This is a genomic window from Desulfitobacterium elongatum (genome assembly GCF_055378975.1).
The window spans coordinates 4,728,258-4,785,928 of sequence record NZ_AP038772.1; the positions used below are offsets into that span (position 1 = coordinate 4,728,258).

At 44.8% G+C, this 57,671-nt stretch carries 56 protein-coding genes and 1 riboswitch (2 of these 57 cut by a window edge); of the genes, 7 read left to right on the top strand and 49 right to left on the bottom strand.

Annotated features, from left to right (window positions below):
• From folK to pth, 24 genes are all read right to left on the bottom strand, one after another.
• Nucleotides 1-128, bottom strand: the 5' portion of a protein-coding gene (gene folK, locus ACZ42W_RS22220) for a 2-amino-4-hydroxy-6-hydroxymethyldihydropteridine diphosphokinase (RefSeq protein WP_464167415.1). Its footprint begins 343 nt before the window's first position; the window shows 128 of its 471 coding nt (coding positions 1-128); its start codon is at nt 126-128; the stop codon falls past the left edge of the window.
• Nucleotides 125-493, bottom strand: a complete 369-nt coding sequence (folB, locus tag ACZ42W_RS22225) for a dihydroneopterin aldolase (RefSeq protein ID WP_464167416.1) — start codon at nt 491-493, stop codon at nt 125-127. The genes folK and folB overlap by 4 nt, the downstream gene beginning before the upstream one ends.
• Nucleotides 483-1,703 (bottom strand): dihydropteroate synthase, encoded by a 1,221-nt coding sequence (folP, locus tag ACZ42W_RS22230; RefSeq protein ID WP_464167417.1) that lies wholly within the window; start codon nt 1,701-1,703, stop codon nt 483-485. The genes folB and folP overlap by 11 nt, the downstream gene beginning before the upstream one ends.
• Before the next feature lie 104 nt (nt 1,704-1,807).
• Nucleotides 1,808-2,299: an HD domain-containing protein gene (locus ACZ42W_RS22235; protein ID WP_464167418.1), complete on the bottom strand. Its 492-nt coding sequence runs from the start codon at nt 2,297-2,299 to the stop codon at nt 1,808-1,810.
• A 129-nt stretch (nt 2,300-2,428) separates the two neighbouring features.
• A complete protein-coding gene (locus ACZ42W_RS22240; RefSeq protein ID WP_464167419.1) occupies nt 2,429-4,099 on the bottom strand; it encodes a formate--tetrahydrofolate ligase in 1,671 nt (556 codons plus the stop codon).
• A gap of 480 nt (nt 4,100-4,579) precedes the next feature.
• Nucleotides 4,580-5,269, bottom strand: coding sequence for a DUF881 domain-containing protein (locus ACZ42W_RS22245; RefSeq protein WP_464167420.1), 690 nt, complete (start codon nt 5,267-5,269; stop codon nt 4,580-4,582).
• Nucleotides 5,269-5,979 (bottom strand): DUF881 domain-containing protein, encoded by a 711-nt coding sequence (locus tag ACZ42W_RS22250; protein ID WP_464167421.1) that lies wholly within the window; start codon nt 5,977-5,979, stop codon nt 5,269-5,271. The genes ACZ42W_RS22245 and ACZ42W_RS22250 overlap by 1 nt, the downstream gene beginning before the upstream one ends.
• Before the next feature lie 100 nt (nt 5,980-6,079).
• Complete coding sequence (gene ndk / locus ACZ42W_RS22255) at nt 6,080-6,529, bottom strand: nucleoside-diphosphate kinase (RefSeq protein WP_464167422.1); 450 nt, start codon at nt 6,527-6,529, stop codon at nt 6,080-6,082.
• A 13-nt stretch (nt 6,530-6,542) separates the two neighbouring features.
• Nucleotides 6,543-8,546, bottom strand: a complete 2,004-nt coding sequence (gene ftsH, locus ACZ42W_RS22260; protein WP_464167423.1) for an ATP-dependent zinc metalloprotease FtsH — start codon at nt 8,544-8,546, stop codon at nt 6,543-6,545.
• 137 nt (nt 8,547-8,683) lie between these two features.
• A complete protein-coding gene (gene tilS, locus ACZ42W_RS22265) occupies nt 8,684-10,111 on the bottom strand; it encodes a tRNA lysidine(34) synthetase TilS (protein ID WP_464167424.1) in 1,428 nt (475 codons plus the stop codon).
• Between the two features lie 18 nt (nt 10,112-10,129).
• Entirely contained in the window at nt 10,130-12,220 is a 2,091-nt protein-coding gene (locus tag ACZ42W_RS22270) for a SpoIIE family protein phosphatase (protein ID WP_464167425.1), read from the bottom strand.
• 223 nt (nt 12,221-12,443) lie between these two features.
• Nucleotides 12,444-12,827, bottom strand: coding sequence for a S1 RNA-binding domain-containing protein (locus ACZ42W_RS22275; RefSeq protein ID WP_464167426.1), 384 nt, complete (start codon nt 12,825-12,827; stop codon nt 12,444-12,446).
• A 104-nt stretch (nt 12,828-12,931) separates the two neighbouring features.
• Nucleotides 12,932-13,252 (bottom strand): FtsB family cell division protein, encoded by a 321-nt coding sequence (locus ACZ42W_RS22280; RefSeq protein WP_464167427.1) that lies wholly within the window; start codon nt 13,250-13,252, stop codon nt 12,932-12,934.
• Complete coding sequence (locus tag ACZ42W_RS22285) at nt 13,227-13,466, bottom strand: sigma factor-like helix-turn-helix DNA-binding protein (RefSeq protein ID WP_464167428.1); 240 nt, start codon at nt 13,464-13,466, stop codon at nt 13,227-13,229. The genes ACZ42W_RS22280 and ACZ42W_RS22285 overlap by 26 nt, the downstream gene beginning before the upstream one ends.
• A 185-nt stretch (nt 13,467-13,651) precedes the next feature.
• Nucleotides 13,652-14,158, bottom strand: a complete 507-nt coding sequence (yabQ, locus tag ACZ42W_RS22290; protein ID WP_464171141.1) for a spore cortex biosynthesis protein YabQ — start codon at nt 14,156-14,158, stop codon at nt 13,652-13,654.
• Nucleotides 14,159-14,187: 29 nt separating this feature from the next.
• Nucleotides 14,188-14,460 (bottom strand): sporulation protein YabP, encoded by a 273-nt coding sequence (yabP, locus tag ACZ42W_RS22295; RefSeq protein WP_464167429.1) that lies wholly within the window; start codon nt 14,458-14,460, stop codon nt 14,188-14,190.
• A 123-nt stretch (nt 14,461-14,583) separates the two neighbouring features.
• Nucleotides 14,584-14,859 (bottom strand): RNA-binding S4 domain-containing protein, encoded by a 276-nt coding sequence (locus tag ACZ42W_RS22300; protein WP_464167430.1) that lies wholly within the window; start codon nt 14,857-14,859, stop codon nt 14,584-14,586.
• 98 nt (nt 14,860-14,957) lie between these two features.
• Entirely contained in the window at nt 14,958-15,233 is a 276-nt protein-coding gene (locus ACZ42W_RS22305) for an HU family DNA-binding protein (RefSeq protein ID WP_464167431.1), read from the bottom strand.
• A gap of 75 nt (nt 15,234-15,308) precedes the next feature.
• Nucleotides 15,309-16,775, bottom strand: coding sequence for a bifunctional methyltransferase/pyrophosphohydrolase YabN (gene yabN, locus ACZ42W_RS22310; RefSeq protein WP_464167432.1), 1,467 nt, complete (start codon nt 16,773-16,775; stop codon nt 15,309-15,311).
• 273 nt (nt 16,776-17,048) lie between these two features.
• Entirely contained in the window at nt 17,049-17,597 is a 549-nt protein-coding gene (gene spoVT, locus ACZ42W_RS22315; protein ID WP_464167433.1) for a stage V sporulation protein T, read from the bottom strand.
• Nucleotides 17,598-17,848: 251 nt separating this feature from the next.
• Nucleotides 17,849-18,802: a peptidylprolyl isomerase gene (locus ACZ42W_RS22320; RefSeq protein ID WP_464167434.1), complete on the bottom strand. Its 954-nt coding sequence runs from the start codon at nt 18,800-18,802 to the stop codon at nt 17,849-17,851.
• A 38-nt stretch (nt 18,803-18,840) separates the two neighbouring features.
• Nucleotides 18,841-22,386 carry a transcription-repair coupling factor gene (mfd, locus tag ACZ42W_RS22325; RefSeq protein WP_464167435.1) on the bottom strand — a complete coding sequence of 1,182 codons (3,546 nt, stop codon included), beginning with the start codon at nt 22,384-22,386 and terminating at the stop codon, nt 18,841-18,843.
• A 145-nt stretch (nt 22,387-22,531) separates the two neighbouring features.
• Nucleotides 22,532-22,708: a hypothetical protein gene (locus ACZ42W_RS22330; protein ID WP_464167436.1), complete on the bottom strand. Its 177-nt coding sequence runs from the start codon at nt 22,706-22,708 to the stop codon at nt 22,532-22,534.
• A gap of 54 nt (nt 22,709-22,762) precedes the next feature.
• The gene (gene pth / locus ACZ42W_RS22335; RefSeq protein ID WP_464171143.1) at nt 22,763-23,320 is read right to left on the bottom strand and encodes an aminoacyl-tRNA hydrolase; all 558 of its coding nucleotides are present in this window, start codon (nt 23,318-23,320) and stop codon (nt 22,763-22,765) included.
• A 105-nt stretch (nt 23,321-23,425) separates the two neighbouring features.
• On the opposite strand from pth, the gene ACZ42W_RS22340 reads away from it, so the two are divergent.
• A complete protein-coding gene (locus ACZ42W_RS22340) occupies nt 23,426-24,256 on the top strand; it encodes a PRC-barrel domain-containing protein (protein ID WP_464167437.1) in 831 nt (276 codons plus the stop codon).
• A gap of 17 nt (nt 24,257-24,273) precedes the next feature.
• Here the strand turns inward: ACZ42W_RS22340 and ACZ42W_RS22345 are convergent, their stop codons facing one another.
• The 8 genes from ACZ42W_RS22345 to ACZ42W_RS22380 all read right to left on the bottom strand — a co-directional run bounded on the left by ACZ42W_RS22345 (nt 24,274) and on the right by ACZ42W_RS22380 (nt 33,440).
• Nucleotides 24,274-25,215, bottom strand: a complete 942-nt coding sequence (locus ACZ42W_RS22345; RefSeq protein ID WP_464167438.1) for a ribose-phosphate diphosphokinase — start codon at nt 25,213-25,215, stop codon at nt 24,274-24,276.
• 14 nt (nt 25,216-25,229) lie between these two features.
• A complete protein-coding gene (glmU, locus tag ACZ42W_RS22350; RefSeq protein ID WP_464167439.1) occupies nt 25,230-26,591 on the bottom strand; it encodes a bifunctional UDP-N-acetylglucosamine diphosphorylase/glucosamine-1-phosphate N-acetyltransferase GlmU in 1,362 nt (453 codons plus the stop codon).
• A 185-nt stretch (nt 26,592-26,776) separates the two neighbouring features.
• Nucleotides 26,777-27,031 carry a septation regulator SpoVG gene (gene spoVG, locus ACZ42W_RS22355; protein WP_464167440.1) on the bottom strand — a complete coding sequence of 85 codons (255 nt, stop codon included), beginning with the start codon at nt 27,029-27,031 and terminating at the stop codon, nt 26,777-26,779.
• 166 nt (nt 27,032-27,197) lie between these two features.
• Nucleotides 27,198-28,013: a pur operon repressor gene (gene purR, locus ACZ42W_RS22360; protein WP_464167441.1), complete on the bottom strand. Its 816-nt coding sequence runs from the start codon at nt 28,011-28,013 to the stop codon at nt 27,198-27,200.
• Nucleotides 28,014-28,023: 10 nt separating this feature from the next.
• Nucleotides 28,024-28,743 carry a GntR family transcriptional regulator gene (locus ACZ42W_RS22365; protein ID WP_464167442.1) on the bottom strand — a complete coding sequence of 240 codons (720 nt, stop codon included), beginning with the start codon at nt 28,741-28,743 and terminating at the stop codon, nt 28,024-28,026.
• Entirely contained in the window at nt 28,728-29,609 is an 882-nt protein-coding gene (ispE, locus tag ACZ42W_RS22370; protein WP_464167443.1) for a 4-(cytidine 5'-diphospho)-2-C-methyl-D-erythritol kinase, read from the bottom strand. The genes ACZ42W_RS22365 and ispE overlap by 16 nt, the downstream gene beginning before the upstream one ends.
• 278 nt (nt 29,610-29,887) lie before the next feature.
• Nucleotides 29,888-32,542, bottom strand: a complete 2,655-nt coding sequence (cphA, locus tag ACZ42W_RS22375; protein WP_464167444.1) for a cyanophycin synthetase — start codon at nt 32,540-32,542, stop codon at nt 29,888-29,890.
• 85 nt (nt 32,543-32,627) lie between these two features.
• On the bottom strand, nt 32,628-33,440 hold the full coding sequence (locus tag ACZ42W_RS22380) for a cyanophycinase (protein WP_464167445.1): 813 nt from the start codon (nt 33,438-33,440) through the stop codon (nt 32,628-32,630).
• Nucleotides 33,441-33,560: 120 nt separating this feature from the next.
• Between ACZ42W_RS22380 and ACZ42W_RS22385 the strand changes: the two genes are divergently transcribed.
• Nucleotides 33,561-33,899, top strand: coding sequence for a L,D-transpeptidase (locus tag ACZ42W_RS22385; RefSeq protein ID WP_464167446.1), 339 nt, complete (start codon nt 33,561-33,563; stop codon nt 33,897-33,899).
• A 105-nt stretch (nt 33,900-34,004) separates the two neighbouring features.
• Here ACZ42W_RS22385 and yabG read toward each other — a convergent pair whose 3' ends face one another.
• Nucleotides 34,005-34,838, bottom strand: a complete 834-nt coding sequence (gene yabG, locus ACZ42W_RS22390; RefSeq protein ID WP_464167447.1) for a sporulation peptidase YabG — start codon at nt 34,836-34,838, stop codon at nt 34,005-34,007.
• Between the two features lie 97 nt (nt 34,839-34,935).
• Between yabG and ACZ42W_RS22395 the strand changes: the two genes are divergently transcribed.
• Nucleotides 34,936-35,781 (top strand): glycosyltransferase, encoded by an 846-nt coding sequence (locus ACZ42W_RS22395; protein WP_464167448.1) that lies wholly within the window; start codon nt 34,936-34,938, stop codon nt 35,779-35,781.
• Nucleotides 35,782-35,951: 170 nt separating this feature from the next.
• The gene (locus tag ACZ42W_RS22400; protein WP_464167449.1) at nt 35,952-36,668 is read left to right on the top strand and encodes a heparan-alpha-glucosaminide N-acetyltransferase; all 717 of its coding nucleotides are present in this window, start codon (nt 35,952-35,954) and stop codon (nt 36,666-36,668) included.
• 44 nt (nt 36,669-36,712) lie between these two features.
• Here ACZ42W_RS22400 and ACZ42W_RS22405 read toward each other — a convergent pair whose 3' ends face one another.
• Both ACZ42W_RS22405 and ACZ42W_RS22410 read right to left on the bottom strand, forming a co-directional pair.
• A complete protein-coding gene (locus ACZ42W_RS22405; RefSeq protein WP_464167450.1) occupies nt 36,713-37,354 on the bottom strand; it encodes a TMEM165/GDT1 family protein in 642 nt (213 codons plus the stop codon).
• A 98-nt stretch (nt 37,355-37,452) separates the two neighbouring features.
• Nucleotides 37,453-37,631, bottom strand: a riboswitch (yybP-ykoY riboswitch).
• An 81-nt stretch (nt 37,632-37,712) separates the two neighbouring features.
• Nucleotides 37,713-39,482, bottom strand: coding sequence for a methyl-accepting chemotaxis protein (locus ACZ42W_RS22410; protein ID WP_464167451.1), 1,770 nt, complete (start codon nt 39,480-39,482; stop codon nt 37,713-37,715).
• 454 nt (nt 39,483-39,936) lie between these two features.
• Here ACZ42W_RS22410 and ACZ42W_RS22415 point away from each other — a divergent pair, with 454 nt between their 5' ends.
• A complete protein-coding gene (locus ACZ42W_RS22415; protein ID WP_464167452.1) occupies nt 39,937-41,523 on the top strand; it encodes a methylenetetrahydrofolate reductase C-terminal domain-containing protein in 1,587 nt (528 codons plus the stop codon).
• A 752-nt stretch (nt 41,524-42,275) separates the two neighbouring features.
• Entirely contained in the window at nt 42,276-43,508 is a 1,233-nt protein-coding gene (locus ACZ42W_RS22420; RefSeq protein WP_464166797.1) for an IS110 family RNA-guided transposase, read from the top strand.
• A 174-nt stretch (nt 43,509-43,682) separates the two neighbouring features.
• On the opposite strand, the gene rsmA is transcribed toward ACZ42W_RS22420, so the two are convergent.
• The 8 genes from rsmA to metG form a co-directional block, all read right to left on the bottom strand.
• Nucleotides 43,683-44,516, bottom strand: a complete 834-nt coding sequence (gene rsmA / locus ACZ42W_RS22425; RefSeq protein WP_464167453.1) for a 16S rRNA (adenine(1518)-N(6)/adenine(1519)-N(6))-dimethyltransferase RsmA — start codon at nt 44,514-44,516, stop codon at nt 43,683-43,685.
• Nucleotides 44,500-45,087, bottom strand: coding sequence for a ribonuclease M5 (gene rnmV / locus ACZ42W_RS22430; protein ID WP_464167454.1), 588 nt, complete (start codon nt 45,085-45,087; stop codon nt 44,500-44,502). The genes rsmA and rnmV overlap by 17 nt, the downstream gene beginning before the upstream one ends.
• A gap of 120 nt (nt 45,088-45,207) precedes the next feature.
• The gene (locus ACZ42W_RS22435; protein WP_464167455.1) at nt 45,208-46,365 is read right to left on the bottom strand and encodes a glycosyl hydrolase family 18 protein; all 1,158 of its coding nucleotides are present in this window, start codon (nt 46,363-46,365) and stop codon (nt 45,208-45,210) included.
• A gap of 247 nt (nt 46,366-46,612) precedes the next feature.
• Nucleotides 46,613-47,329, bottom strand: coding sequence for an N-acetylmuramoyl-L-alanine amidase family protein (locus tag ACZ42W_RS22440; protein ID WP_464167456.1), 717 nt, complete (start codon nt 47,327-47,329; stop codon nt 46,613-46,615).
• 207 nt (nt 47,330-47,536) lie between these two features.
• Nucleotides 47,537-48,706, bottom strand: a complete 1,170-nt coding sequence (locus ACZ42W_RS22445) for a ubiquitin-like domain-containing protein (protein ID WP_464167457.1) — start codon at nt 48,704-48,706, stop codon at nt 47,537-47,539.
• A gap of 78 nt (nt 48,707-48,784) precedes the next feature.
• Nucleotides 48,785-49,627 carry a G5 and 3D domain-containing protein gene (locus ACZ42W_RS22450; RefSeq protein ID WP_464167458.1) on the bottom strand — a complete coding sequence of 281 codons (843 nt, stop codon included), beginning with the start codon at nt 49,625-49,627 and terminating at the stop codon, nt 48,785-48,787.
• A 154-nt stretch (nt 49,628-49,781) separates the two neighbouring features.
• The gene (locus ACZ42W_RS22455; protein ID WP_464167459.1) at nt 49,782-50,546 is read right to left on the bottom strand and encodes a TatD family hydrolase; all 765 of its coding nucleotides are present in this window, start codon (nt 50,544-50,546) and stop codon (nt 49,782-49,784) included.
• Entirely contained in the window at nt 50,543-52,567 is a 2,025-nt protein-coding gene (metG, locus tag ACZ42W_RS22460) for a methionine--tRNA ligase (protein WP_464167460.1), read from the bottom strand. Before metG ends, ACZ42W_RS22455 begins: the two co-directional genes overlap by 4 nt.
• A 215-nt stretch (nt 52,568-52,782) precedes the next feature.
• Here metG and ACZ42W_RS22465 point away from each other — a divergent pair, with 215 nt between their 5' ends.
• Nucleotides 52,783-53,058, top strand: coding sequence for an AbrB/MazE/SpoVT family DNA-binding domain-containing protein (locus tag ACZ42W_RS22465; RefSeq protein WP_464167461.1), 276 nt, complete (start codon nt 52,783-52,785; stop codon nt 53,056-53,058).
• A gap of 83 nt (nt 53,059-53,141) precedes the next feature.
• Here ACZ42W_RS22465 and rsmI read toward each other — a convergent pair whose 3' ends face one another.
• From rsmI to ACZ42W_RS22495, 6 genes are all read right to left on the bottom strand, one after another.
• Nucleotides 53,142-53,987, bottom strand: a complete 846-nt coding sequence (gene rsmI / locus ACZ42W_RS22470; protein ID WP_464167462.1) for a 16S rRNA (cytidine(1402)-2'-O)-methyltransferase — start codon at nt 53,985-53,987, stop codon at nt 53,142-53,144.
• A gap of 21 nt (nt 53,988-54,008) precedes the next feature.
• Nucleotides 54,009-54,320, bottom strand: a complete 312-nt coding sequence (locus ACZ42W_RS22475) for an initiation-control protein YabA (RefSeq protein WP_464167463.1) — start codon at nt 54,318-54,320, stop codon at nt 54,009-54,011.
• Nucleotides 54,317-55,147 (bottom strand): PSP1 domain-containing protein, encoded by an 831-nt coding sequence (locus ACZ42W_RS22480; RefSeq protein WP_464167464.1) that lies wholly within the window; start codon nt 55,145-55,147, stop codon nt 54,317-54,319. The genes ACZ42W_RS22475 and ACZ42W_RS22480 overlap by 4 nt, the downstream gene beginning before the upstream one ends.
• On the bottom strand, nt 55,148-56,014 hold the full coding sequence (locus ACZ42W_RS22485) for a DNA polymerase III subunit (protein WP_464167465.1): 867 nt from the start codon (nt 56,012-56,014) through the stop codon (nt 55,148-55,150).
• A gap of 1 nt (nt 56,015) precedes the next feature.
• Nucleotides 56,016-57,473, bottom strand: coding sequence for an aminotransferase class I/II-fold pyridoxal phosphate-dependent enzyme (locus ACZ42W_RS22490; protein ID WP_464167466.1), 1,458 nt, complete (start codon nt 57,471-57,473; stop codon nt 56,016-56,018).
• A gap of 109 nt (nt 57,474-57,582) precedes the next feature.
• Nucleotides 57,583-57,671 carry the 3' portion of a Ger(x)C family spore germination protein gene (locus ACZ42W_RS22495; RefSeq protein ID WP_464167467.1) on the bottom strand. The gene runs 1,132 nt beyond the window's last position, so the window shows 89 of its 1,221 coding nt (coding positions 1,133-1,221); its start codon lies beyond the right edge, outside the window; the stop codon is at nt 57,583-57,585.

Below are 57,671 nucleotides of genomic sequence, written 5' to 3' on the forward strand. Positions count from 1 at the left end.
TTTGTCTCATAAATTCCGGATTCCTTAAGGAGCTGAATATCCGGATGCGTTGCCAACCTTCGGCAGCTCTCCTCCAGATGAAAGCCTCTGTCCCCCATATTGCTTCCCAAACTTATGTAAGCTTTCATTCTTTTCGCTCCCTGAAAATTTCGACTGAAACATCTTTGAATATCCCAGGGATAGGGGCTTGAGGCTTATGGACTTCAACACGTACGGCTTCACATGGGAACTCAGTGATCACCTGATCAGCAATTCGCTCTGCCAACTTCTCGATCAGATGATACCTTTCCTCAGTGACCACTTCTCTTATCACCTGATATACTTCTGCATAATTGATGGTATCCTCTACCTGATCGGATTCCCCGACTCGGCGCAAATCCTTAAACAAGTCTACATCAATCAAAAACCTCTGTCCAAGAGTCTCTTCCTCTGGCATCGCTCCGTGATAAGCGAAAAATTCTAACCCTCTTAAGCAGATTCGATCACGCCCCACAAAAGTTCTCTCCCCTCTTCTTTCGATAAATCGCATCTGCCACTTGTATTGCTCTCCGATTTGCCTGTACATCATGTACTCGTATAATATCGACTCCTGAGGCCACACCGATAACACTTGTCGCAATTGTTCCTTCTAGACGCTGATCAACGGGAAGATCAAGCACACTCCCGATCATCGATTTACGAGAGGTCCCGAGTAGAATGGGATGTCCCAGGCCTTTGAGTTCATCTAAACGGCTCATGATTTCTAGGTCTTGTTCTGGAGTCTTACCGAAACCTAACCCAATTCCTGGGTCTACGATAATCTGATCTCCGCTCAACCCCTGTTCCTCAGCCAGACGGATACTCTTCCTTAAGAAGGCCAGGACATCTCCCATCAGATGATGATAGTTCGTCCCTTGCTGGTTATGCATCACAATGACTGGAGCCTGATACTTTCCGACCACACGGGCCATGTCCAAATCCTTTTGGAGCCCCCAAATGTCGTTAATAATATGGACTCCCACATCAAGGGCCTTTTCGGCTACCTTTGCTTTATAGGTATCCACAGAGATTGGAATCGAAACACGTGAAACAAGTGCTTTCAAAACGGGTTCAAGCCGATTCCACTCCTCCTCTGCACTTACGACCTTGTGGTTTAGGCGAGTAGACTCTGCTCCAATATCCAGGATATCTGCTCCTTGCTCAACAAGCTGCTCTGCCTGTTTTAGCGCTGTATCCAAGTTGAAATATCTCCCGCCGTCTGAAAAAGAATCCGGTGTGATATTGAGAATTCCCATCACCAAAGTCCTTTCTCCCAAGAGAAGCTCTTTTCCACGGCACGAGAGGGTACGCGGCTTGGGAGGTTCTAATGATTCGAGTACTACTTTTAGACTTCGCCCCAGCTCCTTTAGTCCAAAAGGTTGGGCGAGAATTTTCTGAGCCAATTGTCGAAGTTGGCGCACTGTCCCGACCAAAAGTATATCTGTCGCCTCGATCTTATTGACGATGACATTCCGATGAACAGAGGCATCCCCGCCTACAGAGAGCATCTCTTGCTTAAGGATATGTGCCACTGGAAGAGGAATATTCTCGATCTTCAAAGCGCGTCCAAGGGGTTTCCCTGCCATTTGCGCAATCCCGCCTGGATCAGATCCGATCTGCTGCATTGCCTTTTTGGCCTCTTGTTCATTATCTAGCTTTATCCAGCGAATAAAATAGTCCTTCATCTTTAGCCTCCCTAGTATTCTGATTTATCCAATTCAAAGGCTCCAATATCGATATGTAGGATTCCACTAGTATGGTTTCATTTATTTCTGCTAACTAACGAATCTCAAATTAGGATTTCCTCCATGGCCTTTGTATATTTATAGCAGGACACTTTACTCTCACAGTTTCTGCAATCTCTCGCCCAATCATCTGCCTGAGCTAGCGCTTGTCCAAGCGTACTTTGTGCCTCTGAGTGCTTTAAGCGATGTTCCTTAATCCCTTGAGTGATAATCTCTACTTCCTGTTCCGAAAACCCACAATCCCGTAGAATCGGTGCAGCCAAACGTGCCCCGACTGGGGCATGATTCTCCTGAGTTTCATACTCTACCCAGCGCCCAATATCGTGCAGAATTCCTGCTGCATAGATGACCTCTTTGCTTAGGGACATCTCTTTACTTTCCAGAAGAGAAATATAGGCTATCCTCGCTACACTTATTCCATGGTCAGAACCATGTCGGCAATACATCCGCTGAGCCTCAGCAAACCTATTCTTTGCACTATATTCCTCATATAACTTATGTTGAAGGATTTGATTGACTCTAGCTATGGGGATCATTTCCTCTCCTCCTCCGTCCCATTATACCGTGTTAGTTTCCAGAGATAAAGGAAACTTACTACAATGCTATTAGCCCCAGAAAAATCCTTCTGGGGCTAAACATTTGTAACTAGAATCTTGCTCTAGTTTTTAGAACAATCCGGTAATCTTCCCTTCAGCATCAATGTCCATTCTCAACGCGGCTGGACGTTTGGGGAGACCAGGCATAGTCATAATCGCACCGGTTATCGCTACGAGGAAGCCAGCTCCTGCAGAAAGTCGTACTTCCCGAACGGTGATCTTGAAGCCCGTAGGACGTCCTAGCACATTCTGATCATCAGTTAAGGAGTACTGGGTCTTTGCCATACAAACGGGCAATTCACCATAACCTAGTTCTGTGTATTTCTTAATAGCAACTTGTGCTTCCTTCGTGAAGTTTACTCCATCTGCTCCATAGATTTCTTGAGCGATCTTTTCAATCTTTTGTTCAATAGGCAATTCTAATTCGTAAAGAACCTTAAAGTTCGACTCTTTGTTATCGACGATATTGAGTACTGCCTTAGCGAGTTCGATACCACCTTCTCCACCTTTTGTGAAGACTTCGGATAGCGCGAACTCTGCACCGAGTTCACGGCAACGTTGAGCGATAAACTCCAACTCTGCGTCGGTATCCGTCGGGAAGCGGTTAATGGCCACGATGGCAGGTACACCAAACTTACCGATGTTTTCAATATGCTTTTCTAGGTTAACAATTCCACGAGCCAAGGCTTCAAGATTCTCAGGCCCTAAGTTTTCCTTAGCAACCCCACCATTCATCTTAAGAGCCCGAACCGTAGCAACGATGACTGTCGCCGCAGGTTTCAAGTTGGCAAAGCGGCACTTTAGATCATAAAACTTTTCTGCCCCGAGGTCAGCTCCAAAACCAGCTTCCGTAATGACATAATCCGCTAGTTTCATAGCAAGTTTGGTGGCTACCACACTATTACACCCATGAGCGATATTTGCAAACGGTCCACCATGAATAAAGACAGGCGTATTTTCTAAAGTTTGGACTAAATTCGGTTTAATTGCATCTTTCATGAGTAGAGCCATTGCACCCTCGGCTTCAAGATCATGAGCAGTAATCGCCTTACCTTCGTAAGTATAAGCCACAACAATCCGCCCAAAGCGCTCTTTAAGATCCATCAAATCATTCGATAAGCAGAGAATCGCCATAATTTCCGAAGCGACGGTAATATCAAAGCCATTCTCACGAGGCACACCTTCAGTCCGTCCACCTAAACCGATAATAATTTTACGTAACGAACGGTCATTCATATCCATAACCCGACGGAACACGACTTGGCGAGGATCAATATTCAACAGATTACCCTGCTGGATATGATTATCTAAAAGGGCCGCTAGCAAATTGTGCGTCGTAGTAATCGCATGGAAATCCCCGGTGAAGTGCAGATTGATATCTTCCATGGGTACGACTTGAGCATATCCGCCCCCTGCTGCTCCCCCTTTAATTCCAAAGCACGGTCCGAGGGAGGGCTCACGTAAAGCGATCATTGCCTTCTTTCCGATCTTAGACATAGCTTGACCTAATCCAACGGTTGTTGTCGTTTTCCCTTCTCCTGCTGGGGTCGGATTGATCGCTGTCACCAGAATGAGCTTCCCGTTCGGTTGATCCTTAAGTCGATCCCAAGTACTTAAATTGATTTTGGCCTTATACTTCCCGTAGAGTTCAATCTCATCTTCTAATAAATCCAGAGATTGTGCGACATCCACAATGGGTTTCATACGGGCCTCTTGGGCAATTTCAATATCTGTTTTCAACTTTCTACACCTCTTCCAACGTTTTAAATATCTTGTTCTCTACTATTGTGTAATCGATAAATGTTATGTACTACTATAATCATTTCGCGAAATATATCAATTTCCCTTCTAGTTGCAAACAAATATTTTGAAGATTGTAATAAATTCTCCGAAGGTTCTTATTCTCTCATTGACTTCCATCAAGTGAAAAGGGGGAGCGTCTGGTTTGCCCTTGCCAAGACGATCCCCCCCTAATATTCAGATAATCTATCCAGGACCTAACGTCCTTATCTCATTCTCACAGCTAATACTGTTTGTCTGGTTTGCGATTCTACAAAAGCATCTTCGGCGAAACCCACCTTCAGCCGTTAGGCTATCTTTTGAGCGTGCGGCTTCGGGCGAAACCCTCCACCGGAGGCTTTCGTCACCGGAGGCTTTCATCACTGGAAGCTTTCATCACTGGAAGCTTTCGTCATTAAAACTTTCGCTGTGGCGGTTTTCTTATGTTGGTTTCTTAATCGGAGCGCTTCCTTTATACGATGGAATCTGCACCGTCTTCCGTACAACACTGACGGAAATTCCTGATTGTTTGAGTGTCGCTGCTTCTAACTTCGTGAAATAATCCAAGAGTTGATCCTGATTCCCAATGGCAAGGATTTCATAAGGTACCCCTTCTCCCCGGGTAATCGGCACTTGATTCACTAGCTTTGTGGAGCTTCCACTCAGAACAATTGCTGTCGATCCAACAATTCTCTGACCATTGATGCTAATTGCTTCTGCCCCCGCGAACTTCAGGGTGTTGGCGATCTTCAGTAAATCGTCTGGGGTGAGGGGAAAGACTACTTTATGCTCTTGTTGACGGTCATCGATCGTAATCAGAATTCCCGGTCCCTGGACCTCCACTGTCCCTTCCATCATCTGATACCGATCCAGCTCAGCAAGTAACTGAGGGCTGGTTCCCCCAAGTTTTCTAGCCTGGTCTAACTGCTCTGTCAACACTTTATTTTCATCCCTTAATTGTTGACTCTCGGCCTGAGCATCTGCTAACAAGTTCTTTACAGACCCCGTTCTTTGAATCTGAATCTGCTCAAGTTCAGCGACATTCTTCTGGGTTTGTATCTGTAAGGTGATAAGGAATCCCATTGCGATTGCAACAAGAGTAACCGGAATCGCAAGTGTATGCTTCTTCATTACTTTGCCCCCTTTATGGGCTCAGCATAGCGAAACTTCTGAGCTTGCCCAGCAGGAATCACAAGTGGCTCTGTTGGTGTTTCGAGTTTACGGGTGATCCCATACTGCTCTTGATATTCACCCAAGAGTTCCCAAAAGTAAAATTTCAAGGCGGATTGAAGATGATTCACATCTCCTACCGCTTCGATGACATAGGGGGGCATTTGGCGCGTCTGGTTAATCTGAATGAATGCCCCGCTGCAAAATATCTCCGTGCTACTCATGATCCTCTGTCCATTGACAGAGATTGCTTCTGCTCCGCCATTCCATAGCCAGTTAACTATATTTCGAATATATTCTTCATGAATAATGTAATATGCGGGGTCGTCCTTTCTCTCTCGGGTCCCTGAGTCATCCAGAGTAATTCGGATTCCAGGGCCGGTAACCTTAGTTAACCCAGCATTAAGTTGCGCCGAAGCAAGTTGCTCTAGGACTACGTTAGAGGCGTTCTGACCCTCCTGATATTTAGCAAGTTCCTGCCGAAGCTTTACATTGTCATTTTTGAGCAGTAGATTTTCTTGCCCTGTTTGAATTAAGGCAGGAAGAGAAGTATCAGCTCTTGCACTGGTACTCCCTTGAACACCACCCACCTTGAGCAACGTCATAAACATGATACCGAGTGCAACAGCAGCGCTCGCAACGAGGAGCTTACTACCTTTCGGCCATGACATAATTCCATACACCTCTTATTCGTGGTTAAAAGTCTTGACTTGCTCTTTGGGAAAGAGGACACCGCAAGACGGTGTCCTCTTTAAGATTCCTATGAAACGATTATTCGCTGAGCCACTCTTCGCCTGCTTTACGATATTCGCATATTTCTTCAGGTTTGAAGTAAAGTGCAATCTCACGTTCTGCACTCGCCACGGAATCGGAACCATGAATCACGTTTCGGCTGATATCCATTCCGAAGGCGCCGCGGATCGTCCCAGGATTGGCGCTGGCTGGATTTGTCGAGCCCATAAGTTCACGGGCAATCGCCACCACATTTTTCCCTTCCCAAACCATTGCCACCACTGGAGAAGACTTAATATAACTGACCGTTGGTTCGAAGAAGCTCTTTCCTTTATGCTCAGCATAGTGTTGCTCTGCTAAAGCTTGGTCGACGTTCATAAGTTTCATCCCAACGAGTTTACAGCCCTTAACTTCAAATCGTGCGATGACTTGCCCAACTAGCCCGCGCTGTACAGCATCGGGTTTGAGCATGATGAAGGTTTTTTCCACCCCTACGTCCTCCCTAATCGATCTTATTATTTTCGTTTTCCCAGGTTGTCCCGCTCAATCCCTCAGTCTTTACCGTATTTTGGAGCTCATCTGTAGTACTCTCTGGAGTAGATACTACAGCATCAGAGCTTTCCACCGATATATTCGGAGTCTCAACGGCCTCTTTGGCTTCTTGATTCACAGAGATCTCTGAGACTTGCGCGGCTTCCTTAGGTTGGTCGAACTTGGACATAAGATCTGCAAACTCTTTCGCTTCTAGGGTCTCTTTTACCATTAAAGCTTGGGCAATAGCTTCAAGCTTATGCATATTTTCTTGGAGAAGAGTCTGTGCTTTATGATAACACTCATCGATGATTCGGCGTGCTTCTTTATCAATTGCATAAGCTACTGCTTCGCTGTAATTACGATCTCGGGCAATATCCCGTCCGAGGAAGACTTGACCTTCCTTCTGTCCAAAAGTTAGTGGCCCAAGTTCATCAGACATCCCAAGTTCTGTAATCATCTTACGTACGAGTCCTGTAGCACGTTCAAGATCATTTGATGCCCCGGTGCTAATTTCATGAAGGACAAGGGCTTCGGCAACCCGCCCACCTAAGAGCATCGTGACTTGATCGAGCAACTGAGATTTTGTCATATAGTTTCGATCTTCCTTAGGAAGAAGAAGAGTATATCCTCCCGCTCGTCCTCGTGGAATAATGGAAACTTTGTGCAAGGGATCTGTATGAGTCAGTAGCTCACCCACCAAGGCATGACCTGCCTCATGATAGGATACAAGCTTTTTCTCATATTCACTGATAACTCGACTCTTTTTCTCTGGTCCAGCAATAACCCGCTCAACCGAATCTTCTAAAGCATTCATGCGGATTTCCTTCTCGTTTCGTCGTGCGGAAAGCAAGGCTGCTTCATTCACCAAATTCGCGAGATCCGCTCCCGTAAATCCAGGTGTCCGTCGTGCTAGAACGCTCAGTTCCACTTCATTACTTATAGGCTTTCCTTTAACATGAACCTTCAGAATCTCTTCGCGCCCTCTGACATCAGGTACATCTACAACGACCTGTCGATCAAAGCGTCCTGGTCTTAAAAGCGCAGGATCGAGAATGTCGGGACGGTTAGTCGCTGCAATGATGATGATTCCTTCATTCCCGTTAAAGCCATCCATCTCGACAAGGAGCTGATTGAGGGTTTGTTCCCGCTCATCATGGCCGCCACCAACTCCGGCACCTCTCTGACGTCCGACAGCATCAATCTCATCGATAAACACAATACAGGGTGCGCTCTTTTTTGCTTGTTCGAATAAATCCCGAACCCTAGAAGCACCTACCCCTACAAACATCTCTACAAAATCAGATCCGCTAATACTAAAGAATGGAACACCAGCCTCACCCGCCACAGCACGTGCTAGGAGAGTTTTACCTGTCCCAGGAGGGCCAAAAAGCAGAACCCCTTTCGGAATTTTCGCTCCAAGTTCATTAAACTTTTTGGGGAACTTCAAGAATTCCACAACTTCTTGTAGTTCTTCCTTGACCTCATCTGCCCCAGCAACATCTTCAAACGTCACCTTTTTCTTCTCGTCACCCACAAGGCGTGCGCGGCTTTTTCCAAATTGCATGACCCGGTTACCACCACCTTGGGTCTGTTGCATCATGAAAAAGAACAAGCCGACAATGAGTAGAATGGGTAACATCGTCGAAATCAGGCCAGCCCACCATGGAGACTGAGCCGGTCGATTGGTCCGGTAAGATACATTATGCTTGACCATTTCTTGTACGAGTCCGTTGTCACCGGAAGGTCCAATCACATTATGCTTTTTACCATCTTTCGTTGTGACGTCATAACTATTCACATTCTGGTCGGTTGTTGTTACTACCTCTTGAACCCTATCCTCAACCACCGCTTTATAGAACGTGGTATAATCCATGTCCAAGGCCTGGCTTACGGGCGGGTTGGCCCATTTGATGAGCATGATTGCAAGTAGGATAATTAGCAAATAAATCGCAGCGTTTTTGAAAAACTTCAAAACTCTGGTCCTCCCCTCTACTGGAAAAACCGCCTCGGGTTACGAGGCAATATTACATATTGTACCACGGTTAAGACCCTTTTACAACGAATCTTCCGTCTTCTTCTGACCTCTTATTCTCGCTCATCTTAAAAGTGCTATAAAGCCCGTATCAGCAGTCCTGTGACTTTTTCTTCTGAGCATGCTCGATAACGGTCCCCCACTCTCACACCCGGAATCCAAAGAATATCTTCTCCGTAAGCAAGTAGAGGAACCCCCTGCCTAGCTTCTTTGCCAACTTTGCCTTCTTGGAATATTTTCTTTAATTTCTTATGTCCTACCCCACACAACCACATACTATCCTTTGGTTGACGCTCTCTCCATCTTAGGGAATCCTTATTCTGCTCAAGTTTCTTTCGGTCAAGATAGACCTTTTCAATTTCAACGCTCCCAGGGGACGATCCGTAAGAGTCGAACGTACCTTCTGATTGGTCCTCAAAGAGTCCGATTTTCCATTCTTGGCCCTTTGTATCCTTCCAGTGAATCCATTCCCCGAAATTCATCCCTTGGGGTAAAGGTGAGCAGACATGCTCAGTCTTATTCTCCTCATCGTCCTTTGGTCTTTTGAACCAGATGCCATGGTAATCAATAGAAACCCTCAGACCCGGTAAATCCTGACTCCAGCCAACCTGACCCTCTGAATCCATAATCTGCCCAACATAGGAATACCCTATTCCTCGTGGATCTCCGGAAATTTGGCTCACTGCCTTCCGAATGAGTCGAGACTGAATCGCCTTCGGTGCTTTAAAAACTTCATGTCTTAGGCCAATCTCACTAGAAGAGCCTTCTAAGGCATATCTTCCCCAAACTTTCTCGGCATCCTCAGTTAAGTATTCCTCATCCCAACGCAAAAGCTCTGCCATCCGACCGAGGGCTTCCTTGACTCGAGGATTGTATTCTCGTTCCAACTCAGGGAGAAGCTGCAATCGAATCTTATTTCTCGTATAGATAAGGTCTGCATTGGAACTATCGAAGGCAGATGGCAGCTGCTCCTTCTGGCAATACTCAAGGATTTCCTCTTTACCTATCGATAGAAAAGGATGAATGACCTTCCCCTTGCGAGGATATATTCCACCTAATCCAGCTGTTCCACTCCCCCGTATCAGTCGATATAATACTGTTTCAGCCTGATCTCCCAAATGATGAGCCGTTGCAAGGAGAGTACATTCTTCCTTGACCATATCTTCTTTCCAGCGGGTATATCTCCACTCCCTGGCTGCGGTTTCAAAGGATTGCCCGGATGACTTGGCATAAGCTTTAGCATCAAAACGATGAACAAGGCAAGAGATCCCCCAATCCCTCGCCAATGTCTTAACCATCTTCTCTTCTTCATCCGATTCCTTGCGAACGCCATGGTGTACATGCGTCATTACCAAGGAAAGTCCCCTATCCTTCGCCTCATTGGTATAGCGCCACAGAATATGACCCAGTGCTACCGAATCAGGACCTCCAGAAACAGCCACTAGAATTCGAGAATGTGGTGGAATAAGTTGCGGCAAAATCTGCTGCTTCAGCTTCTCGTACAAGCCTGCAATGACCTCCTATCATTCCAGAACGTTCTTCTTAACAACTAAAACAACTCCATCATCAAACATTTCATTTGAACTCATGCTTTTGGCCTCACGGACGATTCCATCCGCGACTTCTTGAGAAGTATTAGGTTGTTGCTTTTCTAAGAAAGTTCTTAGCCAATCTGTCCCATCTTTTAGTATATCCTGAATCCCATCTGTGACAAGCACCAAGTATTCATCCGCAAGCAATTCCTCTTCAATGATCGAAATTTCGATATGGTTTAATATCCCCACAGGAAGACTAGAGGATTCGAATACACGAACTTCATCCTGTCCCTTGATATAGGAGGGGCACGCACCGACCTTAATGAGCTTCATCTCATCGGATTCTAAATTCATAATTCCCATATCTAAGGTTACAAAACTTTCCTCGGGAGATCGTAGGACTAAGATAGAATTTAGGGCCTGGATTGCACCTTCCGGTTCAAAGCCAGTATTCAGTAATTGCTCCAGAAGATTTAAGGCTGTAGAGCTAAGCTTTGCCGCTCCTTCACCAACCCCCATTCCATCGCTGACGATGAAAGCATGATGGGTCGGTGAGAAAGCCAAGGAAGCATAATTATCTCCGCTCATTGGATTGCCACTTTTTGTGAAGGATGCTACTCCGACATCGAGAAACTGTCTTCTACGTCGGGCTAAGCTTGAAGGTTTTACTTGTTCGAAATTGTGCCGCGCATTGAGCTCTTTGGCAAGGTGCCCTATAACTTGAGATACACTTTGGAATTGTCGTGATAGGGCTTCTTGGTTTGCGGTAAGCCTCGATTTCCAGGATTCCAAGCTCTTTTCATGCTCCATAATAAATTGTACCCCAAGAAGCATCTCTTTAAGCTTCCCACAGTGACGTTTCCAGTCCACCGGAAGATCCTGAGGCTTTACTTCTCCCTCTCGTTCGACAAACTCAAAGAGATTAAACAAATAGTGATAGGTTTTATAAAATTCTCGAGTCCAACACGTATCAATCGTAGGACAGGTTTTACATACTCGTTCGACGAGAACATTCATTAACTCAGGGATTTCCGGTTTAGATTTTGAGACCTCGGCTTCAGCAGCCTGCGCACTGTAGGAGATCTGATCAAAGATTTCTGCAACCGTCTTAACCTTTGTCACCGTCGATTCTACTTCAGGCATCGGCTTATTCTTCAAGAAATCGGTCTTGCGTGTCGTACCCGGGAAAACGAGAAACAATAGCAGGCCAACTCCTGACGAGAGAAGCTGAGAATATACAGCATCAGGTTGTAAATACACTGTGAACATCAGCGTGATCCCTGTGAAGGCTAATCCTATCCCTAGTTTTCCTAGTTTTTGGAAAACTCCCGTTCCAAAGCCGGCAAGGCCATATATTCCTGCGGCTATGAGGTTCTCTACACTAACTTCAAGCTGAGGGAGAAACCCTAGCATAGCCCCTACCCCAGCAGCCGCCCCTGCTCCAAAACGCTCAGCAACAAATAGAATAAAGAAACTTAAGACGACGACGGAGAAGTTAATGTGTCCGATTACAACCCCTTGTAAGCCACTCAACACTCCGATCAAAATGACTAACCAAGCAATTCCCTGCTCTCGGGTGAAGTTTCCTCTCCATATCGCTTCTTGGTGACGGAGAGCATACCAAAAGATAATTCCGAAGCCGCCATTCAATATACTTAGAAGAACGGCTTTCATCCCCATCATCATATCGGGTTTAGCAAAACTCAAAGCGATGAAGGAGACAACCCCCGTAATGAAAGCGGTCAATATCCCTAGATATACCCCTTCCCGCTTTCTTCCGCGAAGATACGGAATGGAAAGACTCAGAATCAGTAAGGTAAGTAGCGTCTGAAGTGCAGTAGGAAGATCCTTCAAAATGATTGAAGATAAGCCCACCGCAACCCCCAATAGACCCATGATGGTCCCTTTTCGCCCATTCAGCATTAAGGCCGCTCCAAATCCTATACCAAAAGGGTACAACCCTAAGATACTCCCACGAGCAATCAGCCCTCCAAGGACAAAGGGCCAAAGATGCCCCTCTAAGGTAATCCGCTCTCTTCGCAGACCATGCTTTGGTTTCAACGTTGCCCATTCAGCCATAATGTCACCTCTTACCATTTAATGTAAACATTATAACTTAAGACTTTAGCAAAGCTTGTCTACCCGAGTCAGATATTCCTAACATCTTTCGACCCTATTCCACCTTCTCATTCTAATCCTCATTTTTTCTTGTCAATACCCAAAAATCCTACTTCATTTATCTCCCAAAAGAAAAAACCGCCTTTCGGCGGTAATCAATCTCTATGACTATGAACAGCTATTTCTAATACCGACTCGAGCCACGCCCTCCACGTTTGGATTCAGTAGCACGACGGAATTCCAGTTGCCGCTCATCACTATCTTTGATAAACTTAGCCAGTTTGTCCTCGAAGGAGACAGTTGGCACTCGGCGTTCCCTTTCTCTTCTAACAGTTGGGTTAGCCTGCTTAATCGATAGCCCAATTTTACCTTTTTCATCAACGTGAATCACTTTGACTTTTACTCGATCTTGCTCTTTTAAATAATCCCTGACATCCTTCACATACGCATCCGCAACTTCCGAGATATGCACAAGCCCAGTGATCTTATCAGGCAGCTCTACAAAAGCTCCAAAATTGGTGATTCCCGTCACCACACCCTCAACAATGCTGCCAACCGCAATGGCCATACGAAGCAAACTCCTCCTTGTGATGATATAACATATTACTTTTATTATATCCGCCTGCTTAGAGGACTGTCAAGATGACAGACCTCTACATGCCTTACAAATTTTTACTGCTTTTTGGGGGCAATACGAATTTCTCCTTTGCGAACTAACCCTAATTGTTCACGAGCCAGTTGCTCGATATAACTTGGGGTGTTCAATTGAACGATTTTATCTTCTAAATCCTTCTTTTCGTTGAGCAAGTTTGACTTTTCCTCATTCAGGCTAGCGATGTCTTGTGTGACCTCGCTATGGAGCTGATAGAGTTGCCAACCCGAGCTAACGAATAGGGTAGTAAAGAACATTAGTAAAATCGGCCGGAGGAGTCGAAAGCGACGCCGTCCAGCTTTGGGCTGGGGCTCTTTAACTGTCCGGATCCTCTTCGTCAAATTCGTTCCCTCCTAGGCCAAATTCAGCCTCCGGTATAATGCACACAATCTCATACCCTTTTCCCTTGGCACGATTAAGCAGGGTTGCCACTGAACTGGGGCTGAGATGCAACTTCTTCGCGATCTGCTCTTGGGACTTTCCGCTTTCCTTCAAGACGACCGCCTGGCGTTCTCTAAAGCTTAACTTCTCTAGACCCCGAATCTCTAAATGCACAGCATACACCCTAGCTTAACCAAATTATCGTAAGTCTCCTTTTATCCACAGTCCTAAAAGTTATGCACAATCTGTTGATAAGCTGTGGACAAACTATGGACAAAATGAGTACAACCAACCTACAAACTGTGGACATCTTCATTATACAGAGAGAATCCTATAGAATCAATCCTTTCTAGGAAAATTTACCCATTAGTCCTAGGCGGAAAGAGACGATCCCAAAGGCTGAGTATTTTTTTTCGCACTCTCCAAACAGGTTCTGCTAAAAGAGTCTCCACTATGCGAAAAACTAATAGACTAAACCAACGTAAAAAAGCATAAGGAGGACGCATTAAGAGAATTACACCTTTGACCGGAATTTTCAGCCCCTCCAGAATCAACCACACTAAATTCTCGATCAACAAGTATAACTTGAAAAAAAGCCAGAGGGTTGCCCTGCTTAAAACTCGCATGTACAGGAAGAGGCCCAAGACACTCCCCCAAAGGATATAGAAGCGTAGATCTAACGCATTGGCTCGTAAAAAGAATCGAAAGAGAAGGGCTAAAGCGGCGACAGAAAAAAGAAGATCTCCAATAAAGGTTGCAAATTTCCCCCATCCCATCCATTTCCGAAGAGAACGGTAAAAATCGAAAATAAAGCCGATAGCAACGCCGGCTAATAGTACCCATATTAAAGCTTGAAATTCAGAAATATCCTCTCCCTCCCTTCAGCTCCAGAAGTCTAGCGGAAAATTTTCCCCCATAGATTTTGTCGTGAACCAGAATGCCGTGGGTAGATTAATGCATCGACATGCCCCTCGACTTCAACCTGCCCCTCCTTGAGATCGAGATGCTTGATCGCTAACTTCTCCCCCTTGATAGTTAAAACTCCTTGGATCGTCTCAAGCAAAATCTCCTTAGGGTCGAACGACTGAACCTTCGATACACCGGATAGAGAAAGAAATTCCCGGTTATCCATGGTTAGCCGGTGCATTTTTTCCTTATTTTTTTCCATGCTATCCAGCCCCCCTATCTTCCATTTCTTCTTAAACCATATTCTCGGAGGGGGAAATTTAGACTTTACCGCTAGAAGGGCAAAGAAAAAAGAGCCATTAAGGCTCTTCATATCACCGGAGCTCTATAGCTCCTCCTCAGGCATACTCTTCTTCTCATCTCGCAAAACCTCATAAAGCAAATGGGCCTCATTCGCCTTGACACTATTTGGTGTAGAAACAACTCGAACCTCTAAGAGGTGCCTAGCCATCTCCAGGGTTACGATATCCCCAGGGTTCACATCAGCTGAAGGCTTCGCGATCCGACCATTGAGTCGAATCTTTTCCCCTTCGCAAATATCCTTAGCGACCGTTCGCCGCTTAATTAACCGTGAGACTTTTAAATACTTATCAATGCGCATAGCAAATCCCAACCTTTAGATTATAGAGTCCTCATAAGCCGAAAAAAGAGAAATCAGGCTCTAAAGAACCTGATTTCCGAGTCATCTTTTTTGTTCCTTTATTTTTGAACAGCGTCCTTTAACGCTTTACCTGCTTTAAAGCCTGGAACCTTAGAAGCCGGAATAACGATGGTTTCTTTGGTTTGAGGATTTCTGCCGGTACGCTCAGCACGGTCTTTCACTTCGAAGGTACCAAACCCTACAAGTTGAACCTTCTCACTTTTTGCCAATGCCTCTTCGATCGAAGCAAACACTGCATTGACTGCTTTCTCAGCATCTTTCTTGGATACATCCGCTTTTTCTGCGACAGCGGCTACTAAATCAGCCTTGTTCAAAACGATTCCCTCCCAAATATGTATTGAGTATTCCGCGTTATATTTCGCGATAAATGACCAAACTCCTGCTTTTATTTATAGATTGTCGCTAATCTCTTCACTTTTTTCTATAATTTTAGCCATTTCCCAATAATGATCCATCTGTTCGAGTGATAAATTCTCAAGTTCTTTTCCATCGAGCAGGGCAAGTTCCGACATTTTCATAAACCTAGTCTGAAACTTTCGAACTGTCCTCCGTAGAGACTCTTCAGGATCTAACTTTAAGAACCGTGATAGATTGACTAAGGCAAAAAGAGTGTCCCCGAATTCTTCCTGAATCCCCTTCTTCTCTGCAATGGCCTCTTCTAATTCTTTCAATTCTTCATAGACCTTTGCAAAGGGACCTTGGAGATCAGGCCAATCAAAGCCAACTTTGCCCACTTTTTTTTGAGTCTTCGCCGCCAACATTAAAGCAGGCAGTCCACGCGGGAATTCAAATAAGCTATTTTTCCGTTCTTGATCGCTTTTTTCTTCTTTTTTAATTTGATCCCAGTTCCTAACCACCTCGGCGGAGTTATTCACCTGAACATCCCCGAACACATGAGGATGCCGACGAATCAACTTATGTATAATCTCTCTCAACACATCATGGAACTCGAAGTCTCCTGACTCCTGTGCAACCTGAGCATGGAATACTACTTGTAATAATAAGTCTCCCAACTCTTCTGCTAAATTATACATATCCTTCGCTTCAATGGCTTCTAAAACTTCATAACTTTCCTCAATCAAACACGGTTTAAGGGAATCATGGGTCTGCTCTTGATCCCAGGGGCATCCCTCAGGGCTCCGAAGCTTACTCATAATACCCGTTAGTTTCGTTATTGAAATCGCTTCAGAATGAGGGGGAACTATTACGGTAGTCAAGTGGTCGAATTCCTGATGGTCAAGCTCATAGAGCAAACTCTTGAAAACGTTCTGCTGGGTGGTGCCTAGTGCCTGAACGACATATACCAGAGCATCATCAGGATAGACCTCCATTAAGTCCAATTTAACTTCTGAGGCAATAAAAGAATTATAGACCTGTGGAATAACGAGCCACTCCTGGCCAGTAATCCCGCTTCCCTTCAGTGCATCATAATTCCGGAGTAAAAACCCTTCCACAGGGTCAAAAGGAATTGCAGAAAAGAGTGGATCCAAGAAGCTTAAGGCCGGACGAATCTTAACCTCAAATCGTGAAGAAAGCTTGTCCACAATGAGCTGAACACTTTTCTCCGCAACCGACGGATGTCCTGGAACAGCATATACAACCTCTGGAAATTCCTCTAATTCTCGTCCTAAACGGGTAACAATCCCCTCATATACAGCTTCAAACGAACCCTCTTGCTCATAGAGCGCATCGAAGGATTCAGCTTGAATTCCCTCTTCAAGCAAATCCTGAGCACAGGGGTGATTGATCGTCCGAAAAAAGATTCGATGAGCCTTCTTGAGCAGCTGATAGTCTCCTAGCGTCATAGACCCAAGACCTGCTGGTCCCAAACCCAAAACGTATAAAGTACTTTTCATCGGCATCCCTCCTGGGGGCTATTGTATCATAAAGCAATTATAAACAAAACTTTGCCTTCCTCCCGAAAACACTGTTTTCGCACTTGTTAAGATGCTGTCTTCGCACTTGGTTGGTCTTCATACACCGGCAAAAGCCCTCGATAAGTCACAGTGCGACTTATCGCGCTTTAGCTTTTGTGTTATGCACCTTGAATAAAATACTTACTGATATGCGAAAAAAAATTAAAGCGGCAGCACCGCTTTAATTTTAGCCTAGGGGTTATCCCCATGGATTTACTGTTCCATTTGTTTTGCTAGAAATCCCGCAGCCGTCTCTACCAATTTCAATTCCAAATCACCCATTTTGATATTCGGGTCTTTGGACATTAGGATAACCGCTCCAATGGGATCTCCTTCAGCAATAATCGGAGCAACCACTTGATTCGTCAATTTCCCTTGCTCATCATCCTCATCCATCTTCGCTCCGGTGTCTCCGGCTTTGAGCTGGATTGTTTTGCGATCGGACATAGACTGTTCGATACTCGCCCAAATCGCCTTATTTAAATATTCCTTTTTCGAAGCCCCTGAAACGGCTATGATAACGTCTCGATCCGCTATACAAGCAATATGACCTGTTGCCTCATAGAGGGAATCGGCATACTCTTTGGCAAATTCGCCGAGTTCGCCAATGGGGGAGTACTTTTTCAGTATCACTTCCCCTTCCCGATCGACGAAAATCTCCAAGGGATCTCCCTCACGTATACGAAGTGTCCGACGAATTTCCTTGGGGATAACAACACGACCGAGATCATCAATTCTTCTTACGATGCCTGTTGCTTTCATGGACGCTCTTCCCTCCTTAAAGTCGTTTACGAGCCACTTGGCTTTTAACGGCCGTTACAGACACGGCAAGACCACAATCTAAGGGTTATCCTGACAATTGGACATCCTGCCTGTGGAAAATTTTGCGTTGTCTTTAACTTCATTGATAGTATATATCTGGTGAATCTCTATTATTCATTTTTTTCCAAAGATATGAGTTAAATATAAAATAAAGGAGACTTACCTGTCGGCAAATCCCCTCAGAAAGCACCTTATTTAGTTGCTGGTTTATACTCTTTAGCATACTCGATATTTGCTTCGGCTTTAGTCCGTAAGTCTGTATAATAGGCTTCAAACTTTTGTGCCTTGGCATCAGCTAAGGCATCCTGTGCTACTTGCTCTTTCACCTTAGTAAAGTCAGCTTGGGTTCCTTGTTTATGATCTTCGACCAAAATGACATGGTAACCGAACTCTGTCTTGACAGGCGTGGTGGAATATGTTCCCACTTTTTGTGCAAAGGCTGCCTTCTCAAATTCTGGGACCATCTTACCCTTTGTAAAATACCCTAAATCTCCACCTGAATCTTTGGCTCCTGATTCAGTGGATTTATCCTTAGCCAGTTGCTCGAAGTTAGCTCCCTTTTGTAACTGTGCGATAATATCTGTTGCTTCTGGTTCTGTCGCGACAAGGATATGGCGCGCTTTTACCTGTTCGGGTTGTCCCCCGTACTGCTCCTGATGGCTATCAAAGAAGGTTTTTACTTGCTCATCAGATACAGTTACTCCTTCAGCTACTTTAGCCGATAAAGCAAAGTAATTTCTTACTTCTTCCTGGGTCATGGCCTGTTGTTTAAGCCATTCTTGGTATTGTGTCTCATCCCCAACCATCTTCTTGATTTGATCTTCTTGTTCCTTAATCTTAGGATCATCTAAATTGAGGTTAAGATTCTTAACTTCTTGAATGACTAATTTAGAAGCGATCATGCCTTCGAGGACCTCGCTTTTAACCTGAGCTAGAGCCTGTTTCCCTTGATCCGTATCAAAGCTCATCCCCATGCCCTCGTAGGTCTTCTGAACATCTGAGAAACGGCTATTAAAATCGGCCTCTGTGATAGCTTGCCCATTCACTTTGGCAACCCATTTTTCCCCACCCAAGGAGGAGCATCCTGTTAATCCTAAAGTTAGTACTAAGATTCCGGCAATCAATCCATTCCGGAAAATCTTCATCTTGTCACACCCTTTCATATCCATCAAATGCCATTATATCAGGGTGTTGTCCCCGAATCAATACCATTAAATACCATTAATACGCGATGAATGGCCTCTAAAATTTCCTCCTGAACGACGGATCGGAGCCGAACCTTTATCTCCAAGTTTCCAGTTCCTGTGGTTCCAAAAGACACAGGGAACGGAGATGCTGAAGCAACACTCATAAGCTTTTCGCCTGTTAAGCCGGGATCCGTTGCAAAGCGCAATACTACCTGTTGTTTCGCTTGTTGAATCTGTTCAATCTTGAGTACAGCTGAGAGCCATTTTATTCGAATAATCTTAAGTAAGTTTTCAACCTCTCGCGGAGGAGTTCCGAATCGGTCTATGAGCTCATCGAGCATTTCACTCAATTCCTCTTCATTCTCGATCATGATCATACGTTGATAGAGAGAGGCCTTCAACTGACGTTCTCCAATATATTGATCGGGCAGAAAGGCATCAACTTGAACCTCGATACTTGTCTCGATTTTCTCCTCGACCTTCTCCCCTTTCAGTTCCTGTACTGCTTCTTTAAGCATCTGGCTGTAGAGCTCGAACCCTAAGGCTGCTAAATGCCCATGCTGTTGTGCTCCAATCAAATTTCCTGCCCCCCGGATCTCCAAATCCCTCATCGCGATCTTGAGACCCGAACCAAACTCCGTGAATTCTCGTATCGCGGCTAAGCGCTTTTCTGCGACCTCGGTAAGAACCTTTTGCGGTTTATAAAGAAAGTAGGCATAGGCTTTTCGATTCGAACGTCCAACACGACCGCGCAATTGATAAAGCTGCCCAAGCCCTAACCGATCCGATTCATCGATAATCAACGTATTCACATTGGGCATATCCAAGCCGGTCTCGATGATCGTCGTACAAACGAGGACATCACTTTCGTGCTCCAGGAAAGCAAGCATCTCTTTTTCCAATTCTCTCTCACCCATTTGTCCATGCGCGATTCCATACCGAGCCTCTGGGACAAGCTGACTTAAGAAATGCACGACCTGATCCATATCCTCGACTCGGTTATGGACGAAAAACACCTGGCCTCCCCGTTGGATTTCCCGTCGAATAGCCTCCCGAGCGACATCAGGACGAAACTCTGCAACATACGTTTGGACAGGAAAGCGATCCTCCGGTGGAGTCTCAATGATACTCATATCCCGAACTCCAACTAAGGACATGTGTAAAGTCCGAGGAATCGGTGTTGCCGATAGAGTCAAGACATCGACATTTGCCTTAAGGGTTTTAAGCTTCTCTTTATGGGCAACCCCAAAGCGCTGTTCCTCATCGATGATTAGAAGTCCTAGCTCCTTAAACCTCACCGCTTCCGAAACGAGTTTATGCGTACCGACCACGACATCGACTGTACCCTCCTTCAGTCCTTGGAGGATCGCCTTCTGCTCTTTAGCTGATCGAAAACGACTCAGCATCTCAATGGTTATCGGGTATCCCATGAAGCGCTCCCGAAATGTATTAAAATGCTGTTGGGCAAGAATTGTCGTCGGAACCAAAACGGCAACTTGCTTACTATCCATAACCGCCTTAAAGCCCGCTCGAAGCGCTACCTCTGTCTTTCCATACCCCACATCCCCGCACAATAGCCGGTCCATCGGACGAGCTCGCATCATATCTTGCTTCACTTCGATGATGCTCTGCAGCTGATCGGGTGTTTCCTGATAGGGAAATTTCTCCTCAAACTCCTGCTGCCAGACATTATCAGGAGAGAACGCATACCCTTTCATCGCCTCTCGCTGAGCATAGAGTTTTACGAGATCGATCGCCATTTCCTTGATTGCACTTTTTGCCTTGGTCTTAACCTTTTTCCACTCTGAGCCTCCGAGCTTATACAACTTTGGAAGAGTTTCTGCATCACTTCCCAAGTATTTCTGCAAAAGATTTAATTGATCGAGAGGCACATAAAGCTTATCCTGCCCAGCGTATTTTACCGAAAAGTAATCCTTCTCATTACCACTTACGGAAATCCGTTCAATTCCCAGGAACTGACCTATACCATGATGGACATGGACGACAAAATCACCTGGCTTAAGATCAGCGAACTGTAACCGCTTAACCTTCTTCTCTGGGGGCTTCTGGCGTTTAACGGGAGCCTTTCGTTCGCGTTTATAAATCTCAGCTTCACTTAGGATGACTAGTTTACTGACAGGGAGCTCAAACCCTTGATCTATGGAGTGGGCATAGATGAAAACTCCACCCTCCTGAACGGGGTCCCCTAACTTCCGTCTTCTCGCAACCGCTCCCCGATCCCTTAACCCCTGAATCATCCGTTCAGCGTGCTCCTCATCCCCTACAAAAAGAGAGACAACATGGCCAGAGTTTTGCCAGTGCTCAATCTCCTCCACAAGAATTCCTGTTTTACCCATGAATCCCGTCAGAGGTCGAGCGGTTAAGTTGAAGATTTGTTTGGGAGATACCCCAGGAATTTGGCGCGGTAAAGTCGAGAGAAGAATAAATGGCCGAGGATTTCCATAGTTTATTACTTCTTCATAGGTAATAAACTGAGCTTCAGGGCTAACAAACTCCTGTCCTTTCTCCAAGGAGTATGTATACTCCTCCAAACGCTCCTTTTGCTGAAAGTCAAGTTGTTCCTTCAAGCGTAACGGTTCATCCAAAATAACGTGGCAATCCTTCGCAAGTAACGAGAAGAAAGGATTCAGAGGCTCAGGAAGGAGGCTTAAGTAGGGATAGATGTTCTCATCCAATATCCCCATGCTTAGCCGCTCTTCGAGGCGTAGAGACTTACTCATGACATTTTCTGCAGCTTCCGAGCGTCCACTTCGGTTCAACCGTCCTGCTACTTTCCTAGCTTGTGCACGAACCTCCCAACGCAGCTTCTCCAATTCCTCCGGTCGAACCACATATTCGAGGACGGGTGAGATTCTTACACTTTGCAAAGAACCCGTCGACTTCTGCGACTCTAAATCAAAGATCCGAATGGAATCCACTTCATCATCAAAAAACTCGATTCGAAGAGGCTCCCCATCTAATGGGGATATATCCAAAATTCCTCCACGAATCGCAAATTGCCCTTTCCCTTCGACCACATCGAGACGCTCATAGCCTGCTGTCACGAGGTTCTTCGAGAGATCTGCTAGCCCATAGGACTCCCCTTGCTTCAACTCTAAGGTATACTCCTGCCAGCGCGAAGAGGAAAACATTCGACGTTCTACCGCAAGTATTGGCGCAACAACTGTACAACGATTATCCTCGGCAAGACGGCTGAGTACACGTATTCTCTCTGCCGTCGTTTCACGGCTTTTCCCTAAAACTTCATAGGGCATCCACTCAGTAGCCGGGAAATATAGAATCGTCTCCTCGGGGAGCCACGAGCGCAGATCATTCACCCACTTTTGCGCAAGCTCGTCTGAATAGGTGAGAATAAGACCAGGTCTCCCCTTCTTCAAAAGCTGAGCGACAAAAGCTGGTTTTTGACTTCCAGCTAAATTGTAAATCATTTGCGGCCATTCCTTCTTAGAAATCGCCTTTTCGACCGCCTCGACATCGAAGCCCAGCCGTAAATAATGGCTTAGCGTGTTCAAAAAATTCATCCTTTCAGGCAGCACGAAAACATGAACGTCCGCAAAGGACCCCCACTTGATGCTTAATCCTTATCTTTATGCATAAAATGACTGGATTATCTTTGGTTTGTGACTGAGATTACGAACGAAGGCGTTACATTATAAGGATGTACGCTTAGTGAAGCCTGCTATAATGTGCCACTTCCAGATCGCTCATACAGTCCGGGCAAAGGGCATACGCCACATTCCCAACGACATTTATTATAGAATCAGGGCGTTCCTCGGTCAAGTCATCCAATTCAAGCTCACCCAGTATTTGATCGCACGCCTGGCAGACTTTCATTACTAGCATGATAAACACCTCCAAGACTAGGTTTGCCTAGGAAGTGGAGGGTTATTCACGCACCTACCGATTAAACTCATTCATCGCTTTATTGCCATCCCCTTTGGCCCAAAGAGTCACAGCCTTAATCCCCCGATCAAGGACTTCATCTAACGTAGGTAGCTCCTCCTTAGCAAACGACGACAGTACATATCGTGCAGAATCCCAGCCAGCCGGAGGCCTGCCTATTCCGATCTTCAGCCTCCAGAAGTCCTCTGTCCCCAATTCAGCGAGCATGGACTTTATCCCATTATGCCCCCCGGCACTTCCTGACGTTCTCATGCGAAGACGTCCTAAGGGCAGATCCATATCATCATAGACTACGAGGATATCCTCGGGGTGAAGCTTATAAAATTGTGCCAACTCTCGAACGGAGCGACCACTTAAATTCATGAAGGTCTGAGGTTTAAGGAGATAAATTTTTTCTCCTAAAATCTGAGTTTCCGCCACCAACCCTTGGAACTTCGGCCGGAAATCTAACTTCAGATCCTCCGCTAGACTATCCAGAAGTAAAAAGCCCACATTGTGACGAGTCTCAGCATATTGCCCCCCCGGATTTCCTAGACCTGCTATAAGCTTCATCAAAACTCCAACTCCTCTAAGCATATTGAAGACATCCCGTGAATACATTGATGTTAGCATGTTTCCCAAATTTTTGTGTTCATTGAAAATAAGGGGGTATAACGATTGAAACCGAGTAAAAAGTTTTTATCCTTGCCGATCGTCTCCCTAAGCGAAGGACAGCATATCGGTTATGTAAAAAGCCTGGTCATTGACTCACAATCCAAGTCTCTCGCCGCTTTGGTGATTGACCCAAAGGGGTTCTTCAAGGATCAGCGCATTATTCCCTATGCTAAAGTTGTGAGCGTCGGGGATGATGCCATTACGATCAACAAAGGAGCCTATGTCGAAAAATCAGCAAGCCTCCCGGAAATCTTAAACCTCATCAAGGAAAAACTCTCAGTCATCGGAACACGGGTCATCACCCAAAGCGGAAAAACGCTTGGTGTAGTTGAGGAATATTATATTGACCCAGAGACCGGAAAAATCAAACAAATAGAGATATCCGGAGGAAAAATCGAAGGACTTCTCAATGGGAAAGCCTTACTTGATGCCGATTATATCACCACGATCGGGCAAGATGTTATCGTAACGGAAAAGGGTTGCGAGAATAGTCTAATCGCAGTAGACAAGGGAATCAATGATGCTTTTAAATCTATCCTTCACTCCACTTCGAACCTAGCAACGGGAACAACTCATGCTATAGGCAAATACTTAAAAAAAGATAAGCCCATAGGCAATAAAAAAAGTAAAGATAAAGCCATCGCAGACAATGATTTCATACCTAATACACTAGCTGAGGCAGAAAACTTAGAGAATCCCAACGTTGAAGCTTCAAATTCTCCTACTTCGACCCCTGCGGCTCTGCCAAGAATCAGCGAAGAAGTAGGCTTAGCTTCCCAAGAAACCGAGGAGGAATACAAAGAATCCCCGTCGACGAAAGAACCCCTGGGATGATACCCAGGGGACCCTAACTAGCTAAAAAGTTTACTTACGGAAAGATCCTCATGGATACGCACGATCGCAGATCCAAGCAAGGGAGCGACAGAGAGTGCTGTGATCTTGGGGATTTTTCGTTCTGGATTCATAGGAATCGTATTCGTCACGACAACTTCCTTAATTACAGACTTCTCCAGCCGATCAAGTGCTGGACCGGATAAGACAGGATGTGTGCAACAAGCATAGACATCCAGCGCTCCACGATCCACTAAGGCTTGTGCCCCTTGTGTGATTGTCCCTGCTGTATCAATAATGTCATCGATCATAATCACATGCTTGCCTTTAATATCCCCGATAACATTCATAATTTCGGACACATTCGGCTCTGGACGGCGCTTATCGATGATCGCAAGTGGAGCTCCGATTCGCTCCGCAAGATTCCGTGCTCGTTGGACTCCCCCATGATCAGGGGATACCACGACAATATTTTCTAATTCTTTATTTCTAAAGTACTCTGCGAGAATCGGGACCGCAGGTAAGTGATCCACTGGAATATCGAAGAAACCTTGAATCGCTGGAGCATGAAGATCCATCGTCACAATCCGATCTGCCCCTGCAGTCGTAATCAGATTGGCCATCAACTTCGCTGTAATCGGATCACGGGCTTTGGATTTACGTTCTTGACGAGCATACCCATAATAGGGGATGACTGGAGTAATGCGTCGAGCGGAAGCCCGTTTTAAAGCATCAATCATAATCAAGAGTTCCATAATGTTATCATTGGTCGGGCTGCACGTTGGCTGAACAATGAAAACGTCCGCACCTCGGACACTCTCATCAATCGCAATGGTAATCTCCCCGTCCTGAAAACGTTTTACTTTGGCCTCTCCAAGCGGAACCCCGAGATAGTCAACAATTTCTTCCGCTAGTTCTCGGTTGGCATTTCCGCAAAAGATTTTTAACTCTTTGACTGACATTCCAAATTATCCCCCTAATTTTTCTTATTGCGAACCCAGTTTTCCTTAATCCTCTGGGCACTGCGCTCAACCGCTAACGCATGCGACGGAACGTTCTTCGAGATCGTCGATCCGGCTCCTGTCACTGCTCCTTCTCCGATTTCTACCGGAGCTACAAGATTAGTATTACTCCCAATGAAAGCGTTATCCCCAATTTTTGTAGGGTATTTATTGACACCATCATAATTGCAGGTTATCGTCCCTGCACCGATATTAACAGATTTCCCAACGTGGGAATCTCCTACATAACTTAAGTGTGGGATTTTAGAGCCTTCCCCAATTACACTATTTTTCACTTCTACAAAATCCCCGACCTTAACTCCTGCTTTGAGAACCGTACCTGGGCGTAGATATGCAAAGGGACCTACGGTACAACGAGCTCCAATCATAGCTTTATTGCCGACCGTATGTGTGACTTCACAGCCCGTCCCACAGCTACAGTCTGTCAACGTGGTGTGAGGACCGATGATTGCATCCTCTTCTACATGGGTATTCCCTTTTAAGGTCGTAAAAGGTTGCAGAATCACATCTTGGCTTAACTTAACCTCTGCATCAATGAAGGTAGAGCCTGGATCGATGACCGTAACCCCTTCTTCCATCCAGTAAGCAAGAATTCTTTCTCGTACCACCTTCTCGGCTTGGGCGAGTTGAGCTCTGCTGTTAATTCCTAAAGCTTCATGGACATCCTCTGTACAATGAGTCGCGATAACGTCCCCTTGAGCAAGGAATATTTGAAACACTTCGGTTAAGTAGTATTCCCCTTGAGCATTTTGAGGGGTTATTTTCTTTAGGGCTTCTCTAAGTTTTGCGACATTGAAACAATAGGTTCCCGTATTGATTTCCCGAATTTGGCGTTCCTCAGAAGTAGCATCCTTTTCTTCAACGATCCGAAGGAACTTTTCTCCGTCTTTCACAACTCTCCCTAACCCAAACGGATTCTCGAAGCGAGCGGTCAAAATAGTCGCTGCCGCCTTACCTTCTGAATGGAGCTTAACCAAGGTTTCGATCGTTTCAGGGCGAATCAAGGGTTGGTCCCCACTTAAAACAATTATATTCTCAACCTCATTACAATGAGGAATTGCTTGCATCATGGCATGTCCGGTTCCTAATTGCTCTGCTTGAATAACAATCTCAGCCCGGCCATCTATCCATTCCTCAATCTGCTCTCTACCATGCCCTAGAATGACCAGGGAACGCCCCAATTGAATCGTTCCTACACTATCTAATACATGTTGAAGCATTGGTTTTCCAGCCAGCGCGTGCATAACTTTGGGCAGCTTTGATTTCATCCGAGTCCCTTTTCCCGCAGCCATTATCACAGCAGCCCAATTAGGCATTTTACATTCGCCTCCAGCAATAGTTTAACCTTCATTCATTAGATATACCCGAAAGAATCTTATTCGTCAAAAAACAGCAAAATTCCTTTTTTATTTTATAATTAATTCTATCTCAATATCTTCCTCTTGTATAGGTAAAAGAGACCCTAATCAGGGTCTCTCCTCCTGTATCTGTATATTTCTTGTTACATTGCTTCCTGATAAGCCTTTAAAACTGCACTCTGGATCACTTCACGAGCTGCAGAAGAGATAGGGTGGGCTATGTCACGGAACTCCCCTTCAGGAGTTTTACGACTTGGCATAGCAACAAACAGACCATTTGTTCCTTCAACGACCTTTACATCGTGTACAACAAACGAATTGTCGAAAGTTACAGAAACAACCGCCTTCATCTTACCCTCAACGTTCACTTTCCGAACCCGGACGTCAGTAATGTTCATTATGAATATCACCACCCTTCCCTTCGACCTGCAAGATTCTATCAAAAGATATTCTCTATATGGTAAAAAACTCCTTCTTTTATGAGAAAAAATTCTTAAGTTTACCTTATTCTGTTTTATTCCTTTGATTTTCGAAGAAATAGGACCAATTTGGCCCAAAATGAGGTTAGCTCCTTTTGGGCACGACGACCGCGATTCCATTGAAAGGATCTAGTTCTCCAAGTTGAAGAAGAGATAAATAGTGATCGACTAATTTAGGTTCATTTTCATGAGATGTCTCCATTAAGACTCCAAAACCGACGACATCGGCTTCAAACTCCTTCATTAAGTTCATCATCCCCAAAGCTGTGCCTCCGGCTTTCATGAAATCATCAATCATCAAGACCCGTTTACCTGGCTCTAAAGTCCGACGCCCTAGTGACATGGATTGAATCCGCTTGGAAGAACCTGATACATAGTTAATACTTACAGCCGATCCCTCTGTTACTTTATTTCCATGACGAATGATGACCATAGGTACTCCGAGAGCTTCTGCTGTGACTAAGGCAAGTGGAATCCCTTTCGTCTCAATCGTTACGACGACATCTGGCTTTTTCTCGCGGAAAGCACCCGCAAAAATGAGCCCTAGTGGCCTTAAAATTGACGGGTCATAGAGTAAATCTGTCATATAGAGAAAACCACCTGCTAAGACACGGTCCTGAGAACTTAGCCGCCCTGCTAATTCTAAGAGGAAACGCGCTGCCTCCTCTTCTGAGATTTCTGGAATATACCGAACTCCACCTGCGGCGCCTGATACGGTCTCTAGCCGACCCTGGCCTGTTAAGCGCATACTCTCCTTCACCGCAAGCAAATCCTCACTGATTGTCGATTTTGCCGCTCCAAACCGTTCGGCTAAGACCGTCAGAGGAATCAACGCATTGGGTTTTGACATCAATACTTGCATCACAGCTACCATGCGCTCTGCACGTTTCATCTTATCCACTGACTAACCCCTATTCCTTCTCTGAATTTTCTTTTGTTTCTTTCTCATCCGTAGCCGTCTCTTTGGTAAAACGCAAGGTCTCAAACATTACATTCTCAGCCGTAACGATATGTGCCGTTGCCAAGGCTTGAGCCTCTTCTACATCATGGCGGGATAAAGCCTCAACAATCCCGCGGTGTTCGTCGATGGCATCCTTAAGCCGCCCTGGAACAGCAAGGGACGTCGCCCGGAAACGCTGAATTTGCTCTCTTAGATTCGCCAAAATCTGAATCAATCGTTCATTTCGGCTGGCCTTATAGACTAAGGCATGAAAGTCCGTATCCGACTCCACGATTTCTTCTAGGTTCATTGCTTCCCCTTGACGATAAAGGAGAATTCTCTCCATCTGTTCGATCTCCTCATCGGTGATTCGTTCTGCTGCTAGTCCCGCGGCTAAGCCCTCGAGCGCCGAACGAATCTCAAAAACATCGGCCACATCCTTATGCGATACTCCGGCGACATACGCGCCTTTACGAGGAATCATAACCACAAAGCCTTCCAGTTCCAACTTACGGATAGCTTCTCTAACTGGAGTACGACTCACACCCATCTCTTCCGCAAGTTGAATCTCCATCAATCGCTCAGCAGGTTCAAGAACTCCCGAAATAATGGCTTCACGAAGAGATTCGAACACAATCTCTCTTAAAGGTTTGTAACTATCAAGCTTTACAGGTACTAATTTTCTTTCCATTGGTATGCTCCCCTTTCAATCGTTTGAGTTACCCAAACGTCATAACCCTTTTCTCTAAACCGAATAGCAATCTCTTCTGCTAGCTCACTCGATTTGATAATTCCAAAAACTGCAGAGCCACTTCCTGACATCAGTGCCCCTAGACACCCTATCTCCGTTAGCAAGGCTTCCTTAATACAGGCTATCTTAGGTAAGATCTTTATTGAGGCTTGCTCTAGATCATTGCTCAGGAGTGAGGTGATTTTCTGAACGTTTCCAGACTCCAAGGCGGCCTTCCAGGTCTGATGATCGAGTAGGGTGCATTTACCCTCTGCATCAAAAACACGATAAGCTTCTCCGGTATTGACCCCTTCCTTCGGCTTAATGAGGATCAAATCCATCCGCGGGGCAGCAGGTAAATGCTGTAGACGCTCTCCCACTCCGGTAGCCCATTGGGTCCCTCCCTCAAGACAAAAAGCGACATCAGCACCAAGTCGTGCAGCGATTCCATGAAGCTGTTCTCGAGAATAAGGCTTCAGAAAAAGAATATTAAGGGCTTGAAGGGTAGCAGCTGCATCTGAACTCCCCCCAGCTAACCCAGCCTGAACAGGGATATTCTTTTCAATCTTGATAGATATGCCCTTCGTTTGAGTTAATCCCTCCAGGTAGAGTTGAGCCGCCCGATAGGCGAGATTCTCTGCTCCGCTCAATTCTCCACAGGAACATTCGATTCCGCTCTCCGTCAAAGAAATCGTAATCCGATCAAGTAGCCCTATAGACTGCATTACACTCTGGAGTTCATGGTACCCATCCGACCGCCTCCCTGTAATCGCTAAGGCTAAATTAACTTTAGCATAGGCGAACATTGTGACCTGATTCCTGTTCATTACTCAATCCTCTCCGAACGTTCGAGTTATATTTTCTCTTATTATACCCCATAAGTGCTTTTTTCTACTAGTACACGGATGAATTTTCAGGAAAATCTTTTAACCTACTCGACACTCTGAAAAAGACCCAATATAAGGAACATTCTTGACCATTCCCTACTCCAAAAACTTTTTATCTTCTGATGGTGATGTAACGCGCCATGATTGTCTACTCTATACAGCAAAGGGCTACCCAAATTCTGCTTCCGGGTAGCCCTCACAGTTAACCTCATTTGATGTCAGACTGCCCCTAAGGAAGCTACCTCTTGAGGTCGTTCTGAAGCCATTCTCTTCTCTTGATTGAGTCGAAACGTGATCTCTTCTTCGATAGGCTCTAAATTTTCGTAGAACATGACAAAGATTTCTCCTGGGTTACATGTATCCAATCCATGTTGAAAAGCTTCCCTCTCTGGAAGGACAACCGAAATCTTCCGAGGATCCATCCCCGCAGAAATGGCCTCATTCAGAAGGATTTCCGCGACTTCACCCGGTTTGCGTCCTCTTAAATCATCATCTTCACGGATGATCAGTCTCTGAAAGCCCTGGGCCGAAACTCGTGCCACTTCTCTTATCGTATCATCTGGTCGATCCCCTGGCACGGTAATACACCCAACCACCGAACGTGCTTTGAACTTCCTTAAGGTCTTAGCTATTTCTCGAATTCCTGCCGCATTGTGCCCGTAGTCAATAAACACTTGAACCCCGCCAACCTGATAAAGATTTAACCTTCCTCGGTTATACTCTGAATCAGAAGTAAACTCGGCAAGCGATGCTCGAATACCCTCCGCCGTTAGCCCCAGAGACCACCCGACTGCAATCGCAGCCAGGGCATTTTGCAAGTTATGCAAAGCTTTTCCATCCCAAGTCACCGGAAGATGTTTCACCGCACAAATCTTATAAGAATGATCGCCTTGACAGATAAGGATCATTCCGCGTCGGACAAGAAGCGCCATTCCACCCAAAGCTAAGTGTTTTCGTATGGTGAGATTATCCTTTTCTGTACTGAAGAAGATGACTCTACCTTTGGTCTTACGCGCCATAGGTACCACTAGCGGATCATCTGCATTGAGAACTACATAACTGTGTGGACGAACAACCTCCGCGACTAAACTTTTGACGTGAGCTATATCCTCAAGGTTTTCAATACCATATTGCCCTAGGTGATCATTGGCAACATTCGTAATTACAGCAACGTCCGCATAATCATAAGCCAGTCCCGAACGCAAAATTCCTCCACGTGCTGTTTCTAAGACAGCTACCTGAACGTCTGGATGCCTTAGAACGGTTTGAGCACTTTCTGGCCCGGTTGTATCTCCTTCAACGAGTAGCTTACCTCCGATATAAATGCCATCCGTCGTTGTCATTCCAACGGTTAAGTCACGGTCCGAAAGCATTTTCCCGATCATACGTGTCGTCGTCGTTTTCCCATTTGTTCCGGTGATGGCGATGATGGGAATCCTTCCATTCCCGGCAGGCATAATCTGGTTCACAATGGCTTTCCCCACATCAAGCGATTTGCCAATCGTAGGAGAATGGTGCATTCGAATCCCGGGCGCGGCATTCACCTCGATAATCGCACCATCTTGTTCTCTGAAGGAGACCCTTATATCGTTAAGAACTAAATCAATACCAGCAATATCTAAACCAACGATTCGTGCAGCATATTCAGCCATCTGAGCATTATCTGGATGAACCCATGCCGTTACATCTTCTGCGATTCCCCCAGTACTAAGATTAGCACTATCACGCAGATAGACGACTTCTCCTTTGGCAGGCACAAAATTTAGGGTGAGATTCTTTTGTGTTAAGCTCATTAGAACGACCGGGTCGATTTTAATTTTAGTAAGAGCCTTCTCGTGATCCTCCCCTCGTTCAGGGTTGGAATTTACTTGTCCGACAAGCTCCTCAATACGAGAGACCCCGTCTCCAATGACATGAGCTGGAATCCGCTCTGCAGCAGCAATCATTTTCCCACCGACGATAAGGGTACGGAAATTCTTCCCTTCAATGTACTTCTCGATAAGCACCTGATCTCCATAGGCTTGCGCTACTCGGAAAGCAGTTCGTACTTCCATCTCTGTCTCAAGCTTCAAGGTTACCCCTTTTCCATGATTTCCGTTATAGGGTTTGACGACCACGGGGTGACCCAATTCCTGAAAGGCTTCAACCGCTTCATCCTCGCTTCGAACGAGGAAACCTCGGGGAACTGGAAGCCCCCCTTCTTGTAAGAGTTTTTTTGTTAAGTCCTTATCACTTGCGATATCCACTCCGATACAACTCGTCCGATCCGTCATCGTGGCTTGCACTCTTCTTTGATTCCGACCATATCCCAATTGTAAGAGGCTACAATCATTTAAGCGTTGCACTGGAATACCCCTCTCCTCAGCCGCTTCAACGATCGCCTGAGTCGATGAACCCAAACTATTTTCGATAATCACTTTTTTTATCTGCTTAACTCGACTCTCAACCATGGGAATTTTTCCTGCCAGGACTTCATTCACCAGTTCAAAGCCCTGCTGGAACCCTACTATTCCACCTTTTTCAGAATCGTAATTAAAAATAATCTCATATTGCCCAGGATATTCCGGAAGACAAAGGGTTTTACCGTAAGGAATATTCTGACCTGCCAAGGTAAGAAGTTCTATAGTTACATGCTCAATAATATGTCCCACTAAGGTTCCCTCTTTTAGCCGTTCGATAAATCCCCCCGGCCTCCCACGTGAACAAAAGTGATCCGAGAGTGTGGGTAAACACTGAACTAAACGCGTATTAAAGTCTCCAAGAGTGTCGCTCGTTACTTCTGTCCATTCCTGGAGATCCACGACGGCCCGGATAACAGGGCGATAACTAAACACATTGGCCCCCGGAATCGCCTGGATTTTGAGTATCTCCATTGCGATATTAGTCCTCCTTCTATCCTTCAAGAAAAGTACACTGTATTAGTTTTACCTTTTTAAAGCGCAATATTCTTCTTAACTCCTATTTCTCGGCTTTATAATGCGAAGTTCGTCGTTTTAGATCAAAGCCATAACCATCGGACAAAACATGCATAAGTACCGGGGTGAGGACCAAGGCCTGCCCAGGGGATATCTCAGATACATTACTTTCTAACGAGGGAGAGGCATCCACCACAGTGACTGTCTGACTTCCAACTACGGTAAAGCGTCCGTCTGAGTAAACGAGTATCGATGTATCTTCATCGATTCCAACCCCAAGCACATATGGGTTCTGAGAGATCGCCGATAACAGACGTCCAATTCGTCCCCTCTGAGCAAAGTGCTGGTCCACGACTACAGAATGTAATAGTCCAAGTCCAGGAGCCATTGTCAAGGTATCCTTCTTGGCTGTCCCCGCTTCCCCCCCGACAATCATGGTATCTGACATAGCCGATGCTCCTGCACTCGTTCCCGCTATGATTACCCCTCTCTCATAAAGTCGGTGTAGAGTCCGTCCTAGTCTTGTCCCTCCGAGAATCCCTGTGATTCGAAGTTGATCCCCGCCCGTGAAGAAAACTCCAGTGGCCTTCTCTAGTTCATATGAGATCGTTTCGTTATTTGCCGAGGTACGCTCTGCTACATCAAGTACTTGTACCTCTGCTGCCCCTAAATGTTGAAAAAGCTCCTTGTATTGTGATCCTACTTGTCCCGGATATTCTGTTGCTGCGGTTAAAACGGTGAGTCGGCTTTCCTTCCCACCGGCTTCACGAACAAAACGCTTCAGTATCTTACACTCTTTTTCTTTATCTTCTGCTCCGCCAATAATTAAAAGTTTTCCCTCCACATAATCACTCATGAAATTCCTCCCTCCAAATCACATTTATTTTCCGCTCAAAGGGACCAAGATTATGCAAGATTAACGTTTATTCATAAAACTCATAGGATAATAAAGAAAAAGAAAGGTAGGAGGTTCCCTATGGCACAGCGAAAGATCGTCATTCATCGTTCAGCACGTCAATTGGAGCTCTATGACGGGGATCGTATCTTGGGCCGCTACCCCATCGCAGTGGGAAAAAGCGCAACTCCAACCCCAACGGGTAATTACTCAGTTGCGACCAAATATATGAACCCAGGCGGGGTCTTTGGATCTCGCTGGATTGGACTATCTCTCCCACACTACGGGATTCATGGAACGAATAATCCTTCAAGCATTGGGACTCAAGCATCATTAGGATGTATTCGGATGCATAATCGTGATGTAGAAGTCGTCTATAATCAGATTAATGAAGGGACGCCGGTGATAATAAGGCCATAAGCAACCTTCGTCTATTTAGAAAGATGGAGATAGGGTGGTGTAGCTCACGGGTCATTTAAATGAAAAAGCACCTGCACATTCTCTGCACAGGCGCTTTTTCATGTCTTAATACGGGCTTCTCGGATACCCCTTTCGGAGCTGTCCACGCGTTTCGATTCCTCCTAAACCGTCCGTTCCAGTCACAGTATGCCGAATGATATCTTTCAGCGACACCATCCGATCAATCGGGGTAAAGGCAATCCGCTCGACGATAAAGACGGGATCGAAGGCATGAATTAAAGTACGCTTCGGAGAGGAGGCGAAGTTCGCTCCTGCTGCTAAAATCGCTTCATAATTCGATTGGCATGCCCCAGCAAAAATGACAAGAGAATCTCTATTGGGTTGAAAGCGTCGAGCCTCAAGCACCGATTGAACGAAATATCGCGAACTCCGATAGCTATCGAGACTCTTAAAATCCTTTTTTCCGTGTAAAAACCCATCATGCCCTGTAAGAACAACGATATCGGTAGGGTTCTCTTGAAGAATTTGGCGGATGGCCTTGGGCTGATCGACTTCAGACTTACAAATCCCCTTAGCCTCAAGCCCTAGCTGATGATATGTCTTAATGCACTGATCGAGATATTCTTCATCCCCATCCAAGTGGAGAACCCGCCCCGGGATTTCATAGAACTCATCCTGAACATCCTGGACAGCTTTCCGCTGATTAACGACAATTTTCAACTTGTTATAGATACCCTGAAAATCTTCCCTTTGATAGTGTGCGACTTCGGCTGGGTTCTTGCCGATGAGATCCTGTAGTGGTGCATCTGCGACAAGACGGAGGTTTATCCCCTTGAGAATAGCAACCCGTTCCCCACTTACAGAGAGAATCTGCTCGATTCGAAAAAACAGATCCTGTTTGTGCGAACGTCTGGCAACGATATCACCTACTTTAAACATGAGCGGCCCCCCTTTCTACCTCTTCCCTATATCCTATGGCGAATAATCAAAAACGGCATATAAATATAAAGAAAGCGCTTCCCTAAGGAGGGATAGCATGTATGACGTTGTAATTCCTGCTCACAACGAAGAAAAGAGCATTCTCGCCGTTTTGACAACAGTTCTCAGACTTCCCTTGAACCGAATTATCTTAGTTCTCAATGGGTGTACTGATAGAACCCTAGAGCTCACTCGCTCCATACCTGATCAACGCCTTCATACCATTTACTTTGCAGAACCCCTTGGGATTGATATTCCTCGTGCAGTCGGTGCTCTATATGCTCGTAGCCTAAATACCCAGGGTGTACTCTTTGTCGATGGAGATATGTCGGGAGATGTCTTTAATGGATTAACCAAACTCCTTTCTGCCCTTGATGAGGGTATCGATGTTGCCTTAACGAATTGCTATCCCTACATTACCGACCGAGCGACTCTCGCCAAACTTGTACTTCGATTCAGAGGAAATCTTAATAAAGAACTCGGTTATTTTCAGGCCCTTGGCAATGCAACCCCAACACACGGCCCCCATGCGCTATCCGTCAAGGCACTTTCTCTTCTTTCTCCTGAGTCCATCGCCATTCCCCCGCTCACTTTGGTCTATGCCAAGCGCTATGGACTTAGTGTTCGAGTTGCGACCTCAATTCGTCACCAAGACCTGAAATCGCCGCGCAAACATCGCCGACATGCTCGTATGATCGCAGAGACCATCATTGGGGACTGCGTGATGGGGATCACTCTAGCGAACAATGAATCTGTGACACGGTCTTTGGGGAAGCATGCGATGTTAGGCTACCATCCTGAGCGACGCTTTGATATCCTTCAATTATGGGCAGAGGGGTTAGAAACTTCCTACTTGTACTGCGAACAGCATCTAATCATCCCCCGCGACGCTCCTCACTCCTGACTTGTCTATTTTTATACAAACCATCTCTTCACACTTTGTATAACCTTATATTCCTGATATAATGTTAGAAAAAAGCCTGTCAGTTTAAATACCCTGACAGGCTTTCAATCTTTTAATTAATCATCAAATAATTATTCCTTCAAAGACATTTTGAGAGATGGTGTTAATCCTTGAGCCAAAAACGAATTTCTGAAATAGACGTCCTCCGTACCTTAGCCCTTGCGTTAATGATCTTATACCATTTCATTTACGACTTAGATGAATGGACCAGCCTCCCCATTGATGTCGATACATTCTTTTGGTTTTGGGTCGGGAAAATTTCCGCTCTTCTCTTTATTTTTTTGTCCGGCGTAAGCAGCGGTTTAAGCAAACGACCTGTAAAGAACGGCATCAAGGTTTTACTCTGGGGCCTTGTCATCACGTTGGTCACTGGAATCGCTCTACCTGAGGAATATGTGCGTTTCGGGATCCTTCACTTTTTAGGCACGATGATGCTCATCTATCCCCTACTAAAGCGTCTTCCAGACTTTGTCCTACTCTTTTCTGCTGTCCTAGCTATCGGATTAGGATTTTTATTTTCGAGTCAAGTTGTCCATACAGTTGGCTTTCTTCCTCTTGGATTAACCTATCCCGGATTTAAAACAATGGACTATTACCCTTTATTCCCCTATTGTGGAGTCACCCTCTTGGGAATCCTATTCTATCGCCATCGCCTTGCAAAGCCTAACATCGATATGACGCATAGCATCCCTTCACCTTCTCATAAAGGATCCTTGCTCAGCAGCCCCATTTTCCAGACCATAAGCCGTCACTCCCTGGGAATTTATCTTGTCCATCAACCTCTACTTCTTCTCATTATCCTAAGCCTAAATAAGTTACTTAGCTAAACTCCCCTGTGCCAGATTGCGTCGCCAGAGGAGTAAACGTATAATTAGCGTCTTCTTCCAATCAACCATACAGCCAGTCCGGTTAGACCCAGAACAAGCGCACCATTCGTCAGAGTAATATATTCTTTGGGGGCAGCGGTATATAAACTGATCAGTCCAAAGACGATAAAGATCCAGGCAGAAATCCACTTTACTGTTCTCTCTGGAATTCTACGCCCGGCAACGACACCCACATAAATACCCAGAGCATCTGCGAGCATCATCCCTGTCGTAGTCCCAAGTAAGGTAGCCAGAGGATTATCATACTTAGCTGCTAAAGCTACCGTCGCTAACTGAGTCTTATCCCCCATTTCAGCGATGAAAAACGCAATTGCCACTGTGACGATGGGGCCGACTACCATTTTTCGTTTATGCTCGTTATTTAAGGTATCTCCTCGAATCGTCCAAAGACCAAACAAGATGAAAGATGCTGCTGCTACAAGCTGAACCATCTGGAGATTTAGTGTTCCTCCGAGAACAGTTCCGACTGCAACTGCCAAAGCATGATTTAACACCGTTGCAATGAGTACACCCCAAAGTACAGCTTTCGCCGGAAATCGTGTAGCAAAGGCCATTGCGAGAAGCTGAGTTTTGTCTCCCATCTCTGCAAGTACTACCATAAGCGTTGCTCCTAAATAAATCCACATTCTAGAATACCACTCCCTCATTTATCCTTCAAAGTTATTCCATTCATTGCGAGTCCCCTCAGCAAGAGATCTCTCCGTTCACAGTTTTCCCCTGCCGAAGGATGTTAGCCATAGACACAAAAAATAGAGACCTTTAACACAGCTAAATCCTTAAAAAAAGGTTAACTGCGTTAAAGGTCTCGCTATTGGTTCATCCAATGTGAAGCCAGGAAAAAAATTTCCAGTATGTTGACTTCACCTGCATTTCGTATGCCAGCTACTCCCCTTCAACCTTTATATAGTTTAGTCAAAAGTCTCCCACTTTGTCAAGAGCTATCAGTACTTTTGATGGATTACTGTACTCCTAAAGGCCTATTTTCTATACCCTAAATTTGCTTAGTACCTTTTCCAATTCCTCCGCCATACTTGCCAAGACTTGGCTCGATGAAGCGATTTCTTCGACTGAAGCGGATTGCTCTTCTGTCGAGGCAGATACACTTTGAGTCTGTTCGGCAATAACCTGGCTAATCTCATCTACCTCATGAACGGAGCGAACAATTCGTTCATTTCCTTGAGATATCTGTTCAATTTCCCGAGAAATTCCACGGACTTGGTCAGTCACTTCTTGAATATGCTGGGCAATCTTTTCGAAGGCTACTCCAGCCTGATGAACGACTTCTGCCCCCATTTCAACCTCACGCGTACCATCCTTCATGGAATCTACAGCCTTACCAGTATCACTTTGTATCTCCGTGATGAGACCCGAGATTTGCTTCGCTGCCTCTTGTGATTGCTCAGCAAGCTTTCTAACCTCTTCTGCAACCACAGCAAAGCCTCTCCCTTGTTCTCCTGCTCGAGCGGCCTCGATCGCAGCATTGAGCGCCAATAAATTAGTTTGCGCGGCAATTCCGGATATAGCTTCAACAATTTGACCGATCTCCTTAGAACGGTCGCCTAGTTGTTCGACCAAGCCTGCGCTAAGTTTTACGACTTCTTGAATATGATTCATCTGCTCGATCGTTTTCTTGATCGATTCCTGTCCAGTCGCTGTAGCCTGGGCGGTACTTTCAGCCGAACTCACTACATAACCGGTGTTCGTCAAGACTTGCTCCATCCCTGCAGACATTTGCTCGACTACAGCAGAAACGTCACTCACCGCGCTCATTTGTTTTTCCGTACCCTGAGCGACATCTGTGATTGCGGCAGCCACTTCGTTTGAAGCTTGCGCGGATTGTTCTGCTCCTGCAGTCAATTCTTGAGAGGAAGATGCCACTTGTTCAGAAGCAGTCGCAACCTGCTTTACCAACTGCGCTAAATTCTCTGTCATTAAATTGAAGGCCTGAGCCAGTTGGCCAATCTCATCCTTTGAGGTCACTTTTATCTTTTCGATCGCGAGATTTCCTAGTGCAACTTCTTTTGCACCTCGAGAAACTGCAAGGATCGGTTGAGCGATCCTTCGACTTATGATGAGCGCGAATATAATCACTGCAGCTAAACCAATCAAGATGACAAAGATGCCCTTTGTTATGTTCGCTTGCAACTGCCGCTTATAATCTTGTTCCTTAAGAAGAACATTCTTCTCTATATCATCAACCCAGTTTCCTGTCCCAACAACCCAATTGTAGGGTTTAAAGGCAAGGGTATACCCTCTTTTCGGCAAAGGCTCTGTCGTGTCTGGCTTCGCAAATTGATAATCTGTGAAGCCCCCACCCTCTTGCAATCCATTTTTTAAAAATTCTTTAACAAAGGCAACCCCATTGGGGTCTTTATCCTCGATGCGGCTTTTGCCTTCTTTATCGACGCGTCCAAGAAGAACGACATTCACGCCTTCAGTCGTGTCCACCCAAAAGTAATTCCCCTTATTAAAGCGAAGATTCCGAACGAGTTCAGCAGCCTCTTTTTTCGCCTCTATCTCTGTAATCAATCCTTTTTGCTGCTCATTGTATATCGATTGAACCAGACTAACCGCTGTCTCCACTTCAGACTTAATGGATCGGTCATATTCCGCATACAAGGTCTCTCTGTACTCATTGAGATTAGTTTGGACGAGAACACTTTGGTTATAAATGTTATATCCTCCGACGATGACTGCCATTAAGGTTGCTGTTAAAAGGAAAAATAGGATTAAACGATTCTTGATACTTTTCATGTCACAACTCCTTCACTCATTCGGATGAATCCCAGCATGTGCTTGTTCATCTACAATAATGATTAATAGCTTAATTTCCATCCTCTTATAAACAACTTCACTTAGATATTTTGGGGTTTACTTTAAGCAAAATAATGTATTAAAAGGATAACTTTAAGCAAGATAGTCCATTGAAATGGCTAAATAAATCGTGTAAACTTTAACAAGGAATGTAAATACTTGTATACTCTTACATTAAGAATTGTTTAACTTATAAGAACTTTAAAACAATATAACTCTATTATTTACTACTATTTGACAATTTGCAACATAAATATCGTAAAAGTAATATAAAAATCTTTATTACATGTATTGAAAGAATAGTCCGAATTATAATACAATTGCAAGTGACAACTATAATTCATCCTATGTATTCTCTGGAAAACGAAAAATAGATAGAAAAGAGGATTAGGGTATGGAGAATCGTTTTAAACAGTCCTTGCTGGATAAGGACACGCTTTCCGTCACTTGGGAGTTGGTTCCGGGGAGAGGTGCTCACGAGAAGGCCCAGGAAAATGCCTTAGTTGCTGCAGAACAAGCTGCTAAGGGAGGTAAAGTTCACGCACTTACCATTACGGACAATCCCGGTGGTAATCCGGCCATACTAGCGGATTACCTAGGCCAAGAGATTCTAAAATTGGGGATTGAACCTCTTGTCCACTTTACCTGTAAGGACAAAAATCGTAACCAAATGGAAAGTCAACTTTATGCTTTAGATCGGGCTAATGTCCGTAACCTGCTCGTCATGACTGGAGACTATACTGTTTCTGGTTTCAAAGGACGCCCCAAGCCTGTCTTTGACCTAGATCCCACCCATGCGGTTGAGCTCATTGCTCAGATGAATAAGGGGCTTGGAATTCCTGGACCAAAAGGAATGACCTACAATCAAAAGAGTGACTTTTTCGCTGGGGCAGCCGTTTCCCCCTTTAAAGCCACTGAAGCTGAACAGATGGTTCAATATTATAAATTAAAAAAGAAAGTAGCCAGTGGGGCTCAGTTTATTGTTACTCAACTTGGCTACGACGCTCGAAAGATTCATGAAGTCCTTCAGTTCATGAAACTTAACGACTTAAATGTCCCCCTCGTCGGGAATATCTATATTCTACCCTTTGGCGCTGCCAGGATTATGAATCAGAATCAGCTCCCAGGCTGCGTTGTCACCGATAAACTCCTCGCCGAGTTGGATAAAGAAAAGTCAGCTGAGGATAAGGGAGTAGGCGCTCGCCTGCTTCGAGCCGCCAAGATGTACGCTCTGATGAAAGGTATGGGCTTTGCTGGGGTGCATATCGGTGGTCATAACATTAAATATGAACAAGTCGAGTATGTCATTGAAAAAGGTGAGGAACTCAGTAAGGACTGGTTGTCTCTGGTTCCCGAATTCGATTATCCTATGCCTAATGGCTTCTATTATTACGAGAAGGATAATAAGACGGGGCTAAATACCACTACTCCAGTTAACCGAAAAAACTTCCCTCTCGATGCCCCTGTCGGCTTGAGTTTCACTGCCTTACGGCTTATGCATAGTCTTATTTTTACCCCGGGTAAAGCCTTCTTCCCTGTCATGCGGAGTATCTACAAATCGCGTAAGGATCCACGTAAGCATGGACTTGAGCATGTCATAAAAGTCATCTCAAATGACTGTAAAGACTGCGGCGACTGCGCACTTCTCGACCTGGCATATCTCTGTCCGATGTCCCAATGTCCTAAGAACCAACGTAATGGTGCCTGTGGCGGAAGTTATCAAGGTTGGTGTGAAGTCTACCCCAACCAAAAGCAATGTGTCTATGTTCGAGCTTACTCCCGTCTGAAGAAGTATGGGGAAGAAGGGCAACTCGATTCCTACCACATCCCCCCCGCCAACTGGGATCTCTATCAGACCTCCTCTTGGTCTAACTTCTACCTTGGGCGGGACCACTCTGCAGCGATTCTAGGAATTACCCCTCCGGAAGAAGAGGCTGCAGTTAAGAACACTGATGCACCGAAAAAGGATATAGCAAAATAAGCCTAAATCATAAATGAGTTCAACGAAGCATCCTTCAAATAATGAATCCTACAGATAAAGAGACCAGATAGTGACCTGGAAGAAACATAAAGCAACAAAAATAAATATCAACTCATTCTAACAGAAGAAAGAGAGAGATTAGAAGTTTATTATAGCTTCTAATCTCTCTCTCTTTTCATTCAACCAATGACAACACTATTATTGCTCCTCGTATAATAATATTTGTTCCTAGCTCCTCGAGTCCTTTAGATTGGAACGGGGAGCTTTTAAATTGAACCCGTTTCAACTGGAAATTCCCTTAAGCAATAAGGTGCGCGCAGTATAACGCATACCCCATGCAGTCGTCGAAGGTGTGTGGGGCGTGCCGTTGTGGGAAAGCTCTTTTAACACTACCCCAAATTGCTTTTCCACATTAAGGCACACACGCATGCCTTACTTTAAGATTCTTAATCTCAGAAAAGTATTTAATTTTGCTGGCTTTACAGGCACAATGAAACCGTAAGGTTACATTCTGGGAAGGTATTTTACTCCTTGAGGCTTGACCTCTTGAAAAGTCTGACCCCCAGCCCACATCTTGAGCTTTTAACGCGAAGGTTGCGCAACTTGATGGTCCTCCTTTCGATAGTAGCAGGTCGTCTGGATCAAAGGTTCCTACAAGAAAGTGCTGATTCGGCGAGGTTGTTGAACGGTTGTGGTGCCTGGTGCCCAGCAGTAATTTTTACATACTTCCACTAGAAAGGGAGGTGATTTCTATGAGTTTATTTGTTGGCATTGATGTCAGTTCTAAAGATTTTAAAGTAAAAGTGATGAATGATCGGGGCGATGAAGTTTCCAAGCGTTTTCATGCTTCTAATGATCGTTTAGGTGTCGAATCTCTGGCTTCATACTTAGTTAATGCTTGTAAGACTAATTCCGAAGATCGCCTTGTTATTGGTATGGAGGCTACTTCTGTCTACAGCTGGCATATCCAGATGTTTTTGGCCGAAGAACCAAGCATCGCTCCCTTTAACCCACAAATCTATTCTTTTAATCCTAAAATCGTGAGCAAGTTTAAAGAATCCTATTTGGATTTGCCTAAGAACGATTGGGTTGATGCTTGGATTATTGCAGATCGTTTAAGATTTGGACGTCTTCCGGAGAATTGCCAAGTTGATTTTCGTTTCTTACCCCTTCAGAGATTAACCCGCTTTCGCTGTCACTTAGTAGAAACTATTACCCGGGAGAAAAATTACTTCTTAACGAACTTGTTTTTAAAATTTAGTACTTTAGCTCAAGGCGAGGTCTTTAGCAACACTTTTGGGGCTACTTCTGAATCCCTTATTCTTGAATTTTTCTCTCCTGAGGAAATTGCGGCTCGACCGCTTGATGAATTAATTGAGTTCCTCGTGGACAAAGGGAAAAGCAAGTTTAAGGATCCAGAAGGGACTGCTACTGCACTTAAGGAAGCAGCACGCAAAGCACATCGTCTTCGGGGTAATTTACTTCAACCCCTAAATCTGATTCTAGCGACAAGCTTCGAAACCATTAGAACGTTACAACTCCAACTCAAGAAAATTGATAAGGCAATTGAAGCTGAGCTTGAACATTTTCCTAACACCCTCACTTCTATTCCAGGTGTTGGTCCAGTCTTTACTGCTGGTATTATTGCTGAAATTGCTGATATTCGGCGCTTCCCTAATGAAGCTGCTTTAGCTAAATATGCAGGTCTAACTTGGAAAACTCATCAATCGGGTGATTTTACAGCCGATGACACCCCTTTAAGCAACTCTGGTAACCGCTACCTCCGGTCTTATTTTGTCCAAGCAGCTAATATGGTTCGGTTGAACGAGCCAGAGTACAAAGCTTTCTACTCTCGTAAATTCAATGAAAGTAAAACCCATCATCATCGCCGTGCTTTAGTGCTCACTGCACGTAAACTCGTACGTATGGTTGATGCTCTGCTACGCACTAACCAAATCTACCAGCCGAAAGGTAATTGGGGGTGAGAGCGATTCAATAGTCCAAAAGTCTAAATCCCATTTTTGTAACTTGTTTCCATATCGCTTTGGAAATGGGTAGATTTTTTATTGCCTTTTTTAGGACAACTGGCTACTAGAAAAGTTTGACCATATATTTTATGGTCTTGACATATTACCGAAGGACTTTTCAACCCCTGCTGATTATCTAGCGTTTAGGTATGCTTCTGTCACGGCTTGAAATTCTTCGATGCTTAACGTCTCCGCTCTCCTTTGCTCATCGATCCCCGCTTGGCCTAAGATCTGGCTAACGATCTTCTTATCCATACTTAAGCCTCCGGACAAAGAATTTCCTAACGTCTTTCGACGTTGGCTAAAAGAAGCCTTCACGACACGAAAGAAGTCCTTTTCTTGTACCCTAAACCCCGGATAGGGTCGTAGATGGAATCGGACCACTGCAGAGGTCACTTTAGGCGCAGGCCAAAAGGCCTTTGGGGGAACCTCCATTATCTTTTCAGGTTGCGCAGAAAGCTGGGTAGCAATCGATAAAATTCCGTAATCCTTTCCTCCGGGTTTCGCCACTAGACGATCTGCCACTTCCTTTTGAACCATGACAATCATGCTCTGAAGAGATTCTTTCTGCTCTAGAAAATGCATAAGAAGCGGACTCGTTATGTAATAGGGAAGATTTCCTACAAGTACCCCTTTATTCTCTCCCCAGATTTCACGAAGGTCGAGCTTGAGTGCATCCATGTTAAGAATTTCAACGGGTAATCCCTGAAGCTCCCGATGAAGTAGCGCTAATTTAGCACGATCAAGTTCTATTGCCCAGACCTTCTGGGCTTCTGTTGCTAGAACCCGAGTCAGGACTCCCAGGCCTGGGCCGATTTCAACTACAGGAACCGCGGGATCCTTGATACTCGCGGCCACAATCTCCTGAATGACTCTGTCATCCGTTAAAAAGTTTTGCCCTAATGCTTTATGTGCCTTTGCGCCTCCCTTTAAGAGACGACGCGTATAGTCAAATGCGTTCTCCATGAATGACCTCCCTGACCGCTTGCTCAAATTCCGTCCGTGAAATCCCAAAGCGATTTAAGCGTTGTAAGAACTTTTTGGCATTCGTATCCCCTATACCAAGGATACGACCCACCGCCAAACGCCTTTCTGTGGAATTCGGATATCCGGTTAATCCTGCCTCGAATAAATCATTTGAATTGAAAACCTCAGTCACTTTGTTCTGCTCTACCCAATACTGTCCTGATGGATTAGGGTCTGCTAGGATATGTTCAAAGGCACGACGGATATCCTCTGGACATGCATTTTCTACGCCGATATCATCATCCTTTTTAGAACGGGCATCTTTCTTTGAGATATACACATGCTTAACTTCTGGAACGTGACGCTGAATCCTTTCCCGTATTTGTTCTCCTACGGAATCAGGGTCTGTAAATACAATGACTCCACGACGTTTTGCCATCTCCGAGATAGTGTTAAGTTTTTCCTGAGTTAAGCCATATCCTTCAGTCCATAGGACATCAACCTCACCTAAGGCTCTACGCACTGCATGTGCGTCATTTTTCCCCTCAACAATAATTAATTCCTCAATCATTATCTAAAAGTCCTCTCTTCTTCTTTCAACCCCTATCTTATCTTACCCTAACCAATTTCACAAATCATCATACGAAGTCAAAGAGCAGGGGATTTACCCCTGCTCATACATGCATCTGCGTTATTGCTTATTCTTATTGGTCCCATACGTTTTAATTAAGCTATCCCAAATCGCAGGATCTTCCATTCCTAATCTCCATATGGCTACGCCGTGAAGTTTATGTTCCTTAGCATACTCCATCTTAGGCTGTAAGCTCTTGCTATTTTCAAAGTATACCTCGTGCCGGACACCATTTGCAGTGTAGGTAAAGTTAGGAACCTTATGTTCCTCATCGAATCCAACTTCAACTCCATGCTTCTTTGCGCGATCCATGCTTTGCGCGAAGGAAAGATAATCTGGCATGGTTGGTTTGTTGGAACCCCAGTCGAAGGAATAAACGGGGAGACCCATTACAATCTTTTCTTTTGGAATTTTACTTACCGCATAGGCGATGACTTTATTAACCCAAGCATGAGAGGCGATTGGACCTTGGGTAGTCCCTAATCCATGTTCATCATAGGTCATTAAAACAACTTGGTCTGAACTTTTTCCAATTGCCGCATAGTCATAGGCACCTGACCAAAGATCTGAGGGATAATCGATAAACTTAGCCGGAATAGAAACATTTAAAACCTTATCCTTGGCCTTTAAAGCTTTGTGAAGTTCATCGAGGAAAGCACTAAAGTTATTTCGATCTCCAGGAGGCGTTTTTTCGATATCAACTGCGATTCCATCCCATTTCTCATTCAGAGTCAAATTAACTAGGTTATTAACAAAAGTGGATCGAATTTGAGGATTTGCTAAGACTTTATGCGCTAGATTTGCATCGAAGAGCCCACCTCGCATGTTATGAATCAGCGCATAGGCCTTAGCTCCATTTTTCTGAGCAGCATCCTTAATGCTTAAATCTTTTTTTCCTGATGTAACTATTTTCCCAGTGTCATCAAAGGTGTACCAGAAAAAAGATACTTCATCGAGAGCTTTGATATTTTTCATCATCGAATCTTTGGATCCTGGCGTAGGGCCTTCTGGGTCAGTATAAAAGCCCATTACGACACGTTTCTCAGCACCCAGGACATCTTGACGTGTCTCTGCTTCCGCTTTTGGTGGCTCCCCATTCTCAGAGGTCATTGGACTTGGTGGTGTCGGTGTAGTTGGTGGTTGAGCAGGATTACAACCAACTAAGTTTAGACTAAGTACCAAAACAGCGATTAAACTAAAAGTCAGAAACCGCTTCATTCTGAAATCAACTCCTTCATCTTGATTCGGTCACCTGACTTTATTGTCCCCTCTTCAATTATCCTTATGTATATTGATAAATCCACTATTTGGTATGACTTATTTAGTATAATTCGGCCAAAAATGTACGAAGTTTTTTCTAACATCTTTCTGATCTAATTGTTATTACCCTTTAATTTTAAGGTTCTTAATAGTTTGATCTATTCCTAAAAAAAATATCACCCTTTCCTTGAGAATGAAAAGAAGTTTAAGGAAGTCCAAAATAGTTAGCAATTCCCTTCGCAACAGCATGAGCTAACTGATCCTGATACCAGGACTCTTGAAGTTTTTTTTGTTCTTTAGGGTTACTAAGGTACCCTAACTCAACAATCACCGTAGGCATAGGGGAATTGTTAATAATATAGAAATCTCCAGGTTTAGCAATGCGTCGATTCATTCCGGGGACCTTAACTAATTCTTGTTGTATGGTTTCAGCCAAAATCTTCCCTTCATTTGATTTGAAATGATAAAACGTTTCTGCTCCAGAGTTTAATCCTGTCACTGTCGCATTAAGATGCAGACTAATAAACGCATCTACCTTAGCCTGCGTAGCCATAAAAATACGATAATTCAAATCCGCCTGTTTTTTGGTGTGTTTCCCCTGAGCCCCTTCAGGGACATAATCTTCATCCTCATCTCGCGTTAAGATTACATTGATGCCACAAGGTTTTAACAGCTCTTGAACCCGTTTAGCCATTTCTAGATTGATTTCCTTTTCGTAGACTCCTTGTTTTGTGATAGCTCCTGGATCATACCCCCCATGGCCGGCATCAATGACCACACTATATTTCGTATTCAGTTGACTAACGACCGCCGCCGAAGCCTGATAGAATACTGATAAGATCAGGCCTGTCATCACGGTTAAAACGATTAAAACCGCCATTCCTTTTATATTCTTTCCGGGAATCACTACTGGTCTTCGCAATCCGCTCCCTCCTTGCATTCGCTATTAATGATTATGATGCTTTAAAGTAAAAAATGAGGTTCTTCGAAATTTCGAAGAACCTCATTTTAGTAATAACAGATTTATTCTAATCCCATCTCCATTTGAACACTTTCATGCTCAAATCTTCTAATAAGAAAAGTGTGTAGGTCACCTTATCTAAAAAATTGATCTTTCATGGGCTAGACTTTATTTTACATAAACAATAACTGAGCGAACCCCCCACGACTGGGCCGCTTCTTCAGAATTCATATATAAATCAATCCGGTTACCTTTTATCGCACCACCAGTATCTAATGCGACTGCCTCACCATATCCGTCTACATAGAGCTGAGTTCCTAAAGAAATAACTTTTGGATCTACAGCGATAACTCCCCAATGAACATCATGACCCGTAGCTGTCATGCCTCCACCTGAATATGCGCTTGCCCTCATCAAATAAGCTCGTTTGAATTGAATCGTTTGGCCACCGCGCGATATTGTGGTCAGTGCCCCACGAGAAACCACCTGATTAACTGGAGCCCTAAGAACCTGTTGCTGTAAGACCAGCCGCTCGGCTTCTTTACCATCTTCAAACGTAACTTTTACGACTTGCTCGTGTTCACCATTCGCCCCTTTTTTCACGACACGATCAGGTAAACCTACTGGAAAATCTGCTGGCTGTGCAACAATCTGATAGGGGATCTCACTCTTTACATTTTCAATCTTCTCAGTGACTCGAACAACCTGAATCTGATCATCTGCCTTAATCATTTGATCGAGTGGTAATGATACTTTATCCTTCTCATTCAGGACGACTTCTAGCTTTTTAAGGGCTTCCTCCACTGTACGTGGTGCTAAATAAGTATCTAATTCTTTTCCATCAACCTTAACCTTTATGGGCACAGCCCGCTGTACATTAAGTTCCGCATCTGCAACAATTGCTTCCTTCCGATCGAGGTTTACCTCATCCGTTTCTTTGAGGTCTAACCCTAAACGGTTTGACAAATCTTGAATTGCTTCTCCTACTGTCGGGGCAGGAGTGCGGGTATTATACGTCTGTCCGTCAACCGTTAGCTTAACCGGCATACTTCTTGTGATCTTAATCTCGAGATCCTTGCTCACAAGTGTCGTACGATCCGGTTCCACGATATCTTCTGGGAATATTCCTAACCGGGAGTGTTTAAGAGCTCCACCCACTGTTGAATCGATGGTTGTGAGGCGTGTCTTTTTTCCATCGACATCAACTTGTATCGTTTTGGCTTTGAATAAAAGTACTGATGCTACAACTAAAACTACAGTCAGTAAAGCAACGGAGATTTGGGCTTTACGGGAGCTACGAACTAGGGAAAAGACCTCAGTTCGTGTCTTCTCTATCATCTCATCCCTCCATAATTTGACTCTGACCTACAACTCCATTCTACCTAATTTGTGGTCAGTTGTCAAAAATATATGGAATTATTTTACATCTAGGATATAAATTTGAACCGGCCTCCTCCCCCAATCTAAACATCTCTGCAAACTAGGGAAAAAAACGTCGATAATATTTCCTTTAATTGCACCTCCAGTATCTGCAGCAACAGCATACCCGTATCCTTCCACATAGACCTGGGTACCCAAAGGAATCACTCGGGGATCAACTGCGATAAGCCCTTCTCGCGGATATACCCCAGTAGCTGTTGGGTTACCTGTATGCGTGTATGCTGTTGCTTCCACGGTAAATGTACTCTTCACGTTTAATTTGCTTATATCCATTGCCGCTGTTTCAATCTTGACTGGTTTTGTATTCTGCATGACCACTCTTTTCTTAGGAGCATCGCGGAAAAATTGATGAATAGTTCGTTCATCATCGATTTCTCCACCCACATAGGTGGTGCGAATGACCCGCCGTTCCACTCCTTTTTGACCTTGCTCCCCTACTTTGCTCATTCCAGGGGCTAATTGATCGGTCTCGATATACTCTGTGGTCACTGGAATCTCCACATCTTCTATCCGGTAGGTCACTGCAACATTTCCACTTAGCCCTGGAAGCACGGGGTCTGTATTAGTGCTTTCTGAAGTTAAGGGACTCTCTGTAGATAAGGAACCCTCTAAACCATTAGGGATATCCGGACTTATTATCGTATCTGGACTTGTGCTTTCAAATATAGGTAGCCTTAACTCTGTGCGTTCAAAAAGTTTATCGGCTGGGACATAAGTTAAAGTACTTCCTGCCAAAAGTAAGGTACCCCCTACAGTCAGACTCCGGTTCTTAGCTGAACGCCAATAGTCCGTGTACGTGGCGATAGGTAATGAATACATACTCTCCCCCCTTATCTCTAAAAATATGAGTGGGACAAGCAAAATAGAACTCTCTAGCAACCGGGAAAAAATGATAAGTTGCCACATAAAAAGAAAACCCTCGACGATTACGTGTCGAAGATTTTCTTATGAAAAAAATAATCTAAACTTTTCTCTAATGCAAACCAAACAAAGTATTCGCATTTCTAAACGCCTGCTCAGCTACTTCTTGGAAATCTAAATTGCGAATCTCTGCGATACGAGCGGCAACCTCGCGAACATAGGTGGGCTCATTTCTCTTCCCTCGATAAGGTTCAGGCGTCAAGTAAGGCGAATCCGTCTCGATCATGAACCGATCAAAGGGTACATTCTTAGCAACTTCTACCGTGTGACGGGCATTCTTATAAGTTAGCGGGCCAGCGAAGGAAAGGTAAAATCCAAGATTAAGGAGAATCTTGGCCATCTCCCAAGAACCAGAATAACAATGAAATACCCCGCCATGTTTCGGCTTATGTTCCTTCACTATTTTTAAGATATCCTCATGAGCATCCCGATTATGGATAATAATCGGAAGCCCTGTTTGATCAGCCAACTCAATCTGCTGGAGAAAAACTTCCTTTTGTACCGGACGAGGGGATAAATCCCGATAATAATCCAGTCCGATTTCTCCCCAGCCAATGACTTTCTTATCTTTAGCCATCTCGATTAACCGCTCCCAAGTCTCAAGTCCAGCAGACTCTGCATCATGCGGGTGGACTCCCACCGCTGCGTAGATATGTTCAAATTGATGAGCAAGATGCAAGGAGCGTTGTGATGAAGGAAGATCATACCCTACATTAAGGACCCGAGAAATCTGAGCTTGTTTCATATTTTCTAGGACCTGCTCAAAATCCCCCTTATACCGGTCGTCGTCAAGATGTGCGTGTGTATCCCAGATCATTTTACCCGTGCTCCTGCCGCGATTTCCTTATCCAGCGAAAGTACTTCGAGTACCGTCCCGTGAGAAGCTGCTAGAATCATGCCTTCTGACATAATTCCACGGAGCTTTACCGGTTTCAGATTTGCTACAATGACGACGTATTTCCCGATTAACTCTTCAGGAGCATAATGTTGCGCTATACCGGAAACGATGGTACGTGGTTTCCCTGCAACCTCGATCTCAAGCTTTAAGAGTTTATCAGCTTTTTGAACTTTCTCAGCAGCCAGAACCTTGGCCACGCGGAGATCAATCTTTGCAAAGTCATCCATTGTAATTTCATCCTTAATGGGTTCGAATTCTGCTTTAGCCTCTTGAGCAGGGGCTTCCGTATTTATCAGTTCATCTGGAGCTTTGCCCTCGACTTGATTGGGGGCTTGTGCTATGGTTTCATTCACTTTTTCGGTTGTATTTATTTCATTCACAGTCTTCTTACTCTCCTGTTCTAAATCGTATTGAGATAGATCCACTCTGGGGAATAAAGGTTCTCCTTTTTCCACTTGGATGCCTGGTTCTAAAATATCCCATCGGCTTGCATCTTCCCAGCGTATAAATCCCTCTTCCACACCTAGAAGCCGAACAATCTTACCTGGCAGCTTCGGCATGAAGGGCGCAGATAAAATCGCGAGGATTCGGATGGCCTCAGCAAACGTATGGAGTACCGTATCCAGACGAGCCTGTTCCCCCTCTTGCTTTGCTAGTGCCCAAGGTGCAGTTTCATCGACATATTTATTCAGTCGGGAGACAAACCTCCAAAGGTTTTCTAAAGCCCCCGCGGGATCATGTGCCTCAAGGCGTTCTTCGACTTGAGCCTTGACTTCCTGACACAGTGTTTTTAGCTCTGCTTCTAAAGCAGTATCTTCACTGGCCTGCGGGACAATCCCTCCGCGGTATTTAACGATCATTGCTAAGCTCCGAGAGACGAAATTCCCCAAGTCATTCGCTAAATCACTATTGAGACGATCCACAAGGTTATCTTCAGAGTACGTCCCATCTGTTCCTACCTGCATCTCACGCAGGAGAAAATAGCGAATCGCATCTGAGCCATAGCGCTTAATCAGTTCAAAAGAGTCCTGGACATTTCCTCGTGATTTGGAGATTTTTCCCCCTTCTTTGCTGAGGAACCAGCCATGACCATACACCACTTTAGGTAAGGGAATCCCCGAAGCAATAAGAATAATCGGCCAAATAACCGCATGGAAGCGAACGATGTCTTTGCCCATCAAGTGAACCTCTGCTGGCCAGTACTTATGATATAACTCCCCATCCGGATAGCCTAAGGCGGAAATATAGTTAATCAAAGCATCCAGCCAAACATATACTACATGCTTTGGATCGAAGGGAACTTGAATTCCCCATTGGAACGTTGTCCGAGAAACACAGAGATCTTCTAGCCCACCCTCAATGAACTTCACCATTTCATTACGACGGGAAACGGGCTGAATAAACTCCGGGTTTTCTTTGATATAGTTTAAAAGAACATCCTGATATTTGGAAAGCTTGAAAAAATAACTTTCCTCTTTTAAAAGCTCCACTTCACGTCCACAATCCGGATTCGGACACTTCCCATCGATAAGTTTATTCTCCGTCCAAAACGTCTCACAGGGCGTACAATACCAACCTTCATATTCTGATTTATAAATATCCCCTTGCTCATAAAGCTTCGTAAAGATTCCCTTGACTACCTTATGGTGCCGCTCTTCAGTTGTCCTGATAAAATCATCATTTGAAATATCAAGCTCGTCCCATAAAGCCTTGAATCGTTCCACTACTCCGTCTACATACGCTTTAGGGTCCAAACCTTTTCCTTCTGCAGTCTGAACGATCTTCTGGGCGTTTTCATCGGTACCCGTAAGAAAGTAGACGTCATCGCCCCTCATACGGTGGTAACGTGCAAAGGCATCTGCGGCAACCGTCGTATATGCGGTACCTATATGGGGGCTCGCATTCGGATAAAAGATAGGTGTCGTTATATAGTACTTCAAAGCATATCGTCCTCTCTTCTAGATGCATTTAATGGCACATTTTTGAGCAGTGTGCCCAAAACATAATTATTTTATTCCTTAACTATGAATTTTTCCAGTAAAATCCGCAAAAAAATACCATTTTCAAGGAAAAAATAGTTGACTTTAAATGGAATGATTGGTATCATAAGGGTGTTACATCCTGTCGAAAGATGTAGTAAAGAGGAGGTCTAGTGATGAAATCAACTGGAATCGTGAGAAAAGTAGATGAACTAGGACGTGTGGTATTACCGATCGAACTACGCAGAACCTTAGGAATTGACGAAAAGGATGCTTTAGAAATCTACGTCGACCAAGAGAAGATTATCCTTAAAAAGTACGAGCCAGCTTGTGTTTTTTGTGGTAATGCGAGCGAAGTTCAAGTGTTCCGTGGAAAAAACGTTTGCCGTGAATGTGCAACCGCCATGGGCGAATCTGTTTCTACCAGCAATGACCAATCAGAAGCCGTTTAAAGAAAGCTTAAAACACATAACAACCCTAAGAGATTAAAAGGCTACATAAAAGAAGGCGAAAAGCCTTCTTTTTTTATTCTTCTTTATCCTTCTTTCTCAGAAAGGACTGCCTGATAAATCTCCCTTTTACTCACCCCATACTTTTTCCCAACGTGCTTCATTGCATCATTCGGCTTTTCTCCTTGTTGGATGAGTTCCTGCACCTCTTGTCTCCATTCCTCAGCTCCTCCCGTAGGGAGAGTCGCGATATAGGGAGCAGTAAGCAGACAAATCTCTCCTCGTGGTGAGTTCAAGCGAAACTCCTCAAGGAGTTGCTGCAAGGTCCCTTTATGGACGTTCTGATGCAGCTTTGTAATCTCCCTCACCACAGCAGCATCACGATCCCCAAAGACCTCCAAAAGATCTTCCAAGGTGTCCACCAAGCGATGAGGCCCCTCATAAAAGATCTGTGTAAAGGTCAGTTGGGCGTAATTCGCTAATTCCTTTTTACGTGTTCCTGAATGTGAAGGTAAAAAGCCATGAAATAAGAAATGTTCATTCGGCATGCCCGATAAAACCAGGGCAGTCAAACCAGCATTGGCGCCCGGTAAGACATCCACTGGAATTCCTTCATCCGAACACAGCTGAATGATTTCCTTGCCCGGATCTGATATCCCAGGCATTCCGGCATCTGAAATCAGGGCCACCGAATCCCCATTTTGAAGTCTCTTCACAAGTTCCTGAGCTTTTCCCTTTTCATTATGTTCATGATAACTCGTTAGATGCGTCGTTATTCCAAAGTGATCCAGCAACTTTCGCGAATGGCGAGTATCCTCTGCTGCAATCAGATTCACCTCACGCAGTACCTCCAAAGCCCTCAAGGTTATATCTCCCAAATTCCCAATCGGAGTCGCACACACGTAAAGTGTCCCGTTCTGAACCGTAGCCAAAAAGACCTCTCCAATCTAACTTTAGTCTTTGCGTAGAAAACCCATGCAAAAGAGACAATCTCCCGCCTCCAGAGGCTGTCCGAAATGCAAGTGACAAACATGAAAGCCCTCTTTGTAAAGACGCTCTAAGTTGTCATGTGCAACCCCTTGAATCCGTTCCGCATTCGCAATAACTCGCTCTGTTTCCAGTTCAGGAAGTGCACAGAGCTCCCGTTTTAACCTGGCATTTTCTTCTTCCAGGCTTGTCACATAAGGTCGCAAACGCCTCACCTCTTCGAGTAAGGAGTTTAGCTTTTCCTCGACTTCAGTTAAGGCCTGGGTTAACTGACTCATACCTTCTCACTCTTTCCTTTATACTTTTCCCCTTTCCTATGACGTGCCTCATGACGTCCTTTCCCAGCAACAGGAACTTCTTGGTTTAACGAGGATTCAGCTCCGTTTTCCGAACTCTCGGCCTTATCTTCACCGTGTTCTTTACAATTTCCCCTACAGTTTTCTCTACAATGCACTCTATTCTCTTCATCGTAAGCGCTATTTTCATACTTAAGACAACACATTAAGCGTCCACAGATTCCTGAGATTTTGGTCGGATTAAGAGAAAGCTTTTGATCCTTAGCCATTCGAATTGATACCGGTTCAAAGTCTCCTAAAAAGCTCGAACAGCATAGGATTCGGCCACAGGAGCCAACTCCTCCCAGCATTTTTGCCTCGTCCCTGACTCCAATCTGACGAAGTTCGATCCGAGTACGAAATACAGAGGCTAGATCTTTAACGAGTTCACGGAAATCTACCCGTCCCTCGGCTGTAAATGAAAAAATAATCTTGTTGCCGTCAAACGTATATTCCACATCCACCAGCTTCATCGGCAGCTGATGGTCTATTATTTTCTTAAGACAAATCTGGAAGGCTTCCTTCTCCTTGATTCTATTTTCATCGACAACCCTTTCATCTTCAGTGCTTGCTTTTCGAATGACGGGTTTTAAAGGGAGAACGACTTCCTCTTCTTTTACCTGACGCGTCGGAATTACTAATTCCCCGAACTCCACTCCCCGCGCTGTTTCGACGATTACTTTATCGTTAACGCCGAGAGCAAGGTTCCCTGACGAAAAATAATAAATCTTACCTGCCCGCTTAAAGCGAACTCCCACGACCTCTACCATCTAATTTCCTCCTTGCCGGAATAATTCTAAGGCTAATACTTCTATTACCGATCTGGGGTTAGCCTGCACCTTGATTTGATCTATTGCCTTGCCAATCGCTAAGATCTCAACTGGGTTGATAGGCCCCCTCTTGTGATATGCTCTTTGAGCCAATACCTGGAGATAGACCACGGCTTCCTTCTTCTCAATCGGGAAAAGGGGGAAAAGCTTAAGAAAGTCGTGCTCATCCACCGCTTGGTGAAAAGCCTCAATCCACTCCTTTACCTTTTGGACACCTATTTTTAATATATCATGGGCCAATTCAGGATTCTGGTTACTTAACCGAAATGCCTCCCTGGCCTCTAACTGATCCATGGATTCTTCAAGAGTCTCTAACCATTCTGGCTCCCCAGTCACGGGGAAATATACAGCTTGTGCCCGGCTCTGAATCGTTGGCAAAAGTGCCTCTGCATTCTGTGCGCTTAAGATAATCAACGTTCTTTCCGGTGGTTCTTCAATGACTTTCAGCAACGCATTCGCTGCTGGGATCGTTAGACTATCCGCTTCTTCAAGGATGAAGACTTTATATTTTCCCTCGAAATGTTTACGGTATACTTGCTCTTGCCAATGGATAACCTGCTCTATCCTTATTGAGGACTTTAAAGGTTCAAGTATATTCACGTCCGGATGATTCCCTGAAGCAATTTTCTTACAGGATAAACATTCTTGACAGGGACCCTCTTTACGTGGAGAATAACAATTCAACACTTTTGCAAGCTGCAACCCCGCAGTTTGTCTCTCCGGGGCACTTCCCCCATGGAATAGGAGAAGATGCGTGAGCCGACCTTCTAGTGCTGCTTTCTCTAAAAGATGAAGTGATAGATTCACTTTATTCCTCCTCGATCACCCAAACCGTTCTTCCAGGATCTTCCCAGCCCTGCCAACGTCCTCTACGTGTCGCAAGCACCTCTAAAACCTCTGGGGTCATCTCTTCCCCCATGACGATAAGAGGGATACCGGGAGGATAGGGAGAAATACTCTCTCCCAAAACCTTACCTAAACTCTCCTTAAGAGGAACTCTTCGTTTATGTGCCAAAAAGGCACGACGAGGCGAAAGCCTCATGGGTGGTAGAGGGATTCTGTATCCTTCAAGCCAAGGCTGGTAACCTTCTTGATGGCGGGAATTCTCTCGAGTTAGAAATCCCTTATCCTTTTTAAATTCTCCCAAACTGAGAAGACCCTCAGTAAGAATTCGAACCTCTTCTGGAGTATTTCCAATTCCCAAGAGAAACAAAATATTTTCTTCATCCCATAGTTCAGGTTCCACTCGATATTTCTCCCGCAAATGCTCGACACATAGAGGAGCCGATACACCGAGAGAGCTTGTATTGACTAGAATTTTCGACCAATCGAGCTCACTAATCCCATATATTCCTTTGTCCTCAGGATTCAGGATACGAACGATACGGCCTGCGCGATAGTGTAAATCGTGAACGGCTTCATGAAGAAGCTCCCACCGTGTCGTTTCTAGAGCATATTCCACCGCTCTTTCCAAGGATGCCATCAACAAATAACTTGGACTAGACGATTGCAAAAGCTCAAGTGCTTGCCTTACTGCCGAAATCTGTACTCGGCCTCCCTGGACATGAAGCATTGCTGCCTGAGTTAAAGCACTCAAGGTTTTATGTGTACTATGCAAGACCAGATCCGCTCCCAGGTCTAAAGCTCCTGGCGGAAAGAGAGCATTTAAGTAATGTGAACCATGAGCTTGATCGACAAAAATACTCACCTGAGGTGCTATGCTATCCCGCTCTTCAACGAGCCGATGTAAATCGGGAAGACTTCCATAATACCCTGGATAGGTTAGATGAACCGCCTGAACTCGCTCCCATAAGGGAGATAATCCTTCAAGTTCTAACCCTAAAGGCAACTTAAACTCTGGATGAACGATTAAAGGAATATATTCAGGTTCTAATCCTGATAACACCAAGGCAGACATGACCGAACGATGGGACTGCCTTTCTATGAGAACCCTTTTCCTTAATCCCTTCGATGAGCTCGCCATCGAATTCGCCAAAGCCATGAACATGGCCTGGTTTCCAGCAGTTGCTCCGTTAATTAGGAAAAAACTCGCATCACTCTTAAACACTTCAGAAGCTCTTTCGAGCGCTTGTGCAATCACCCCTTCTGGGGCGTGCAACATATCTAATCCAGGGAGCTCCGTCAGATCCTGCTCAGGAAAATGAAGCCCCTCGAAAAACTCTCGTTTTCCTTTGTGACCAGGAGTGTGAAAGGAAATAAACCCCTGATTTTGATACTGAAGCAAACCTTCTCCCAAGGCTAGCAAAAAATCATCCCTCCAGCAAGCAAATGGTCAGAGGTATTTCCTATTATTATATCATAATATTTCCAAGGATTCATCTATTCGCATTTATAAGGACTTTTCGAGCTTAAAGCTATTCCTGCGCACCTTTTTGAGGGCTGACCGGGCTATTCCGTGGCAATCCTGTTTGTTCAATCGTTACTTGAATGTCATAAGAAACTG

Bases quoted from the DNA above. Each gene is read 5' to 3' on its own strand.
- folP (WP_464167417.1), bottom strand. From the start codon at position 1,703: ATGAAGGACTATTTTATTCGCTGGATAAAGCTAGATAATGAACAAGAG.
- ACZ42W_RS22235 (WP_464167418.1), bottom strand. From the start codon at position 2,299: ATGATCCCCATAGCTAGAGTCAATCAAATCCTTCAACATAAGTTATAT.
- ACZ42W_RS22245 (WP_464167420.1), bottom strand. From the start codon at position 5,269: ATGAAGAAGCATACACTTGCGATTCCGGTTACTCTTGTTGCAATCGCA.
- ACZ42W_RS22250 (WP_464167421.1), bottom strand. From the start codon at position 5,979: ATGTCATGGCCGAAAGGTAGTAAGCTCCTCGTTGCGAGCGCTGCTGTT.
- ACZ42W_RS22270 (WP_464167425.1), bottom strand. From the start codon at position 12,220: ATGGCTGAATGGGCAACGTTGAAACCAAAGCATGGTCTGCGAAGAGAG.
- ACZ42W_RS22275 (WP_464167426.1), bottom strand. From the start codon at position 12,827: ATGGCCATTGCGGTTGGCAGCATTGTTGAGGGTGTGGTGACGGGAATC.
- yabP (WP_464167429.1), bottom strand. From the start codon at position 14,460: ATGGAAAAAAATAAGGAAAAAATGCACCGGCTAACCATGGATAACCGG.
- ACZ42W_RS22300 (WP_464167430.1), bottom strand. From the start codon at position 14,859: ATGCGCATTGATAAGTATTTAAAAGTCTCACGGTTAATTAAGCGGCGA.
- yabN (WP_464167432.1), bottom strand. From the start codon at position 16,775: ATGAAAAGTACTTTATACGTTTTGGGTTTGGGACCAGCAGGTCTTGGG.
- spoVT (WP_464167433.1), bottom strand. From the start codon at position 17,597: ATGAAAGCAACAGGCATCGTAAGAAGAATTGATGATCTCGGTCGTGTT.
- ACZ42W_RS22320 (WP_464167434.1), bottom strand. From the start codon at position 18,802: ATGAAGATTTTCCGGAATGGATTGATTGCCGGAATCTTAGTACTAACT.
- mfd (WP_464167435.1), bottom strand. From the start codon at position 22,386: ATGAATTTTTTGAACACGCTAAGCCATTATTTACGGCTGGGCTTCGAT.
- ACZ42W_RS22330 (WP_464167436.1), bottom strand. From the start codon at position 22,708: ATGCTAGTAATGAAAGTCTGCCAGGCGTGCGATCAAATACTGGGTGAG.
- pth (WP_464171143.1), bottom strand. From the start codon at position 23,320: ATGAAGCTTATAGCAGGTCTAGGAAATCCGGGGGGGCAATATGCTGAG.
- ACZ42W_RS22345 (WP_464167438.1), bottom strand. From the start codon at position 25,215: ATGTCAGTCAAAGAGTTAAAAATCTTTTGCGGAAATGCCAACCGAGAA.
- glmU (WP_464167439.1), bottom strand. From the start codon at position 26,591: ATGCCTAATTGGGCTGCTGTGATAATGGCTGCGGGAAAAGGGACTCGG.
- spoVG (WP_464167440.1), bottom strand. From the start codon at position 27,031: ATGAACATTACTGACGTCCGGGTTCGGAAAGTGAACGTTGAGGGTAAG.
- ACZ42W_RS22365 (WP_464167442.1), bottom strand. From the start codon at position 28,743: ATGGAAAGAAAATTAGTACCTGTAAAGCTTGATAGTTACAAACCTTTA.
- ispE (WP_464167443.1), bottom strand. From the start codon at position 29,609: ATGAACAGGAATCAGGTCACAATGTTCGCCTATGCTAAAGTTAATTTA.
- cphA (WP_464167444.1), bottom strand. From the start codon at position 32,542: ATGGAGATACTCAAAATCCAGGCGATTCCGGGGGCCAATGTGTTTAGT.
- ACZ42W_RS22380 (WP_464167445.1), bottom strand. From the start codon at position 33,440: ATGAGTGATTATGTGGAGGGAAAACTTTTAATTATTGGCGGAGCAGAA.
- ACZ42W_RS22385 (WP_464167446.1), top strand. From the start codon at position 33,561: ATGGCACAGCGAAAGATCGTCATTCATCGTTCAGCACGTCAATTGGAG.
- yabG (WP_464167447.1), bottom strand. From the start codon at position 34,838: ATGTTTAAAGTAGGTGATATCGTTGCCAGACGTTCGCACAAACAGGAT.
- ACZ42W_RS22395 (WP_464167448.1), top strand. From the start codon at position 34,936: ATGTATGACGTTGTAATTCCTGCTCACAACGAAGAAAAGAGCATTCTC.
- ACZ42W_RS22405 (WP_464167450.1), bottom strand. From the start codon at position 37,354: ATGTGGATTTATTTAGGAGCAACGCTTATGGTAGTACTTGCAGAGATG.
- ACZ42W_RS22410 (WP_464167451.1), bottom strand. From the start codon at position 39,482: ATGAAAAGTATCAAGAATCGTTTAATCCTATTTTTCCTTTTAACAGCA.
- ACZ42W_RS22415 (WP_464167452.1), top strand. From the start codon at position 39,937: ATGGAGAATCGTTTTAAACAGTCCTTGCTGGATAAGGACACGCTTTCC.
- ACZ42W_RS22420 (WP_464166797.1), top strand. From the start codon at position 42,276: ATGAGTTTATTTGTTGGCATTGATGTCAGTTCTAAAGATTTTAAAGTA.
- rsmA (WP_464167453.1), bottom strand. From the start codon at position 44,516: ATGGAGAACGCATTTGACTATACGCGTCGTCTCTTAAAGGGAGGCGCA.
- rnmV (WP_464167454.1), bottom strand. From the start codon at position 45,087: ATGATTGAGGAATTAATTATTGTTGAGGGGAAAAATGACGCACATGCA.
- ACZ42W_RS22435 (WP_464167455.1), bottom strand. From the start codon at position 46,365: ATGAAGCGGTTTCTGACTTTTAGTTTAATCGCTGTTTTGGTACTTAGT.
- ACZ42W_RS22445 (WP_464167457.1), bottom strand. From the start codon at position 48,706: ATGATAGAGAAGACACGAACTGAGGTCTTTTCCCTAGTTCGTAGCTCC.
- ACZ42W_RS22450 (WP_464167458.1), bottom strand. From the start codon at position 49,627: ATGTATTCATTACCTATCGCCACGTACACGGACTATTGGCGTTCAGCT.
- ACZ42W_RS22455 (WP_464167459.1), bottom strand. From the start codon at position 50,546: ATGATCTGGGATACACACGCACATCTTGACGACGACCGGTATAAGGGG.
- ACZ42W_RS22465 (WP_464167461.1), top strand. From the start codon at position 52,783: ATGAAATCAACTGGAATCGTGAGAAAAGTAGATGAACTAGGACGTGTG.
- ACZ42W_RS22475 (WP_464167463.1), bottom strand. From the start codon at position 54,320: ATGAGTCAGTTAACCCAGGCCTTAACTGAAGTCGAGGAAAAGCTAAAC.
- ACZ42W_RS22480 (WP_464167464.1), bottom strand. From the start codon at position 55,147: ATGGTAGAGGTCGTGGGAGTTCGCTTTAAGCGGGCAGGTAAGATTTAT.